General features: G+C 63.5%; 29 protein-coding genes. 17 read left to right on the top strand and 12 right to left on the bottom strand.

Translation table 11 applies throughout. The features are described 5' to 3' along the window. The first annotated feature begins 177 nt into the window (after positions 1-177). From V1479_RS24665 to V1479_RS24625, 9 genes are all read left to right on the top strand, one after another. Entirely contained in the window at positions 178-1,035 is an 858-nt protein-coding gene (locus tag V1479_RS24665) for a T6SS phospholipase effector Tle1-like catalytic domain-containing protein (protein WP_368805181.1), read from the top strand. A gap of 27 nt (positions 1,036-1,062) precedes the next feature. Beyond that, complete coding sequence (locus V1479_RS24660) at positions 1,063-1,488, top strand: phospholipase effector Tle1 domain-containing protein (RefSeq protein ID WP_368805180.1); 426 nt, start codon at positions 1,063-1,065, stop codon at positions 1,486-1,488. A gap of 470 nt (positions 1,489-1,958) precedes the next feature. Next, on the top strand, positions 1,959-2,696 hold the full coding sequence (gene glnH, locus V1479_RS24655) for a glutamine ABC transporter substrate-binding protein GlnH (RefSeq protein WP_368805179.1): 738 nt from the start codon (positions 1,959-1,961) through the stop codon (positions 2,694-2,696). Positions 2,697-2,777: 81 nt separating this feature from the next. Further along, positions 2,778-3,434 carry a glutamine ABC transporter permease GlnP gene (gene glnP, locus V1479_RS24650; RefSeq protein WP_173194089.1) on the top strand — a complete coding sequence of 219 codons (657 nt, stop codon included), beginning with the start codon at positions 2,778-2,780 and terminating at the stop codon, positions 3,432-3,434. Continuing rightward, the gene (gene glnQ, locus V1479_RS24645; protein ID WP_368805178.1) at positions 3,431-4,159 is read left to right on the top strand and encodes a glutamine ABC transporter ATP-binding protein GlnQ; all 729 of its coding nucleotides are present in this window, start codon (positions 3,431-3,433) and stop codon (positions 4,157-4,159) included. Before glnP ends, glnQ begins: the two co-directional genes overlap by 4 nt. Then, positions 4,149-5,192 carry a C45 family autoproteolytic acyltransferase/hydrolase gene (locus tag V1479_RS24640; RefSeq protein WP_368805177.1) on the top strand — a complete coding sequence of 348 codons (1,044 nt, stop codon included), beginning with the start codon at positions 4,149-4,151 and terminating at the stop codon, positions 5,190-5,192. The genes glnQ and V1479_RS24640 overlap by 11 nt, the downstream gene beginning before the upstream one ends. A 7-nt stretch (positions 5,193-5,199) precedes the next feature. Beyond that, complete coding sequence (locus tag V1479_RS24635) at positions 5,200-6,114, top strand: MurR/RpiR family transcriptional regulator (protein ID WP_368805176.1); 915 nt, start codon at positions 5,200-5,202, stop codon at positions 6,112-6,114. Positions 6,115-6,140: 26 nt separating this feature from the next. Beyond that, a complete protein-coding gene (locus V1479_RS24630) occupies positions 6,141-6,386 on the top strand; it encodes a hypothetical protein (RefSeq protein ID WP_368805175.1) in 246 nt (81 codons plus the stop codon). Between the two features lie 242 nt (positions 6,387-6,628). Then, positions 6,629-6,757 (top strand): hypothetical protein, encoded by a 129-nt coding sequence (locus V1479_RS24625; protein WP_280515810.1) that lies wholly within the window; start codon positions 6,629-6,631, stop codon positions 6,755-6,757. Positions 6,758-6,764: 7 nt separating this feature from the next. On the opposite strand, the gene V1479_RS24620 is transcribed toward V1479_RS24625, so the two are convergent. Next, positions 6,765-8,306 carry a Fic family protein gene (locus V1479_RS24620; protein ID WP_173194083.1) on the bottom strand — a complete coding sequence of 514 codons (1,542 nt, stop codon included), beginning with the start codon at positions 8,304-8,306 and terminating at the stop codon, positions 6,765-6,767. Between the two features lie 514 nt (positions 8,307-8,820). Next, positions 8,821-9,717: a polysaccharide deacetylase family protein gene (locus V1479_RS24615; protein ID WP_173194081.1), complete on the bottom strand. Its 897-nt coding sequence runs from the start codon at positions 9,715-9,717 to the stop codon at positions 8,821-8,823. A gap of 119 nt (positions 9,718-9,836) precedes the next feature. Here V1479_RS24615 and V1479_RS24610 point away from each other — a divergent pair, with 119 nt between their 5' ends. Next, positions 9,837-10,751, top strand: a complete 915-nt coding sequence (locus V1479_RS24610) for a LysR family transcriptional regulator (RefSeq protein WP_368805174.1) — start codon at positions 9,837-9,839, stop codon at positions 10,749-10,751. A 481-nt stretch (positions 10,752-11,232) separates the two neighbouring features. Further along, a complete protein-coding gene (locus V1479_RS24605; protein WP_368805173.1) occupies positions 11,233-12,573 on the top strand; it encodes a cation:proton antiporter in 1,341 nt (446 codons plus the stop codon). Positions 12,574-13,123: 550 nt separating this feature from the next. Here the strand turns inward: V1479_RS24605 and V1479_RS24600 are convergent. The 7 genes from V1479_RS24600 to chvE all read right to left on the bottom strand — a co-directional run bounded on the left by V1479_RS24600 (position 13,124) and on the right by chvE (position 21,653). Next, entirely contained in the window at positions 13,124-13,984 is an 861-nt protein-coding gene (locus V1479_RS24600) for an SMP-30/gluconolactonase/LRE family protein (RefSeq protein ID WP_173194077.1), read from the bottom strand. A 74-nt stretch (positions 13,985-14,058) separates the two neighbouring features. Beyond that, positions 14,059-14,985: a Gfo/Idh/MocA family protein gene (locus tag V1479_RS24595; protein WP_368805172.1), complete on the bottom strand. Its 927-nt coding sequence runs from the start codon at positions 14,983-14,985 to the stop codon at positions 14,059-14,061. Further along, the gene (araD, locus tag V1479_RS24590) at positions 14,972-16,714 is read right to left on the bottom strand and encodes an L-arabinonate dehydratase (RefSeq protein WP_368805171.1); all 1,743 of its coding nucleotides are present in this window, start codon (positions 16,712-16,714) and stop codon (positions 14,972-14,974) included. The genes V1479_RS24595 and araD overlap by 14 nt, the downstream gene beginning before the upstream one ends. 36 nt (positions 16,715-16,750) lie before the next feature. Continuing rightward, positions 16,751-17,755 carry an AraD1 family protein gene (gene araD1 / locus V1479_RS24585; protein ID WP_368805170.1) on the bottom strand — a complete coding sequence of 335 codons (1,005 nt, stop codon included), beginning with the start codon at positions 17,753-17,755 and terminating at the stop codon, positions 16,751-16,753. A gap of 10 nt (positions 17,756-17,765) precedes the next feature. Continuing rightward, entirely contained in the window at positions 17,766-18,968 is a 1,203-nt protein-coding gene (gene mmsB, locus V1479_RS24580; protein WP_368805169.1) for a multiple monosaccharide ABC transporter permease, read from the bottom strand. After that, positions 18,938-20,503 carry a multiple monosaccharide ABC transporter ATP-binding protein gene (mmsA, locus tag V1479_RS24575; RefSeq protein WP_438620886.1) on the bottom strand — a complete coding sequence of 522 codons (1,566 nt, stop codon included), beginning with the start codon at positions 20,501-20,503 and terminating at the stop codon, positions 18,938-18,940. The genes mmsB and mmsA overlap by 31 nt, the downstream gene beginning before the upstream one ends. Before the next feature lie 79 nt (positions 20,504-20,582). Beyond that, positions 20,583-21,653, bottom strand: coding sequence for a multiple monosaccharide ABC transporter substrate-binding protein (chvE, locus tag V1479_RS24570; protein WP_368805168.1), 1,071 nt, complete (start codon positions 21,651-21,653; stop codon positions 20,583-20,585). Between the two features lie 174 nt (positions 21,654-21,827). On the opposite strand from chvE, the gene V1479_RS24565 reads away from it, so the two are divergent. From V1479_RS24565 to V1479_RS24540, 6 genes are all read left to right on the top strand, one after another. Beyond that, positions 21,828-22,820 carry a LysR substrate-binding domain-containing protein gene (locus V1479_RS24565; RefSeq protein WP_368805167.1) on the top strand — a complete coding sequence of 331 codons (993 nt, stop codon included), beginning with the start codon at positions 21,828-21,830 and terminating at the stop codon, positions 22,818-22,820. 84 nt (positions 22,821-22,904) lie between these two features. After that, entirely contained in the window at positions 22,905-23,861 is a 957-nt protein-coding gene (gene ytfQ, locus V1479_RS24560; protein ID WP_368805166.1) for a galactofuranose ABC transporter, galactofuranose-binding protein YtfQ, read from the top strand. 72 nt (positions 23,862-23,933) lie between these two features. Then, positions 23,934-25,478 carry a galactofuranose ABC transporter, ATP-binding protein YtfR gene (gene ytfR, locus V1479_RS24555; protein WP_368805165.1) on the top strand — a complete coding sequence of 515 codons (1,545 nt, stop codon included), beginning with the start codon at positions 23,934-23,936 and terminating at the stop codon, positions 25,476-25,478. After that, complete coding sequence (locus V1479_RS24550; protein ID WP_368805164.1) at positions 25,475-26,464, top strand: ABC transporter permease; 990 nt, start codon at positions 25,475-25,477, stop codon at positions 26,462-26,464. Before ytfR ends, V1479_RS24550 begins: the two co-directional genes overlap by 4 nt. Next, complete coding sequence (yjfF, locus tag V1479_RS24545) at positions 26,461-27,441, top strand: galactofuranose ABC transporter, permease protein YjfF (RefSeq protein ID WP_368805163.1); 981 nt, start codon at positions 26,461-26,463, stop codon at positions 27,439-27,441. Before V1479_RS24550 ends, yjfF begins: the two co-directional genes overlap by 4 nt. 6 nt (positions 27,442-27,447) lie before the next feature. Further along, positions 27,448-28,182 (top strand): FadR/GntR family transcriptional regulator, encoded by a 735-nt coding sequence (locus tag V1479_RS24540; protein WP_438620884.1) that lies wholly within the window; start codon positions 27,448-27,450, stop codon positions 28,180-28,182. 228 nt (positions 28,183-28,410) lie between these two features. On the opposite strand, the gene V1479_RS24535 is transcribed toward V1479_RS24540, so the two are convergent. The 3 genes from V1479_RS24535 to V1479_RS24525 are packed head-to-tail and all read right to left on the bottom strand — an operon-like array spanning position 28,411 to position 41,771. After that, positions 28,411-31,581 (bottom strand): phospholipase D-like domain-containing protein, encoded by a 3,171-nt coding sequence (locus V1479_RS24535; protein WP_368805161.1) that lies wholly within the window; start codon positions 31,579-31,581, stop codon positions 28,411-28,413. Position 31,582: 1 nt separating this feature from the next. Further along, entirely contained in the window at positions 31,583-35,266 is a 3,684-nt protein-coding gene (locus V1479_RS24530) for a hypothetical protein (protein WP_368805160.1), read from the bottom strand. A 7-nt stretch (positions 35,267-35,273) separates the two neighbouring features. Then, the gene (locus tag V1479_RS24525; RefSeq protein WP_368805159.1) at positions 35,274-41,771 is read right to left on the bottom strand and encodes a hypothetical protein; all 6,498 of its coding nucleotides are present in this window, start codon (positions 41,769-41,771) and stop codon (positions 35,274-35,276) included. Positions 41,772-41,886: the final 115 nt, after the last annotated feature.

Here is a 41,886-nt window from a genome sequence, read left to right as displayed (position 1 = left end):
CCACCATCAATTCAGCAGCAACCTTCCTCTACGCCGCTTCCGTCATGCTCCTCGTGAGGCGACTGGCGCGCCAGTCATGAGTTTCGAAACCGACTCTAAGTAACGTCTACAAAATGTACAGGGCGATGCGACCCGGTCCCGATTCCCCAATCGATCCGAAGCGGCAATTCGCTTTCTATGATGCCGGCTTGGGTGCTGGCGAGACCGGGGGGGCTTACCTTCAGGCGGCTTCGCAACACCCTCGCAGCCGCCGTCGGCACCGGGATTGATGAGAACGTGATCGATTGCTACGCCGCGATCATCGCCCACTACGAACCCGGCGACAAAGTCTGCCTGTTCGGTTTCAGCCGTGGCGCGTACACCGTGCGATCGCTGGCGAATGTGATGAACCTCTGCGGTGTGCCAACGCATGATAGTAGCGGGCACCCGGTCCCCCGCTATGGCCCGGAGCTACGGAAGATCGCTACCGATGCGGTCAAGTTCGTCTACAATCATGGAGCTGGCCATCCGCGCGACAAGTTCGAAGATGAGCGCGAGGAGAAGGCCGCTCGTTTCCGCGCGAAATATGGTTGCGAGGGCATAGGCGTCGACGGGGAACCACAAGGCAACGTGCAGCCCGAATTCGTTGGGGTATTCGACACGGTAGCTGCGCTGGGCAGCCGAGTTGCGACCGCGGCCGCAATTGCTGGAGTGGGCGCACTCACACTTCTCGCCGCGCTCGCATGGTGGCTTCTAGGTTGGTTCGCGGGCCTGCTGATATTCGCTCCACTGATCGCTGCGCTCATTTGGGTGGTCCGGCTCCTGAGCGGTCAATGGAAGTACTTCTACCCCGACCCCTACCGCCACCCGGCGCTCTGGAATCCGCTGAACTGGCCTTCGCTGTGGCAGCACGGTCATCTCGCTGCGTGGTCGAGCAAGAATTATGACCGGTATGTCGACAAGGAAATTCCGCATCTTCGGCATGCACTCGCGATTGATGAGGCTCGCGCCAAGTTTCCCCGCGTGCTTTGGGGACGCCCAGAGGACGTGGAGTGAAACAACGAGCGTGGGAACGTCGATTGGATGAGGCAAGTGTGGTTCGCTGGCGATCATTCTGACATCGGCGGCAGTTATGCCGAAGAAGAAGCGCGTCTATCCGACATTCCACTACGTTGGATGATGGAGGAACTACGCGAGGCCGTGTCGGAGATAGCGATCCGAGAAGGGTTGCTGACTACCTGGCCTGATCCGCTCGGCCTGCAGCACGATCAGCGCCAAGAGGTCTTGAACATGCAGCCCGCGTGGCTTCGCCGGCTGACTTCCGACAAGCTTACTTGGCGGACTAAGGTCCGGTCGGTGAATGAGGCGGCGACGTTGCACCCATCGGTGCTAGATCGCTTCGCAGCTAGAGTCGTGCCTCAAATGGGCGATGTGAAGCCGTATCGACCGGAGAATTTGCGAGATCACGCAACGGTCAGACATTTCTTCGTTGATCCCAACAGCACGTGATCTCAGTTATCCGCCACTACCATTCAGTAAGTGATCTGGACGCAAGGACGCTCAGTCTGTCTGAGGTAGGATCAGGGTCGCTTCAGGCGGCTTACAGCGTTGTTACGCCAGAACCAGACAGTCCGCAGCCGGCCCCAAAGCTGCTATGTGGGGCTAGCTAACGCGATTGTGGTCCGGCGCAGGTCATCGGTATTGGCGTCATCGTCCTCACATGGTCGTCGATCCGCTGGAGCACCTTCTCCGAAATCACGGTCCGTCCGGCAGCGCCAACAGTGCTCGTTGAAGCGCTCGATGGTCTCCAACAATTTTCGATCGCGCGCCCCTCTCCATGGCGAAAGCTTCCAGGCTGCCAAGCAGAACGCAAATCCACAATGCATCGACTCCGAAATGCATTCATAATTTGCGTCATGCAAATGTGCGTGCTAGCCTCGGCTTCGCATTCACAAAAAGAACCAGAGGGACCACCAGCCATGAACCGACTTCTCAGCGCCCTTGCGGCGATGACCATGGGCTTCGCCGTCGTTCAAGTTTCAGCAGAGGAGCTTGTCGTCGCCACCGACACGGCCTTCGTGCCTTTCGAATTCAAGGAAGGCGACACCTATGTCGGCTTCGACATAGACCTCTGGGACGCAATCGCAGGCGATCTCGGCCTCGAGTACCGGCTTCAGCCGATGGACTTCAACGGCATCATCCCTGCGCTGCAGACCAGGCAGGTCGACGTGGCGCTGGCCGGCATCACCATCAAGGACGAACGCAAGCAGGTCATCGACTTCTCCGACGGCTACTACGATAGCGGCTTCCTGCTGATGGTGCCGGTCGACAGCGAGGTTACCGGCGCCGCCGACCTCGCAGGCAAGACGCTCGCCGTGAAGACGGGCACATCGGCGACCGACTATGCCAAGGAGCACTTCACCGAGACCGAGCTGCGGCAGTTCCCCAACATCGACAATGCGTATCTGGAGCTCCAGACCGGCCGCGTGGATGCCGCCATGCACGACACGCCGAACGTTCTCTACTACATCGCCAAGGCGGGCCAGGGCCGCGTCAAGGCGGTGGGCGAGCAGATGATGGCGCATGAATACGGCATCGCCTTTCCGAAGGGCAGCGATCTGGTCGCGCGGGTCAACGAGGCCCTGGCCAAGATCAAGGCCGACGGCCGCTACGACGCGATCTACGAAAAGTGGTTCGGAACCAAGCCCCAGAGCTGAGTTCCGCCAACGGGCCGCTGCCGGCTGCGTCTTCCCGCGCGGCGGCCCGCTCCTTTTCCAGACCGAGAGGACTGATCCGTCATGGACTTTCAATGGTCCGCCGTCGTCGACGCGCTTCCGGCGCTATTTCGCGGCGCGCAGCTTACCGTCTTCATCACCGTGGCCGGCCTTGTCGGCGGAGTGATCATAGGCACCGTTGCAGGGCTGATGCGCGCCTATGGCAACGCGATCGTCAACGGCATCGCCTATTTCTACATCGAGCTGATCCGCGGCACGCCGATCGTCGTCCAGGTGATGTTCATCTATTTCGCCCTGCCGACGCTAGCCGACATCAGGATCGATCCGCTTTCGGCGGCCATCATCGCCATTACCGTGAACGCCGGAGCCTATATCGCCGAGATCGTGCGCGGCGCCTTCATCTCCGTGCACAAGGGCTTGAAAGAGGCCGGGCTCGCGCTGGGCCTGCCGATGTGGAAAGTGCTCGTCTACGTGATCGGCCCTGTGGCGTTCCGGCGGCTGATACCGCCGCTCGGCAACCAGTTCATCGTCAGCCTCAAGGACACATCGCTCTTCATCGTCATCGGCGTGGGTGAACTCACACGCCAGGGCCAGGAGATCATGGCGGCCAATTTCCGCGCCGTCGAAGTCTGGTCCGCCGTCGCGATCTTCTACCTGATCCTGACCGGCACGCTGACGCTGATCCTGCGGATCATCGAAAAGAGGATGCGGATCCTATGAGCATCGTCGAATTCGCCAACGTCACCAAACGCTTCGGCTCTCTGGTCGTGCTGGATCAGATCGACCTCAACATCGAATGCGGCGAGGTCGTCGTGGTGATCGGGCCGTCGGGCTCCGGCAAGTCCACACTGCTCCGCTGCATCAACGTCCTCGAAGAGATCGACGGCGGCGATCTGGTCGTCGACGGCATCAGCGTGCGTTCGGGCAGCAAGAATGTGCGGCTGATACGGCAGGAAGCCGGCATGGTGTTCCAGCAGTTCAACCTGTTCCCGCAGATGACCGCGCTCGACAATGTTGCCTTCGGGCCGCAGCACGTGCGCGGCCTGTCGCGCACCGAGGCTCGCGAGGCCGCACGCGACCTGCTTGCCAAGGTGGGGCTTGCCGAGCGCACCCATCACTATCCGTCCGAACTTTCAGGCGGCCAGCAGCAGCGCGTCGCCATCGCCCGCGCGCTGGCTGTCAAACCCAAGCTCGTACTCTTCGATGAACCCACCTCAGCGCTGGACCCCGAACTGCGCCACGAGGTGCTGCGGGTCATGCAGGTGCTTGCCGAAGAAGGCATGACGATGATCGTCGTCACCCACGAGATGAGCTTTGCGCGCCGTGTCGGCTCTCGCCTGATCTTCATGGAAGACGGCAAGATCGCCATGGACGGCGCACCGGCCGAGCTTCTGGATCTCGCGGAAAACCCGCGCCTGCGGGAGTTCCTCCAGCATGTCCAGTAAGGAATGCGGCCTGGCCGCCATCAAGATCGCAGGCACGCCCTACGAGACCGGCTTCGCACTGGGCCAGTTCGGTGCGAGCGCGGTCCACGACAGGCTGGTGCCCTCGCCGCACTGGCGCGAGATCGTGGTTCCGGCCCGGGACGATCCGCGCGTGCCGGCGATGATGGCGCTGACGGAGCGGCACTATCCGGCAGTCCTTGAAGAGTTGCGAGGACTGGCTGCCGGGCTGGACATGCCGTTTGCCGATATATTCGCGTGGAATTGTCGCGGCGACCTGCGCACGCATGCCCCCGACGGCTGCACGACCGTTCAATTGCCAGGGTCGACCAATCTGGTGGCCCACAACGAAGACGGCATGCCGGAATTCGACGGCTATTGCGCCCTCGCCACAGTCCACCCGGCAGGAGGTCCGTCCTTCACGGCCTTCGTCTATCCCGGCTCGATCCCCGGCCACACTTTCTCGGTGAACGACCGGGGTCTCGTGCAGACGGTCAACAACATCCGTTGCACCGCGCATCGGCCGGGCCTGCCGCGCATGGTTCTGACGCGGGCGATGCTGGGCTGCGAAAGCATCGATGCGGCGGTGGCAGTGCTGCAGGATGTTCCGCGCGCCGGCGGTTTCCACATGACTCTCGCCATGATGGGCGATCCACGGATCGTCAGCGTTGAGTTCAACGCCGACGCCTTGTCTACGCTGGAGATCGAAGCACCGGCGACCCACGCCAATCATCTTGTCCATCCGCGGATGGCAGGTCTCGCCCAGCGCATTACTGCCTCGTCGGGCAGCCGACAACAGCATGCGGATGCACTGCTGAGCGCGCGAGGCGCGCAGGGTAGCGCGCTCGTTCTCGGCATCCTTTCCGATCAGACCGGTGCGTTGCCGATCTATCGCCGGCAGGCGGACGATCCCGACCACGAGAACACGCTCGCGACCGCCGTTTTCGAACTCACTGCTGACAGTGTGGCGTGGACCGTCTATGACGGCCGGCATCGGGCGCCGGTCCATTCCGGCGTCGTCACGGGTGCCGACTGATCACGCCATGCAGGCCAGAACGCCAACACCGCCAAAGACATTGGACGAACTGCGCGAACTGGCGCTGAAATTTGCGCGGGCCGAGCCGGCCGACGCGCTGGGCGGCAAGACACAGCAGGTTTTCGCGCGGCTGGTCGACATGCCCGAACAATCGGCGGTGCGCTCCATCTCGGAATTGGCCGCCCTGCTCGACGTCAATCCCTCGACCCTGACCCGGCTTGCCAAGCGTCTCGGCTTCGAGGGTTTCGGCGAGTTCCAGTCGGTCTTTCGCAACGCCATCGCCGGCGAGCCCCGCTATTTCTACAGCCGGCAGGCCGACCAGTTGCTCCACAACGCCGATGCCGAAGCGAGCGAGATCGAGACGATGGCGCGCCTTGGCAGGGAATCGATCGCCAATATCGAGGGGTTCATCGGCCAACTCGAGGCCGACAAGCTCGCCGCGGCAGCCGGACTTCTCGCCAAGGCCAAGCGGGTCCGCGTCCATGGCGAGCGCCAGTTCCACGGCTTTGCAAGCTTTCTTGCCTACGGGCTGGGCATGCTGCGGTCCGATGCGGCGCTGCTGGATGCGCCGCGGCTCGGCCTGGCCGAGGCTATCTCGCAGCTCGAACCCGGCGACGTGGTGGTCGTTGCAAGCTGCGCGCCCTACACGCGCTCGGTCGCTGATGTCGCGAAGGCGGCCGCGCGGAACGGCCAGCGGGTGATCGCCATCACCGATTCGCGTAGCTCGCCGCTTGTCGCGCCGGCCGAGCATGCGTTCTTCATCCCGCACGCCAGCAGCTTCATCTCCAACAGCATGGGCGCCTATATCGTCTTCAGCGAGGGCTTGCTGAACCTTGTCGCCTGGCAACTGGGCGATGCGGCTTTGGAGGCGCTGCAGCGGCGCGAAGACCTGATTGAGGCGCTGGGTATCGAGACGCCCTGAGGGCGCTCGAACTGGATACCAACGCGGTGGAGAACCAGATCCGCTCGATAGCCTTCACGAGGGAAAACGCACTGTTCCCCGGAAACGAAATCGGTGCTGAAAACTGGGCCATGCTGGCCTCGCCCGTCGCCACCTTGCGTGCGATCCTCGACGGTCCCCCGCTAAGCGACATCGAAATCCTATGCCATGGCGCTTCAATCAGACGTCAAGCCTCGCCACATAGGGTGATGCCGTCGCGCTTACGTCGCACCTCGATTTCCAGGAAGTTATGACAGAAGTGGTTGCGGGGGCTCGCAGCTACTGATGCCAACAATCATTGGTAGCGCCAGTATGATATGTCTTTTGTTGCCTCAAGTGGCGCAGCCTTGGCGGACCAACAGCACTAGGCGGTCCGCACAAGGCGATGAATAAACCTGCACGGACACCGTCACAGGAGGTTGGGACATGGCGACTGAGCTTGAACCATCCATACCGAAGCGGATTACGACGCGGCGTTCGCCAGAGTCGAAAGACTGTGGGCTCTGCCAGCGGCACGCCCGATGGCGACAGGCTCGACGTTCTGGCGACAATGATCGAGGTCTATGAGGAAAAACACCATCCGATGGATCCGCCCGATCCGATCGAGGCGATCCGGCTCGATTGAGGGTCAATCAACTGTGCAACTGATCAGCATAGAACGCTTCGATCCTCACGATCTCATCTTCTGTCAGCGGCGCGAACTCCTTCTCCCGCGCCCGCCTCGAGAGCCTGCCGCCATTCTGATGCAGGAAGCGGAACAGAAGATCGAGCAGACGATCCGGCATATCGATCATAAGCGACACGTTGGCCTTGAACCCATCATAGGCCTTTAGGAACCTAGCCTCCTCCGGCAGATCGACATCGATCGTCCGCGTCACGCATTGGAACAAAAACTCCGCATGCGGCGTCGCATCGAAATAGCGGTAGAAATCTGCGGTGTCGCTCAACACCTCGACATTGCCACGGTCGGTCGGCCTCCAGCGGACATGGGGCAGCAGCCGCCGCGAATAGCTTTCGAGGACGCGGCGATATTCGTCGATACGATCAAGGATGACGGCCGAGACCGGAAAGACCAGTCCGGGCGGATTGAAACCACGCTCGGCAAGCACGTGATGGATGAGGTAGCGGTGCAGGCGGCCATTCCCGTCCTCGAAGGGATGAATGTAGACGAACCCGAAAGCGAGCGCGGCAGCGGCCAGAACCGGATCGAGATGCCGGGCCGCCCCCAGATCGAAAGCGGCCAACCCGTCGATCAGGTCCGGCAGGTCCTCATGCCGGGCGCTTATATGGTCCGGGATCGGAGCACCGCTTGCGCGATCATGCTCGCCGACGAACCCGCCTTCCTGACGCACGCCGAGGTGAACGAAGCGAGCGTCGCCGATGACGATGCGCTGCAATCGCTCCAGCTCCGCACGGGCCACCGGGCGGCGCCCCGCCTCGCCAATAACCTGCCCCCACCGCTGGATGCGATCCTGGGGTGGGTCTTCGCCCTCGATCTGGAAACTGGATCGCGAGTCCTTGAGCAGGAGGAAAGCAGCGGTGCGAGCCAGAAGGTCCGCCGGAACATCGGCGATCACGCGCCGAGCTTCCTCGGCGAGATTCCGGGCCACAAAGGCGTCCAATTCCGGCGTACGGAAAATCAACGGACACCAGGCACGTGTTCCGGGCAGATTGTTTTTCACCCGATGGCGTGAAGAGGTCTCGCCCTGAGATGCCCATTGCTGTTCAGGATCGACGACAAGGGCATAGGTGCCGCGGGTGGCGTCGGGCAGATCGAGCCGCTCGTCGAGCAGCCATTCGTAGAGAAACCAAAGCCGTCGCGCATAGGCCCCGGTCGGGGCCGCGCGAACGATCTCGACGATGGCTTCCGGACCCGTCGCGCGAAAGAGCATCTTCAGGGCAGCAAGATCCAGCCCCTCGTAGCGCAATGCAAAGGTCAGGTGGCCGACCAGACTGGCTTCAGGCTCGTGGCGAGGTGTATAGAGTTTCCATCCCGCCTCCTGATAGACCTTATGCCGGGGGCCAATCGCAGCGAGTGTGATGGGGATTGGGACAGCCAGATCAAAGGCGTCGATCAGAGCGGCATAGCCCACAGGGAGCGCGGTCTCAGGCAGCCAGCGGCCGTGAAGGACGCTGACTCTTTCTGAAAACGGCTTCCTCTGCCCCTGCTCCATGATTTGCGATGCTCATACCTGAAAATCTATGACAAGGAGGGTATCGCCTGAAAAACGTTCACAGGCAATGAATTTTGATTCTTTCAGCGTGGTACATGCGATTTTTGATGCGCCTCCATCTGATCGGTGATTTCATCTGAATCTTGAGCCCTGCCCTAGCGACCGGCAGGAGACGGGAGGGGACCGTCGGCTGTTGGCGACGTCAGCTGGTAACCTGCCATTCCGACTGCTTGGATTGCATTGGAGTATGTGGGTCCGAGAGGGACCAGCAGGTTTAGGTGGCCAACCGCCGACTTTCTCGTTTTTCGAACCGAAACCGGACGATCCGGAAACAGCCCATGTGCGGCATTGTCCTGCGACGTTTCTCTATCGGCCAATCAAGGCCGAGGAGAACTCACATGGGCCATTCCATATTCGATGATGCCAGCCGCGAGCACGCAGCTTGGAACGCCGGAAAGAAGGTCGGCACCAAGCAGCCGGCCTCACCTCGTCATGGAAGGCGACGTAGTTTTCGCTATCTGCCCCTGGTCGATGTGTACCAGTCGGCAATCTCGCCGCCCTTGGCCAGCCAGACGGCGTCATGCGCGGTGATGTGTTTGAGCGCGCGCTCGAAGTGCTTCGCCCGGTGCGGCTGCCCGATCAGGAACGGATGCAGGCAAAGCGACATGACCCGGCCGGTCGATGCGCCGTCAGCGTAAAGCTGATCGAACTGGTCGCAGATCGCGTCGCCGAAATCCCTGCCCGACAGACCTTGTTCGAGGAAGGCGGTGTAGTCGTTCATTTCCACTGAATACGGCAGGGACAGCATGGAGCCTGAGCGCACGCGCATTTCGTAGGGTTGATCGTCATTGGTCCAGTTCGCGACGTACCGGAGGCCGTTTTCCGCCAGGATATCCGGTGTCTGATGGGTTTCCGTCAGGGCGGGGCTTAGCCAGCCACGAGGCGCCGTACCCGTCGCCTGGGTGATGGTGGACACGACCTCCCTGACGATCCTGCGCTCTTCGTCTTCGGGAATCCCGGTGATCACCGACGAGTTGTTCGTGCCGTGTCCCATCCATTCCCAGTCGAGCGATTGCCCGGCCTGGATGACGGCAGGATAGTGGACGCAGGCATCCGAGTTGAGGGCGACCGTGCCCTTCACCCCGTATTTTTCCATGATCTCCATCATGCGCCAGATTCCGACGCGCACCCCGTAATCCCGCCACGCGTAGTTTAGGACATCGGGCACGAAGCTTGTCGTCGACTGGATGATGGAGCTCGACGGGCGATCGAACAGGAAATGCTCGATGTTCGGGATCACCCACAACGCCACTCGCGCCCCATCGGGCCATTCCAGCTTTGGGCGGCTTGTGATCGCCGAGAAATCAAAGCGACCGTGCTCCTGCGGGGCAGTACCGACGGTATCAGGCATAAAATTCACTCCTTACTGGGGAACAATCGACTGTGACCGCCAAGTTAGGTTTGACTTGAATTAGAGAACAACGAGAGATAGTTCCGGACACTCAAGACAGTTTGTCCGGAAAGATTGAAATGGATGGCCTTGGATCTCTCAGCGCCTTCGTGCACGCTGCGGAACTTCGCAGTTTCACCGCGGCGGCGAACCAACTCGGCATCTCGGCATCGGCGGTCGGCAAAGCAGTCGCCCGGCTCGAGGAGCGGCTACAGGTCCGGTTGCTGCACCGGTCGACCCGGACGATCACGCTGACCGGTGAAGGAGCGCTGTTTCTCGAAAGGTGCCGGCGCATTCTGGCGGAAGTGGAAGCGGCTGAGCTGGAGCTGTCTCAGACGATCGAGCGTCCGCGCGGTAAACTCAAGGTCAGCATGCCGATCGTGTCGATGCTGATGATGCCCGCGATCCTGCGGTTCATGGATCTCTACCCCGAGATAGAGCTGGATCTCGATTTCTCGGACCGCCTTGTCGATGTCATCGATGAAGGTTTCGACGCTGTCGTTCGAGCCGGGAACCTGGCGGATTCCCGTCTCATGTCACGCATGCTGGGGCAATTCAGCCTCATTCTGGTCGCTGCCCCTCAATATCTCGAACGGGCCGGAACACCACGCGTGCCAGACGATCTGATGAGGCATGCCTGTCTGCACCATCGCTATGCCACGAGCGGCAAATTGGAGCCATGGCCGCTCCAAGAGGGCGAAACAGAGCTGCGCCCCGACCTGCCGACGACCGCGGTCGTCAACACGATCGAGCCGCTGATCATGATGGCGGAACGCGGCATGGGGATCGCCTCCCTGCCCGATTTCGCAATCGCCGACCAACTCGCCACAGGCCGCCTCGTTGCCGTCCTGCCGGACTTTGTCCGGCACGAAGGTTCGTTTCGCCTGCTTTGGCCGACCAACCGTCACATTGCGCCCAAACTCCGAGTCTTCGTCGATTTCATGGCGGCGAACCTCTTCCCAGTCTCTCCTCAACGGGAGCCGACCGCTGCATAACCGGCGAATACCCGGGATGGCTCGTTAAGCTCAACCAGCGACGCTGTCTCGTACTCAAGTCGCGTTCTCAATGTCTGCCTCGGGCAGATAGACATCGGAGCAATTTGTCGCCATCGCCCAATGGGGCGGCAATGGAAACAGCCAAACGAGGGCCCGCTAAATGGCTAAGATGCGGTCGGTGGCCGAACGTTAGCCATCCTACGACCGCAGGGGGAAGGAGATCGTCTGTTCCAGTCCCGGACAAGACAACCGGCAGGGACGCCTAAGCTGCCAAGTTCCGGGAGAACAATCGGAGCCTGTAGCGTATTTCCGTTAGTGTGGGATGGGTGGCAGCGGTCCAGCGATAGCCCGGCCCCTAGGGACTTGCGACGACGAACCACTTGTAGTCGCTGAAACAGACGCTCGTGTCCTCGATGATCCCCAGATGGTCGCCTTCGCGAAGGCTCGGGAGGCGTCTATGCGATTCTAGACCGAATGGATCGTGATCCTGACCAATTCGTTAGGGAGCATGCTCGACTTCAGCAACTGGTCCATCGACCCCTATATCCTCGTCCTGACCGGGATGGGGTTCCTCATTGCGCTGGTCGCGTGGCTACCATTGGCGATCAAGAGCCTGCCACTACCACTCCCGATCGTTTGCATTGCGCTGGGAGCCGGGCTCTTCTCCATCCCGCAGGTGACGGACGAGCCGTTGCCAATGGATTTTCCTGAGATCACGGAGCGTTTCACCGAGCTGGTGGTGATCATCGCCCTGATGGGCGCCGGCCTGAAGCTCGATAGAGCGTTCAGCTACCGCAACTGGGCAGTTACCTGGAGATTGCTGGGCATCACCATGCCGCTTGGAATTGCAGCAATCACGGTCATAGGCGCGTGGTGGCTAGGCCTGCCCTGGATCATCGCACTGTTACTCGGGGCAAGCCTTGCACCCACCGATCCGGTCCTCGCATCCGACGTTCAGGTCGGGCCTCCCAGGACGGGCGAGGAAGACGAGGTTCGCTTCGGATTGACTTCCGAAGCGGGCTTCAACGACGGGCTGGCTTTTCCCTTCGTCAATCTGGCGATCGCCCTCGGGTTGGCGTCAGCGACCGGAGAGCCATGGCTGATCGGATGGATTGGCCACAGCGTCATATGGGAAATTGGGGCCGGGATCGCCGGCGGTTGGATAGTGGGCCAAGTCTTTGGCTGGCTGACATTCCATGTACCCGCGAATACGAAACTCGCCAAAACGGGAGACGGGTTGATCGCAATTGCGGCGACCTTCATTTCCTACGGGCTGACAGAGATGATCCAGTGCTATGGATTTCTGGCCGTGTTCGTGACGGCGTTGACGCTTCGGCATTCGCAACGCGAGCACGACTTCCATCGCGACATGCACAACATCACTGAGCAGATCGAGCGGCTGACAATGATGGTGCTGCTGCTGTTGTTCGGTGGCGCTCTGGTCAGCGGGCTGCTGACGCCACTCACCTGGGCAGACATCGTTGCTGTGGTTGTCATCCTCATAATTGTGCGGCCCGTAACCGGCCTCATAGGCCTGGTTGGGCTGAAGGCCCCTTGGACTGAAAAGCTCACGATTTCCTTCTTTGGAATTCGCGGCGTCGGATCCTTCTACTATCTTGCCTACGGTCTGAACCACATGGAAGTTGATGGCGGCGAACGACTTTGGGCTATCGTTGGTTTGGTCGTCCTGCTCTCGATTGTGATGCACGGGCTAACCGTGACGCCCATCATGCGAAGCCTCGACAGATTGCGTGGACGAGATCCGGACGCCGACGATGCGACGCCACCGCCTGGACTGCAGGGACCTGCCGATCGTGCATAGTTGCGCACCCGGCAACTGATTTTTGCCTGGTGCTGTCGGGTCGCGTGTTGCAATCGGCTTTGCTCATCTGCGTGCAACTAATGCTGACCACGCGCTAGGCCCGCCTGGGGCGTCTGAACGGCAAGCGCCAACATGTGATCCTGTCCGGCATCGATGTCGGCAAAGAGATCGTGGTCCAGGGTCAGGAGCGCGACCGAGGTAACGAAGATCCAGATGCTGCCGGCAAGCTATATCAATTGTGTTTTCGGCTGTTACAGGCGTCAGGCGATTCGAGCGAGCAGCGGCCAAGAGTGCTACCGCCATGCCGAATGTTCCAGATGTCGTCTCGATGATCTTCCCCCTACCCTTAGGTCCTTCGCCTTTTTCAGCATGATCGAGGCTGCGTTAGCTCACCCACCAAAGGAAGCCTTCGCTTTCAACACCGGCTAACGAGAGCCAATCACCTGGGTGGCGACACCGGATCCTTACCCGGAGGGCAGCGAGGCGGTCGGATTCTTCCCACGTCGTTCTCAAGTGCACGCAAACGGCGCCGTTTCGAATGTCGGCTGCGCTACAGTGTCACCGAGGGTTCACGCAATCCCGAAACCCCTGCGTTGAAACTGAATGTAGCTCCGTCCATGGTCAGCAGCGCTTCTTCTTTGGGCTGAAGCCCGTCTCGAGCACTTGTTACGTAAAGGGTGGTAAAGTCGGCTCCTCCGAAGGCCGGGCATGACGGTTGCTCGACCGGCAAAGCGAGCTTTGTATGGCAATGGCCGTCGGGCGTGTATCTCGCAATGTGGGAATTTCCCCAGCACGCTAGCCACAAGAACCCTTCCGCATCGCATACCGCTCCGTCGGGGTTTGTCTTTTGCGCTCGCAGATCGAGATAAATCTCCGGCTCACCCGTCGGCCAGCCTCCTTTTCCGAGCCGTTGTCGCCAGACAAGTCTTTCGTGCGTGTCGCTGAAGTGAGCGAACCGACCATCGGGAGTGAACGAAATTGAGTTAGGTATCGTGATAGACCCGAAGAGCTCGCGCAGCTCGCCGCGATAGTAACGCCAGATCGCGCCGGCGCCGGGCTCCGCACTTCGGCCCATCGTGCCGATCCAAAAACCACCCCACGGGTCGGCACGGCCGTCATTGGAGCGGTTGCCCGGCCGGTCGCTTTCAAGTGGACAAATCTGCTCCCTGTGGCCGCTTGTGACGTCAAAGCGCATAAGGGTGCCAGCGCCCGCGATTAGCAGAGTGTCATGGTCGATCCAGGCTGCTGCGGAGACTGGCCTGTCGAAATTCCATTCCAGCGTCTCCTCGCCCCGTCTCGACAGCAGCTTCTGCGCGAGAATATCGAACCAGAACAATTGTTCGCGCTCAGGATGCCAAAGCGGCCCCTCGCCGAGCTTGCAAAGACGGGCATCGTGAAGTTGCGCTTCCATGCAGCGTTCCTTGGTCTCGGTTCAAGCGGGCGACGGATATGATGGTGGCCAGAAGGGAAGGCCCTCAGGCAAAATCAGTCGAAAAAGGGTTCGACGATGATCCTTTTGCCCAGCATGAAGGCGTCGGCTACGTGAACGAGCGGGGTCGGATCCACATCGATCTGACGGTCGGTGAGGAGCTCGGCAAAACGGCCATAGATGGCGTCATATTCGCGATCGGGTGCCTTCGACGGCGGCTCATCCGCCACGGCAAGGGTCGCTCCGCCATCTGCCAGAACCAGCCGCCCTTCCGTCGTGTCCACCTCGATTGTCCATGTCTGCGCTCCGGTATGGCGCCAGTCGAACTCGGCCTCGACCGCCACATTGCCATTGCCCGTCATGGCAAGGGCCGCCGCGATCGGGGCTTCTCGATTCTGGGGGAACTTCAGTTCCGCGGTCGTCATGTGAACCGGAAACGGCAGGATGGCGGTCACAATGGAGAGCGCGTTGATGCCGGGATCGAAGACCCCAAGACCACCCGGCTGCCAGATCCACTCCTGCCCAGGATGCCATCGGCGCACATCCTCCTTCCATGTCACACGGACACGGCGGAGCGTCTTGTCGGCAAGCCATTGGCGTGCCGGCTCCACGCCTGCCGCAAAGCGGGAATGCCAGGTCGCGAAAAGAGTGATCCCCCGTCGCTCCGCGAGCACCTTCAGGGCGTGAACCTCCGCAACGGTCGCACCGGGTGGCTTTTCCAGGAGAACATGGCGCCCCGCCGAGAGCGCGGCCTTGGCCGCGGCGAAGCGGTTCTGCGGGGGCATGCAGAGCGCGACAGCCGGAATGTCCGGCCGCGCGTCGAGAAGGCCCTCCAGCGTCGCATGGTTCTCGACGCCCGTCACCCCGCCATGGCTGCTGACAGTCGCGGCGAGATTGAATGCCTCGCTCCGGCCGATCGAGGGAATATGCTGGTCCCGCGCGATCTTGCCGACCCCGACGATAGCGATGTCAGTGGCTGTCACGGGGAACCGCCTTTCCGCGCTGGCCCTTGAGGAAGTCGAAGTCCGCTCCGGTGTCGGCTCCCTGAACATGAGTGTGGAACAGCCGCGCATAGCCGCTTTCGGGAACCGGCATATTGGGGTGCCAGGCTTTCAGGCGTGCCTCGATCTCCGTCTCGGGCAGGTCGAGATGCAGGCGGCGCGCCGGCACGTCCACCTCGATCATGTCGCCGTCCCGCACGATCGCGAGCGGCCCGCCAATGGCGGCTTCGGGCGACGTATGCAGGATCACGGTGCCGTATGCCGTACCCGACATGCGCGCATCGGAGATGCGGATCATGTCGGTGATGCCCTTCCTGAGCACCTTGGGCGGCAGGCCCATATTGCCGACTTCTGCCATGCCCGGATACCCTTTCGGCCCGCAGTTCTTCAGCACCATGATCGAGTTCTCGTCTATATCGAGCGCCTCGTCGGCGATCTTCGCCTTGTAGTCGTCGATGTCCTCGAAGACGACGGCGCGGCCGCGATGGCGCATGAGATGCGGACTGGCGGCGGACGGCTTCAGCACCGCGCCCTTGGGCGCGAGGTTGCCCTTCAGAACCGCTATCCCGCCGTGCGGCGTCAGAGCCTGCCCGACCGGCCGGATCACGTCCTCGTTCCAGTTGCGGACGTCCTTCACCTCGTCCCAGACCGATGCGCCAGACACGGTGAGAGCATCCTTGTGCAGAAGGCCCGCCTCCCCCAGCGCACGGATCACCACTGGCAGGCCGCCGGCATAGAAGAACTCTTCCATCAGGAAGCGGCCGGAAGGCATCAGGTCGACGATGGTGGGAATGTCGCGGCCGAGCCTGTCCCAGTCGTCCAGCGTCAGGTCGATGCCGATCCGGCCGGCAAGAGCGAGCAGATGGATCACCGCATTGGTGGAGCCTCCGATCGCGCCATTGGCACGGATCGCATTCTCGAACGCCTCGCGTGTGAGAATGTCCGAAGGCTTCAGGTCGTCCTTGACCATGTCGACGATGCGGCGGCCGCTCATATGCGCCATCACGCGGCGACGGCTGTCGACGGCGGGAATGGCGGCGTTGCCGGATAAGGCCATGCCGAGCGCCTCGGCCATCGACGCCATCGTCGAGGCCGTGCCCATCGTGTTGCAGGAGCCGGGGCTGCGCGACATGGCCTGCTCGGCGTCGAGGAAGTCCTCGCGCGTCATGGCGCCTGCCTTGATCGCCTCGCTCATCTGCCACAGCGCCGTGCCCGAGCCGACGCGCTCCCCACGGAACCAGCCATTGAGCATCGGACCGCCCGAAACGGCGATGGCGGGAATATCGACGCTTGCCGCGCCCATCAGCAGGGCGGGCGTGGTCTTGTCGCATCCCACCAGCAGCACGACCCCGTCGAGCGGATTGGCGCGCAGCGCCTCCTCCACGTCCATCGCCGCCAGGTTGCGATACATCATCGCCGTTGGTCTCAGCGCGCTTTCGCCGGTGGAGAAGACCGGAAACTCCAGAGGCAGGCCGCCTGCTTCATAGATGCCGTGCTTCACCCGCTGCGCCAGGTCACGCAGATGGGCGTTGCACGGCGTTAGTTCCGACCATGTGTTGCAGATGCCGATGACCGGCCGCCCGTCGAAGAGATCGGCAGGCAGGCCCTGATTCTTCATCCAGGAGCGATGGTAGATGTGGTCGCGGCTGGTGCCCCCGAACCACTCCTGCGAGCGCAGCCGGCGCGGCCATTCGGCCTTTCGAAATGTCATGTCAATGAGGCCTTCCGCATGAGGGTCCCGCCGTCGCTAGAGAGCATGCACGCTGACCCTCCCGGTGCGCACCATGCTGCCGTCGATCGTCAGGCGGTTGCGGAGCGGGAGGCCGAATCCTTCGGCTTCGATTTCGAACTCGTCGCCGGGCTCGGTGCGCACGCCGTCGGCAAAGGACAGGGTTGCCGTGCCGAACATGTGGACATGCACGTCGCCCGGCTGCCGGAACAGGTCGTACTTGAAATGATGGTGCTCCAGATTGGCGATGCTGTGGGACATGTTCGCCTCGCCGGACAGGAACGGCTTGTCGAAAATGGTGGCGCCGCCGCGCCGGATGCGGGAGGCGCCACGCACGTCCGCCGGCAGCGCGCCGATGCGGATTTCCGGACCGAACGAGGCCGGCCTGAGCTTCGAGTGGGCCAGATAGAGATAGTTCCGCCGCTCCATCACATGGTCGGAGAACTCGTTGGCAAGCGCAAAGCCGACGCGGCGGGGAACGCCGTTTGCGTCGATGACGTAGATGCCGGCAATCTCCGGCTCCTCGCCGCCGTCTTCTGCAAAGACGGGAGAAAGCAGCGAGGCACCCGGCGCGACGACATTGGCGCCGTTGCCCTTGTAGAACCATTCCGGCTGCACGCCCGGGCCCTCGTTGGCTGGCTTTCCGTCTTCGAGCCCCATCCTGAACATCTTCATGGAGTCGGTGAGCTTTTCCTCCTCCTGCGCGTTGGCGTTCTGGTGCATGGCGTCGCGCGTGGCTGCCGAGCCCAGATGGGTAAGGCCCGTGCCAGTCAGGTGCAGATGGGCCGGATCGGGATGATGAATGGGAGCCAGCAACCGCCCCGTTTCGTAGGCGTCTTCGAGGTCGACGGCGGGCCCGAGGCCGAGCCTTGCGATCCTCGTCGCCATGTCGACGCCGGATGCGGCGCAGTCGAGCGCGAGCTGATAGACGCTTTCGGCCCCGCGCACCTCATAGGCCTCGGTCCCCTCGCGGGAGACCACCGCCACGGAGCCGTCCGGCCTGCTGATTTGCGACAAATGCATGGATCGCTCCTTACGACCTGTTCTTGTTGTAGACGTCGAAGATCACGGCAGCGAGCAGCACCAGGCCCTTGATGACCTGCTGGTAGTCGATGCCGATGCCGAGGATCGACATCCCGTTGTTCATGACCCCCATGATGAAGGCGCCGATCACCGCGCCCACGATGGTGCCGACGCCGCCCGACATCGACGCGCCACCGATGAAGACGGCCGCGATCACGTCCAGCTCGAAGCCGAGACCGGCCTTGGGCGTCGCCGTATTGAGCCGCGCGGCAAAGACAAGGCCGGCAAGCGCGGCCAGCATCCCCATATTCGCGAAGGTCAGGAACACCAGCCGTTCGGTGCGGATGCCCGACAGCTTCGCCGCCTTCTCGTTGCCGCCCGTGGCGTAGATGCGCCTGCCGACCGTGGTTCGGTTGGCGACGAAGGAATAGACGGCGATCAGCAGCGCCATCACGATGAAGACGTTGGGCAGGCCGCGGAACGAGGCCATCAGCCAGCTCATATAGGCAAGTGCCGCGAATATCAGCGCGTTCTTGATGGTGAATGCGGTCAGCGGCTCGCTTTCGATGCCGCGCTTCTGCTCCTGCCGGCGCGCGCGCAGCGCCAGATAGACCAGCAGGCAGGCAACCGCCACGCCGATCACCAGCGAGAACAGGTTGATGTCTGTACCGCCCAGAAAGTCCGGCACGAACCCCGAGGCGAGGCGCTGGAAGGCTTGCGGGAACGGGCCGACCGACTGGCCGGCAAGCAGCCACAGCGTCAGGCCCTTGAAGACCAGCATGCCAGCCAGCGTCACGATGAAGGATGGTATCCGGTAATATGCGATCCAGAAGCCCTGCGCGGCGCCGATCGCAGCCCCTACGGCCAGGCACAGGATCGCCGCGACCACAAAATTCATGTCCCATTGCACGATCATCACGGCGGCGAGCGCACCCACGAAGCCCAGCACCGAGCCAACCGACAGATCGATGTGACCTGATACGATGACCAACAGCATCCCTACCGCCATGATGACTATGTAGCTGTTCTGGAGGATCAGATTGGTCAGGTTGACCGGTCGCAGCAGGATACCGCCGGTGGCGAACTGGAAGAACGCCATGATCGCCACCAGCGCGATCAGGATGCCGTATTCGCGCATGTGGGTACGCAGGAAGCTGGCGCGACCCTGCGGCTGCGCATGGGCTATCTCCTCGCGATTGGCTGTCTGGTCCATGGTTCTATCCACCTGACTTGACGATCAAGGACATGATCTTTATCCTGGGTCGCTTCGTTTGAAGGCAATTCCCCCACGAAGCGGCCCTTGCTCATGACGTAGAGGCGGTCGGTGATGCCGAGCAGCTCGGGCATTTCCGAGGAGATGACGATGATCGACTTTCCGCTCGCCGCCAGGTCGCGGATGATGGTGTAGATCTCGAACTTGGCGCCGACATCAATGCCCCGCGTCGGCTCGTCGAGGATCAGGATATCGGAATCGGCGAACAACCATTTGGCCAGAACGACCTTCTGCTGGTTGCCGCCCGAAAGATTGACCGTCTGCTGTTCGATCGACGGGCTCTTGATGTTGATGCGCGTGCGGTAGTCCTCCGCGACTTCGCCCTCGCGATGCTTGTCGACAACGCCGTTGACCGCGATGGCGCTGAGGTTGGCGAGCGGCACGTTGCGGCGGATGGTCTGGTCGAGGACGAGACCATAGCTCTTACGATCCTCGGTGACATAGGCAAGGCCGGCGGCGATCGCGCGGGGAACGGTGGACAGGTCCGCCTTGCGCCCGTGGATAAGCGCCTCGCCGACAATGCCGCTGCCATATGACTGGCCGAACAGGCTCATCGCGAGTTCGGTGCGGCCTGCGCCCATGAGGCCGGCGATGCCCAGCACCTCGCCCTTGCGAAGCACCAGCGAAACATCGTCCACCACCTTGCGGCTGCGATCGATCGGGTGGTGCACGCTCCACCCGCGAACCTCCATGACCGCCTCGCCGATCCGCGGGTCTCGCGGAGGATACCGGTCGGAAAGAGGACGGCCCACCATGTCGCGGATGACGCGGTCCTCAGGCACTGGGCCGGCCGCGCAGTCATGCGTCGAGACGGCCATTCCGTCACGCAGGACGGTGATGGAATCGGCGACTTTCGATACCTCGTTCAGCTTGTGAGAAATCAGGATCGAGGAAATGCCGCGCTCACGGAACTGTTTTAGCAGCGCCAGAAGCGCGTCGCTGTCCTTCTCGTTGAGCGACGACGTCGGCTCGTCGAGAATGAGCAGGCGCACTTCCTTCGACAGTGCCTTGGCGATCTCGACAAGCTGCTGCTTGCCGAGGCCAAGATGCATCACCTTCGTCTCGGGTGTTTCCTGCAGGCCGACGCGGGCCAGCAGCTCGCCCGCGCGCCGGTTGGTCTCGCGCCAGTCGATCACCCCGGCGCGCGCGCATTCGTTACCGAGAAAGATGTTCTCGGCAATGGAAAGCAGCGGCACCAGCGCCAGTTCCTGATGGATGATGATGATGCCGTCGCGCTCGCTTCCAGCGATGCCCGAGAAGCGCTTGACCTCGCCGTCATAGACGATGTCGCCTTCATACTCACCGTGCGGATAGACGCCCGAAAGCACCTTCATCAGCGTCGATTTGCCGGCGCCGTTTTCGCCGACGAGCGCGTGAATCTCCCCGCGGCGGACCTTGAAGCTTACATCATCGAGTGCCTTCACGCCGGGAAAGGCCTTTGTGATGTTGCGCATTTCCAAAATGGTGTCGCTCATCGCGTATGCCGCATCATTCCCGCGCCGCAGGATCGGGCCCGGCACTGCGGACCCGATCCTCGATGCGATTGCCCTTGGCTCAGTCCTCGATCTGCGAGGCCTCGTAATAGCCGCTGTCGACCAGCACCTCGCGCCAGTTGGCTTCGGTCACCGGCAGGGGCTCGAGCAGGTAGGACGGCACCACCTTGACCCCGTTGTCGTAGGTTTCGGTGTCATTGATCTCGGGCTCGCCATCGTTGAGAACCGCCTCGACCATGCCAACCGTGACGCGGGCAAGCTCGCGCGTATCCTTGAAGATGGTCGAATACTGGTCACCCCGCAGGATCGCCTTCACCGACGGAACCTCGGCGTCCTGCCCGGTGACGATCGGCATCTTCATGTCGCCGGTACCGTAGCCGACACCGCGCAGCGAGGAGATGATGCCGATGGACAGGCCGTCATAAGGCGAAAGCACGCCGTGCACACGGTCGTCCGTGTAATTGGCGGAGAGCAGGTTATCCATCCGCGCCTGCGCCACGGACCCGTCCCAGCGCAGCGTGCCGACGGTCTGCATCCCGCTCTGCTCGGACTTGATGACGATATCGCCCGCATCAATCATCGGCTGAAGCACCGACATTGCACCGTCATAGAAGAAGTAGGCATTGTTGTCGTCCGGCGAACCGCCGAACAGCTCCACGTTCCACGGCTTCACGTCGGCGAAACGCTCCTCCAGCCCTTCGACCAGCGTGTTGGCCTGCTGCACACCCACCTTGAAGTTGTCGAAGGTGGCGTAATAGTCGACGTGCTCGCTGTCGCGGATAAGGCGATCGTAGGCAATCACGCTGATGCCGGCCGCATCGGCGTTGGCAAGCGCGTTGGACAACGTGGTGCCGTCGATGGCCGCGATGACCAGCACGTTGACGCCCTTGGTGATCATGTTCTCAATTTGGGCGAGCTGATTGGGAATGTCGTCCTCGGCGTATTGAAGGTCGGTCTCGTAGCCGGCCTCCTTGAACTGCTCGACCATGGAGTTTCCATCGGAAATCCAGCGTGCGGACGATTGGGTCGGCATGGCGATGCCGACGAAGCCCTTGTCCTGGGCAAGTGCGGGCGCGCTTATCAAGCTCGCAGACAGAGCCGTGACCGCCAAGGCGGCCTTCAAGAAATGCATGGGTGAATCCTCCCGATTCAGATGATGCCAGCTCCGCCGACTTTCCGCCGGCCGCAGCTTTTTCCTCCCGATCGTTTCATCGGCCTACAAGCGATAGGGGTCAGTTGATATAACCGTCAAATTCAGATCGATCGCTTTGATATGCTCAAATCGGTATATCCAGGGAGGATGACGATGGATTGGCGCCGAACGCCGGCACGTGACGCGACGAGCCCCGACAGGCTCGTGCGGCGAGGACTGAAATTCAACCACCTGCGTCTCGTCGCCAAGCTCGGGGAGACCAACCAGGTCAGCGCGGCGGCCGGCCAGCTTGCCCTGTCGCAGCCGGCTGCGTCCCGCCTGCTCGCCGAACTGGAGCAGATCGTCGAGGCCCCGCTCTACCAGCGGCACGCGCGCGGCATCGTACTGACGCAGGCCGGTCTGGCGCTGGTGCAATGGGCCCGCAAGGTGCTCGACGATCTCGACCACGCCGACCGCGAGATCGGCGAGATGGCCTCCGGGGTTCGCGGCACGGTGTCCATAGGCTCAGTCACGGGCCCGGCACTCGAGCTGGTGCTTCCCGTGCTGCGGCAGGCACGCGTCACCCACCCGGGCATCACCATCGACGTCTCCGTCGACACCAGCGACAAGCTGGCTGAGCTTCTTCTCGCCAGAAAGCTCGACTTCTATATCGGCCGCATCCCCCAGGAGCTCGACCACAGCCACTTCGCGGCCGAGCCAATCGGTCCCGAACCGGTCAGCCTGGTCGTGCGCGACGGCCATCCGCTGATGCGCCCCGGCCGCGCTTCGATCGAGGCCTGCATCGCCTATGACTGGGTGCTGCAACCGGTCGGCAGCCTGCTGCGTCACGCGGTCGAGACGTATCTGCTCGAACGCCGGCTGCAATTGCCGGAACGCATCGTCAGCACATCCTCAACGCTGATGACGCTGGCCATCATATCGCAGTCCAATGCCATCGCACCGCTCGCCCGCGCAGCCATCGATTTCTTCGCCGGGCCTGAGGGGCTGGGCGCCAAGCTCTGCGCGCTCCCCGTCGCGGAGGAGCTCGCCGTGTCGTCCTATTCGGTGCTGCGATCGTCGAACAAGCCGCTCTCACCGGCCTCCGACATGCTGTGGTCGTTCATCTGCGAGCGCGCACGCCGGCTTCAGTCGATCGGCGACGCGTGAGGGGGAATCGTGTTTACAAAAGTAATATAATATGATTTTTCTGGATCGTGGGCCGCAATCAGCCCCATCTTGTGGAGGAGACACATGATCCGGAAATTGACTCTCGGCGCGAGCCTGCTCGCGACCGCATGCCTGATGTCGTCTGCGGCGCTCGCCCAGACGGTCGGCTTCTCGCAGATCGGTTCGGAATCGGGCTGGCGCGCTGCAGAAACGACGTTGACGCGCATGGAAGCGGAAGAGCGCGGCATCGACCTGAAATTCGCCGACGCCCAGCAGAAGCAGGAAAACCAGATCAGGGCCGTTCGGTCCTTCATCGCCCAAGGCGTCGACGCGATCCTGCTGGCGCCGGTCGTGGCAACGGGCTGGGATGACGTCCTGGAAGAAGCCAAGGAGGCCGAGATCCCCGTAGTGCTGCTCGACCGCATGGTCGATTCCAGCAAGGATCTGTACCTTACTGCCGTCGGCTCGGATCTCGTCCATGAAGGCAGGGTCGCGGGCGAATGGCTTGTAGGCGAGGTCGGCGATGCCGACTGCAACGTCGTCGAACTTCAGGGCACGACCGGCTCGTCGCCTGCCATCGATCGGAAGAAGGGCTTCGAGGAAGGCATCGCCGGCCACGACAACATCAAGATCGTGCGCAGCCAGACCGGCGATTTCACCCGCGCCAAGGGCAAGGAGGTCATGGAAAGCTTCCTCAAGGCCGAGGCGCCCGGGTCGATCTGCGCACTCTACGCGCACAATGACGACATGGCCGTGGGTGCGATCCAGGCCATCAAGGAAGCGGGCCTCAAGCCTGGCGAAGACATCAAAGTCGTGTCCATCGACGCTGTGCCCGATATCTTCCAGGCGATGGCGGCCGGTGAAGCCAACGCCACGGTGGAACTGACGCCCAACATGGCCGGCCCCGCCTTCGACGCGCTGGCTGCTTTCTGGAACGACGGCACCGTACCGCCGGATTTCATCCAGACCGAGTCGAAGCTCTACACGCAGGCGGACGATCCGCAGGCGATCTATGAGCAGAAGAAAGATCTCGGCTACTGAGCCCGCCACAACCAGGGCCGGCGGCATTCGCTGCCGGCCTGACTTGTCGGCGTTGTCCCGCTAAGATGATCCATGCCTGAGCCGACGCACGGCCCCGAGCCGCTTCTGCACGCCTCTGCCCTGTCGAAGACCTTTCCCGGCACCAAGGCGCTGGAGCGGGTCGACTTCTCGCTTCGGCGTGGCGAGGTTCACGCGCTCCTGGGTGAAAACGGAGCCGGCAAGTCCACGCTCATCAAGTGCCTGACCGGCGCCTATCTGCGCGACGACGGCGACGTCCGGCTCGAAGGGCGATCGATCCATCCGCGTAACACGCTGGACGCCCAGCATCTCGGCATCGGCACGGTTTACCAGGAGGTCAATCTCCTGCCGAACCTGTCCGTTGCCGAAAACCTCTTTCTTGGCCACGAGCCGCGCCGGTTCGGTTTGGTGCAATCGGCACGGCGAAACCGGCAGGCGCAGGAGCTTCTGGCCGAATACGATCTGCACATAGACGTCACCCGCGTACTGGCCGGCTATTCCGTCGCCATCCAGCAGATCGTCGCGATCGCGCGTGCCGTCGACCTTTCCGGCAAGGTACTGATCCTCGACGAGCCGACGGCAAGCCTCGACCAGCACGAGGTCGATGTGCTGTTCGCCACCATTCGACGTCTGAAGGAACGGGGACTGGGCATCGTCTTCATCTCCCATTTCCTCGATCAGGTCTTCCGCATCAGCGACCGGCTGACCGTCTTGCGCAACGGCCAGCTTATCGGCTGCAGAGACACTGCATCCGTCGACCGGGTCGAACTCGTCAACATGATGCTGGGTCGCGACCTGTCTGAGGAAACACGAAAGACCGGCAAGCCCCCCGTCGCGACATCGGACAGGCCTCGAATTGCCTTCTCGCATTTCGGCCGTCGCGGCCAGATCGAGCCTTTCGACCTCTCTTTGCATCGCGGCGAGGTCATCGGAATGGCTGGCCTGCTGGGTTCGGGCCGCACAGAGACGGCGGAAGTGATCTTCGGCGCAAAACCCGCCGACACCGGTGAGGCCTTGAAGGACGGCACACCCATCCGCATCACATCGACCCGCGCCGCGATCGCCGCGGGCTTCGGCTTCCTGCCGGAGGATCGCAAGTCCGACGGGATCATTGGCGAGCTCTCGGTGCGCGAGAACATCACGCTCGCGCTGCAGGCCCGGCTCGGCTGGTCGAGGCCGATCCCCTCGCACCGGCAAAAGGCGATGGCGGACGACTTCATCCGCCGGCTCGACATCCGCACGTCCGATGCCGAAAAGCCGGTCGGTCAGCTCTCGGGCGGCAACCAGCAGAAGGTGCTTCTTGCGCGCTGGCTTGCCACCAATCCCGATTTCCTCATTCTCGACGAACCCACCCGCGGTATCGATGTCGGCGCACACGCGGAGATCATCAGGCTGATCGAGGAATTGTGCGAAGCCGGCATGTCGCTTCTCGTGATCTCCTCGGAACTGGAAGAGCTCGTGATCTATAGCCACCGGGTGATAGTCGTGCGCGACAGGGCCCATGTCGCCGAGCTGATCGGCGACGAGATCACGGCCGAACGGATCGTTGAGGCGATTGCCGGCGACCAGCCGGACCATGGCGAGGACGAGACGACATGATGGCTCTTGCCCGCCGCCTTCTGCCGCAACTCGTCACCTTCGCCACGGTACTGCTCCTCATTGCGGTCGTGTTTCCCGGCTTCTTCGACGTGTCTTTCGCAAATGGCCGCCTCTACGGCAGCCCGATCGATATCCTCAATCGCGGCGCGCCTGTCGCGTTGCTGGCCATCGGCATGACGCTGGTGATCGCCACGGGCGGCATCGACCTGTCGGTCGGCGCCGTGATGGCCATCTGCGGCGCAGTGGCGGCCTGGGCCGTCGACCAAGGCCATGGCCTGCCCTCCGCATTGGCACTCAGCCTGTCGGCGGGGCTCGCCTGCGGCCTGTGGAACGGCATGCTGGTCGCGCTGCTCAAGATACAGCCGATCGTGGCGACACTGATCCTGATGGTCGCGGGGCGCGGCATAGCCCAGCTCATCACTGAAGGCACGATCCTCACCTTCAACCATCCGGGGCTGATCTTCCTCGGTTCCGGTACAGTGCTTGGCCTGCCCACCCCTGTGCTGATCTGGCTCGCGATGGGTCTGCTTGTGACGGCCATCGTCAGGCGCAGCGCGCTCGGCTTGCTGATCGAGGCGGTTGGTATCAATCAGCGTGCGAGCCGCCTTGCCGGGGTCAACGCCAAGGTGCTGATTGTAACGGTCTACATGACCTCCGGTCTCTGCGCCGCGATCGCGGGCATGATTGTGGCAGCCGACATTCGCGGCGCGGACGCCAACAATGCCGGCCTGTGGCTGGAACTCGACGCGATCCTTGCGGTCGTCATAGGCGGCACATCGCTGCTTGGAGGCCGGTTCTCGCTGGTCGCATCGCTTATCGGCGCCATGATCATCCAGTCGATCAACACCGGCATACTGCTCTCCGGCTTTCCGCCCGAGTTCAATCTCGTAATCAAGGCGGCGATCATACTGGCCATCCTCGTGGTGCAGTCGCCGGCGGCGCGCGTCGCCTTGATCTATCTGAAACCCTGGAGACGCGACGGATGAACGAACGCCTCCTGCCTCTTCTGGCCACGATCGCCATTTTCATCGCCGCCTATGCCGTCTGCTATTCGCAATATCCGATGATCCTGTCGACGCGGGTCATCGGCAATCTGCTGACGGACAACGCTTTCATCGGCATTGCCGCGGTCGGCATGACATTTGTCATCCTGTCGGGAGGAATCGACCTGTCGGTCGGGTCGGTAATCGCCTTTTCGGGCGTCTTCATCGCCGTGCTTCTGCGCGACACCGGCATGCCGGTCTTCGCGGTCTTCGCGATGCTGCTTGCGATCACCACGCTCTTTGGTGCCGCGATGGGGGCCACCGTGCACTATCTGGAGATGCCGCCCTTCATCGTGACGCTAGCCGGCATGTTCCTGGCGCGCGGCATGGCCTATGTGCTTTCGATCGACAGCGTGCCGATCGACAACGAGGTCATGAGTTCCCTTCAGCGCCTGCGCTGGGTGGTACCGGGCGGCGGGCGGCTGACCTTCATCGGAATATTGATGCTGGTGGTTTTCGTGGCAGGCATGGTCATAGCCCACCGCACCCGCTTCGGGCTGAACGTGTACGCGCTGGGCGGCGGCACGCACACGGCCCGTCTCATGGGCGTGCCGGTGGCGCGGACCACGATTGCCGTCTACGCCCTCTCCGGCTTTCTGGCGGGCCTTTCAGGAATTGTCTTTGCCATCTATACATCGGCCGGCTACTCGCTGGCGACCGTGGGCGTCGAGCTGGACGCGATCGCGGCGGTGGTGATCGGTGGAACATTGCTGTCGGGGGGCAGCGGGTTCGTCGGTGGTACGCTGGTCGGAATCCTCATCATGGGGCTGATCCAGACCTACATCGTCTTCGACGGCACCCTTTCAAGCTGGTGGACCAAGATCGCGATCGGTGTGCTCCTGCTCGTCTTCATCGCGCTGCAGCGGGCTCTCGTCTGGCTGGGCGATCGAAGACGAGGCGCCGGTCATGCATCCGGCTGAAAGGAAATGGACGTGTTGAAATCCGCGATTTCGGGAAGCGCGCCGCGCAACAGCCATTCGCGGGTCGTCGACGAGCTGGGCCGCGCAATTGTCGGCGGGACCTTTATCAGCGGGACCATCCTGCCCGGCGACATAGAACTCGCGCAGCGTTTCAAGGTGTCGCGCACGGTCTTGCGGGAAGCCATGAAGACACTGGCGGCCAAGGGCATGGTCGTCCCGAAAACCAGAATCGGCACCCGCGTCACCGGCCGCAACAACTGGAACCTGTTCGACGCGGACGTTCTCGCCTGGCACCTGGAGAGCGCCACGGATACGCGCTTCCTAGAACATCTTTCCGAAATGCGGCTGTCCTTCGAACCCTTCGCCGCGCGCCTTGCATCAGAGCGGGCGTCCAGCGATGAGGTCAGGTCGCTCTACGCGCAGGTCGAGGAAATGGAGAAGGCAAATTCCATGGAGAGTTTCGCGCTCGCCGATCTGGACTTCCACATGGCCCTGCTGGGCGCCTCAGGAAACCCGTTCATGTATTCCCTCGGCGCCTTGATCGAGGCGGCATTGGCCACGAGCTTCCGGTTAAGTTCGCCGTTCGGCGAGCCCGACCTCCAGCAGGAAACCGCGCTTGCCCACCGCCGCATCGTGGATGCGATCGCGGCCCGGAATCCGGAAAACGCGGCTGAAGCTATGGACAGGGTCATCGTCGTCGGTCGCGACCGTATTACCGGAGCGCTGTCACCCCGACGTTGATGGAAGGGCGTCATCGCGCCAACATTGTTTCGGGGCAGGCAGCAGTCTTGCGAACGTGGTGGATAGAAGCTGAGCCGGTGGTCTATCCGCCTTCGATCACGGGCCGGTATATTCCTTTCGTGCTGCATCCACCTACACCTCACAACACTTCGAAGAACGAGATCCTGTCGCGCGAGGCATCGGGTAGTTTTCGAAAGCCGATCAAGGGGCGCCGGACGGCGGTGCGGTTCAGCCTTCTACGATGAGGGCTGCGAAGAGTTGAAGGAACGAATCCGTGTCCACGCCATCGGGATCGACCACCGCGTCCGATTGCGGGATGATGTTGTCGGGCTCCGCCCCGGCCCAGATCGGTTGGAGCCTTCCCGCCCCACCACCTGCCAGCAAGTCGAATACAACATCGAAAGCGCTTTCCGGCTTTGCGAGCCTGATCCATAGCGCCGTTGCCGCCGCGACTGTCGCTGCTGGGTTCACGCCGAGCTTGGCAGCCATCAGGCGTTGCCGGAAGTTCGCAATGCCGGCCGAATACCCCTCGCCTATCGCGGTATCGATCGACGCGACATCGAGCCCGCCGTCGAAGGTCATTCCACGGCGCCGGAAATGGCTCGTCCCGTTGAGGCAATACACGTCGTCCACGATCACCGTGGTTGTGCGGATGGCCGCGGCGCGGCCGGGGTACCCGATAGGGTGGAACGCGGCGACCCGGCGAGGGTCGACCGAAATCAGGTCTGCCAGCGCCTCGCTGCGATGCCGCAATGCGGTCACTGTCCAGTGCGGGCGCTCGCGCGCAAAATCGCCCTCGCGCGGCACGCAGACAATGAGCTTGAGACGAGGATTGGCTGCCATCCGCACCGCTATAAGGCTTACGAGATCGATCTCGTCGGGGCGTGGCGGCCCGTCGGGCCGTGACGTGCGGGCAAAGGCGGGGCCTTCCACGTAGATCAACTCACGCGCCTGACCGATCGCACGTGCCAGCGACCACAACGCATCGCGCTGGCCGGAGCGCGCGGTTGCGATCTCGCGCTGGACGATGGGCACGACGCGCTGCTCATTGCCGAGTGTCACGGTCGGCGGCTGGACGCCGAGGTCGGCGGCGATCTGATTGATCAGGTTCTGCAGGGTTGCTCCGGGCTGGGGCGCGGGTGCAGCAGCGAGCTCGGGCGTGTCGCAGAAGGGCGCAATCGTTTCCAGAACGGCGGCCGCCACCGTGCCACCGGGCGGTGGGCCGGGCGGATCATTCCATTTGTCGTCCATCGTCGTGGCGAGCCAGCCACGGAAGTTCGTGCCCCCGGTCGGAATGAAGATCGGCTGTGCGCGCTTGATCGCATGCAGTGCGGCGTCGCGGGCCAGCGCGCCCGAAAAAGCCGTTCCGGAGGCAAAGATGTCCGGTCCGGCGGGATGGCCGGCATTGGCGAGTTCGGGCCGGGCGTGGCGACTCTCCGGGGTCAATCGCGCACCAGTTGTCACCGCCTGCCAATTATAGGGTGGGTTCGGATTGCCTGCAGGAGGTGCAGGCGACACGCCGATCACGAATTGCGTGTCGAAGCGGGCCTGCGTCGGAAGGCGCGGTCCCTGCCGCGGCTGCTCGTCGCTCGCCAATCGTCGCAAAAGTTCGGTTAAGCTCGTCGGAGGTCCGGCGGAGGCAGGCGGACGCGGCAGACCAAAGGCCGGCACCGGCGCGATCGACCGTGTCATGAAACCGTCGAGAATTGTGGCGACCAGTGTGCCCGGCGCGAGCAATGGCACGCCGCCGAAACTGGTGTCCGGTACAAAAGCGTCCGGTCCGGCCGCGACCTCCAGCCTGACGCCGGAATACATGCGGCGCCGACCGCTGCGAGAAACGACCACCAGGTCGACGATCAGGATCGCCGGTGATGGATGCGGCTCGGCCGGCGATAGGCCGAATGGATTGACCAGCAGAAGTCTGGCGGGACCTCCCTGTACGATGGTCGCGCCGCCGTCGCCGCGTACGAAAGAGGGCTGCTCGCCGATCGAGGCGATTTCGACAAAGCGGCGCGGATAGGCGCGAAGGTGAGCACCGAGCGGCAATTGGGATCCATCGACGGTCAGCACGACGTCCTGCACCGCGCCCGGACCGTCGCCCGGCGCGCGCCAGGATGCAGTGAGCCCCTGGCGCGGGTCCGCGGTCTGCACGATTTCCGAGGTCGCGGCGGCGGGCGGAAAGGCCGGCCACTGCGCTCCCGGTGCGGGCGGCGCAAGGACCGCCGGATCCAGAGCCGGAGAAACAGCGGCGGCAAACAACTGGTCGTTGGGATTGCCGAAGCCCTGTGTCATCGCAGCCATCGCGCCCAGCACATCCACGCCATCGGCGAGATAGGCGAAGCCCGGCGTCCTATCTCGCACGACAGGGTGCAGAAACGGCGGTGTGCCGCCGTCCTCCGCCGGGATCGCTGCGCCAGCGACGCTCGCGATCGGCACCATGGTGCGATTGCCGAGGATATGCCAATCCAGATCGACGGCCATGATCCGGAAGAAGCGGCGGCCGAGCCCCACTGTTGCAGGCAGCGCAGGCGCGGAAAGTCGTGCCTGTCCGAGCGTCCCGTTGCGCGCGAACCCCCAACGCAGCGGAGGGACCGTGTTGGCCGGTACCGCGGCAATATCCGCATTCGAGCGCCCGAAAGTCTCCCCGGCGGCGAGCGTCTCGAGACTATCGGCAGCGAGATCGCGAACTGCATCTCCCGCTCCGTTAAGTACACGCAACGTGGCCGCCGGGCGTGTGCCCTGATAGCGCCAGCCGTGCGGATCTACGACGTGGCAGAGATCGCCGGCGGCAAAGCCCAGCATTGAGCCGATGCCGCCAGGGTCTGCGGGTGTGCCGGCGAAGGTGTTTGCATTCTGTAGCGCGGCGCGAAAGACCATCAGGTCGTTCCACAAATGCGCCATCGCGATTGGATCTATGGGAAGCCCGCGCGCATCGTGGAAGCTGACGGTGGCGGTGCCGTCGTCAAGTGTTTCTCCTGCGAGATAGATTTGAGGGGGCGGCAGCGGGGACGGCGGCGCGATGCCGCGCAGGAGCATGGCAACGGGCACGGGATAGACGTTGGACCCGGTGCGCAGGTCGACCAGCACCTGAAGCCGACGAGCGGCTTCCGGGTGTAACGTCAGCGCGAAGGCGGGACCCGTCACTGATTGACCGCTGACATCACTATAGATGGCGGGCGCGGCAAGCCAGGTTGCGATGCCCATGAAAGGTGCGCGCGGGGACGCAAGGCGCAGGGTCAGTGCGGTCGGATCGTAGTCGCCCTGCGCCGGGTTCGATCCCGCCCAGAGCGGGCTTAGCGCAGGCGCAGCCAGCCCCATCGCCTCGAGACCGCGCGCCTGCAGGTCGTTGGCTGCCGAATTTACGGTGAGCACGGTTTGAGCCGGCATCAGAGGCAGCATGTCAAGGCACCTCCTGCATGAACGACGCGGGTGCTCCATCCACGCCGCCGAGGGTCGCACGCAAACTGCCGCCTTGGCCACGCAGGTAGAAGGATAGCAACGCCCCCGTTCGACCGGCGGCCTCGCGACGCACCGGAAGGGGGACCGTGCCGGCGAACGGGTCCTCCAGAGGGCGTAATTGCGGAACGTCGGCATAGTCGACGTCCAGCGTCACCCCGCGCCCCATGGGTCGCGGAAGCGGGCCTGGCACAGCCAGGTGCGGCCGGAACGCAGCCCTGAGTCGGTATCCCGCTTCCGGAGGCGCCTTGAGCGGAAGGTTGATCGGTGCGCGGACGATGAACCCCTTTCCGGCAATGCGCCTCACGGCAACCACGCCGAAGGCAAGCGGCGGAAGCGGCGAACCTGCGGGCACCGCTACAATGCGCTCCGTCGCGCGGCCAAGAGGATCGTCGAGCTGGAACCGCACCGACAGCGCGGTATCCACGTTCGGACGCACGATGCGGAGCCGAATTCGCGTAATATCATCCGGCGTTTCGCGCCAGATGCCACTCTGTCCGGATGCTGGAGGAGCTGCCGGCAATGCGCGGAGCGAGCCGTCTCCCGGCACGCCATCGACAAGCTCGGGCCACGCGAACAGCGCGCTTCCGGGCCCGTTTTCAGCAAGACCGGTTACCTCCACGCGCAGTCGATGCGCCCCGAGCGTCGTGGCCTCGATAGGAGCCGGCGTCGCCGTCGCAATTTCGATCAGAGCAATATCGCCACCGGGCCAGGAATGTTCAAGCGGTTGGAGGTCCGGCGGGCCAGGTGGCGGTATGATCACACTGCGTGCTGCCGATGGCTTCGATCGTCCACCCAGAAGGCCACGTTCGGGCCGCGGCAGTGACCATGCGACAGCCCGGTAGTAAAACGGCGACCAGCTGCCCGCCGGCCGGTCCACGCCATTGACGACGCCGATCGCCTGGCCCGGCACGGCCCCACGCGGCGGGAGCGCACGTATTGTCCAGCTCGGCTCGCCGCTACGCACCGTCATCACCGGCGGTCCCATGGTATCCAGCTCCACCGCGGCTGCTTCAGATCGAACGCGGTGAATGTCGATGCGGTCGACCGTCGCCCCCGGCAGTGTGGTGAGCCGCATATCCGCGCGAAAGGCATCGGTTCCGCTGTCGGGATCTGCGACGCGGCGGACTTCCAATGTCGGGGCGTCGGGAACCTGCTTCTGCGGTGCGGCATAGGCGATGGGCCGCTTGCGCAGCATCGGATCCCCGGCACCAGGCCATTCGGATTCCACGCCGCCGGCGCTGATGCCGACCACGAGGAAGAGATGGATCTCCTTGCTGCCGCGGGGCAACGTTGCCTGATAGGATGTTGCGTTGACTGCGCTCTCATTGAGCCGGGTGAAGAAGCGCTTCGCCGGATTGGCCGCAAAGGCGTTACGCAACTCAACAAGGCGCTGCGACAGGGTTTGTTCCAGCCGCGGCTCGGCAAGTTCCCAGTCGGCCCGTAATTTTCCCTCCTGGGCAGCATAGATGAAATAACCGGCCGCTCCAGGTGCCGAGGGCCATGTCACAAGCGCATGATGGCGCCCGGCCGCGTCTTCCATACTGGCGAGCAGCACATCTTCGTGTTCTGTCGCGATGACGGGTGGCCTCGGGTCCGACGCCGAAGCGATGCGCGGTGCACTCCAACCACCAGCACGGCCGGGGGGGCGCCTCTCGATCGCCATTGCCGACAGCGCCAATCCGATGTGCCCGGCGGCGTTGAAATCGAGTGAGAAGCCGTCGACGCGAAGCCGGTAGCGGCGGGGGCCGGCAACGTTGAGCGGGCCAGCAATGATGTCGCGACCGTCCTCACTCAGATGCTGGAGCGTGCCTCCGGCATCGACGGCCGCGTTGCCGGCGGGGTCGAACCTGACCTCAAATGGCATACCCGCAGCACCGCCAAGGCTCCTCTGCAGGCCGATTGGTGCTGCTGGCCCGAGCGGCGGATCGCCGCGACGGGCCTGAGCGTAGAGCACCCCTGCGAAACGGATATCGGCCGGTGAGCGCGCTGCCCAGTCCCAGGCAAACTCCACCGTCAGCGAGGCCGGACAGGGTCCTGCGGAGGCCGTAGTGTCGAGCGACGCAGACAAGACAGGCACGATCTGCACGGGGGGTTCCTGCACATTAATCGGGGCGGTGCGCCACTCGCTCCAGACACCGAATATGTCCTGATGGGCGACGCCGTAGAGAAGCGGAACGACGGCCGGACTACCAGGTATGGCAAAGCTGTCGTCCGAGGCGCGCAGTTGCGGCACGTTCGCAGGTACGTCGCTGCCGGTCGTCACGCCGATCGGCTGAAGCGCCTCGTCGCCCCTGCGCGGCAGGATAAGCGCCTGCGCGGTGCGGGCCCCGCCGACGCTGCGAGCATGGGCGTAGGCGGCCGATCGAAGCGGCAGACCGGGCGGCAGCCGATCCCATCCCAACCGCATCACCGGTCGCCATGCACCATCGGTCGTGGGCGGCGAGCGCATCCCTTCCTGCAGAATACTGAGATTGGCCGGTGGTGGTGGCGGGACGACGCGGCGCGGCGACAGCGCGATGGCAGCGAAGGCGATCTTGTCAGACTGACCGTCGAGCCCGTTGGCAAAACGCGCGGTAACGCGGAAATCGCTGTCGCTCCTGTTGGGATCGTTGAAATATTCGACGTCGCGAACGGAGATCGGCGGGATGTCTATTTCCTCGACTGCGGTTCCAAAACCGGCAAGCAGGCTCGCGACAGGATCGGTCGCAGCGGCGAACATCAGCGTGCCAAGCAGCGAGAAGGTAGCCGCGGCAGCTTCCCCTCCGCCTTCGGCGGCCAGGTCCACCGAGCGTTCCAGCGTGCCGTGCAGGTTCGGCGGGCGGGTGGTCACCATCTCCAGCAGCCCGTCAAGGACGTCGTCCTCCATAACCCGGAGGAAGGCTTTGGGGTCTGCTTTCCGCCAGTGGGGGGCAAGACGGCCTGGCGCGAAGGCGCTCTGCCATCCGAACGGCGCAGCGCCCCGGGAAAAGCGCGACAGCGCGGCGTCTACCGGCGGCATAGGCATGCCTGCTGGCCCTTGATCCGCGTCGAGGCCGAATACGCCGTTCCACTCGCCCTGGTCGACGGGCAGCCCAACGCGCTCGATGAGCGTCCACTCACCCCGGTTGGCGTCCTGGCCGTCAATGCCGACCCAGCGCAGGAGTTCGACCCCGTCAAAAAGCACCAGGCAGGCAATCTGTGGTGCGGAAAACGAGATCGTCCTGAAGCCGCTCGACACGGTCTCGATGCCGACGACAGCCGAGCCGAAGGGCGCGCCGGCAAAAGCAATGACATTAGCCTGCGGTGCCGTCACTTGGAGCGTTGCACGGATAAAAACCATTGGCGACGGCGCTGCGAAGGCCCGCCAGTTGAACAGCGTCTGGACGATCAGTGTCTCGTCCTCGACCGGCAGCTCCTTTTCGAGCTGTACGTTCAGCGCCGGCCGCCGCCACACTTCAAAGGGTTCGGTCGGGTAACCAAGCTCCGGTGACAGCAGCCAACGCAGCTGCACCCCTCGCACCAAAGTGTCGCGGCTCTGCTTCAGTGCCGCCATATGGGTCTCGTCGCGGCGTGCAAGCGCGGCCCAGTCCACCAGCGCGGCGGCAAGCAGGAAGCGATCGGGATCGAGGATGAATTCCTCTTCCATGGCGATCTCACTCTTCCCACGGCGGCTGGGAAAGCTGCAGGTCGACAACAATCCTGCGCTCCTCGGCAACCGCCAGATAGGGTTCGGAAAACGGCCGACGGACCAGTTCAAGCTGGATACGGCTGCCGAGCGCGCCGGGTCTGAGCAATATCAATGCACGTTGGCCGCCGGGGGCAATCACAGGCGCACCTTCAATCAGGCCCGCACTTGCGGCCGCCGGCTGGAAGCCCAGCCATTCCTTCTCAACAAGTTTCCAGCGCCTCGTGCCGGGGAGCCCGTCCGGGTCGGGTACACTCTCAGGATAGAGCCTGTCACGCGACAACGGTTCGTCCGCATCGATGAGGATGGCCGTCGGTCGGCTGCCGCCGGGGGCTGGCTCCCATAGCACCGTCACCTTCGGCGTCCGCGGCGCTCCGTCGACATCGAGCCCGGCGCGGGCAAAAGCCTCGTCGAGTTCCTGGCCCATCGGGGCACGGCCGGCAAACGGCGCCAGATGCGTCATGGTCATGCCGGCCTGCAGGGCACGGTGGCCGACTGTCAGCCCGCCGAGCGAAACGCCGAAATCCGTCATCGTGGCATGACCGCCGGTGGAGAAGTGGCGACGGTAGATGAACGGCGTCTCGTGCGTCGCATGCTGACCGACCGGCACCGCCACCACGTCCATGATGTAGTCGGTGAAAGGCTCCAGCGGTATCGGGATCACGACCACTGTCTGGCGCGTCCGGCCACCGTCGATCGCGATGCACTGCCCATCAAGAACGCCGACGAGCGCGTCTTCGAACGGGGACAGGACCAGGGAGCCCGCACCGGCGAGGGTCGCGGCCGAGATGTCGATCTGGCCCGCCGTTCCATCCTGTCCCGGCGGATGCCGTCCGGAGGCCGCCTGCAAGCGGACTTTCAGCTCCTTGCCGTAGGCGCCGTAGAGACGATCGATGTCGGCGGTGGCGAAGACGAGGCGCGGGGGTTCGCCGCCGAAATAGTGCGTCTCGCCTTCCATCGGCGAGGTCATCAGCACGAACGAGTCCAGCCTTGCCGGTGCCTCGGCATCGGTGCGGAACCAGAAGCTCTGCTCGCCCTGTCGGGCCTTGCCGGAACTCTTGCGGGTCCCGGCCCAGCTGAGCCGGCAGCGATAGAGCGAGGACGGGAAGAGGAAGGCGTTGTCGGTGCTCGCCGGCCCGAGCGATTCGGTCACGATCTCCCGCTCGCGGTCGATCGTGGTGGTGTCGTGGTCGAAGCGCAGCCTCTCGGAAAGGCGCAGCAGTTCGATGGCGGCGAGATAGTAGGGCAGCAGGAACGGACGAAGCTGCGGATCGGAGCGCTTCACGCCGATCTCGACCCGAGCGGCCTTTTCATGTGGGCCGAGTTCGACCAGGGCCGCGCGGTAGCGGCCGAGGCGCTTCTCCGCCTCCAGGAAGGCGAACACGTCGGTGATTCCGGCCGCCCACGGCATGTCAGTCCTGGTCCATTCCTCGGGGAGGTCGCGCGGGGGCACGAGATCGTCGAAGGTGACGGGTCGCGATTCCAGCTCATTGCCTTGCTCGTCGAGCACGCGGATGACGATCGTCGCCGCCTCGTCGATCGGCGTGAGGAACAGCAGCAGACGCAAGCGGTCGAACCCTGCCGTCTCCAGGACGAGCGTGTCGTCCAGCGGCCCGTGCACGATGCCGGCCTTCTCCAGCGCTTCCTTGACGAGCTTTTCCTTCAGCTGGCCGGCGAAGCGCACGAGGGTCCCGTCGTCAAGCTGAGGCGATTGCAGTACCCGCGCTTCGCATGCGCGTTTTTCGCCCGCGACCAACGTGCCGACCGGCGAAAATGCCCCCAGGATGTCAGCGCGAGACACCTGCTCGCCGCGGCCGAGCGCGGCTATCGCTGCAAACTGGTCGCGCTGCGGCCTTGCCGTCATGTCAGCAAGCGCCTTGGCGTGCAAAGTCTCCGGAACCCTGAAAGGCTTGACCTCGTCCGAGCCCACAAGTGCTGCCAGGACCGTGTCGTCTGGCGCAAGCGAGAATCCGTCCCGCCCACCTGCGCCCTCCTCGCGCATGACCGGACCGCGGCCGCCGACACGCACGATCTCGGCCAGGTCACGCAGCGGGCGCGTGCGGCGGATGCAGGGAACTGCACCTCCCACCACCATCGCCGGCACGATGCCGCGTGCGGCGTCCACCCAGGCGATGCCGCTGCGCCATTTCTCGTGCACGAAGAGCCTGGCGTCTGCCGTCCCGGACCGCCGCGTGCCGTCCGGGTCTGGCCAGGCGATGCCGGCAAGATCCCAGCCGGACGTGCTCGGGCCGAGCGGTTCGAAGCGGAACGTCCACAGCACGGCGGCCGGCGGCGCGGCGTCGTCGCACACCGTCTGCCAGCGGTCGCGGATCGTCTCGGTGCGCTTGTCGCTGGTCTCGATGGCCTTGGGCGCGGGGTCGAGGTCCCATGTCAGCAACGCAAGTTGCGCTGCCGAGGGATCGCCCGTCGCACCCTGCTGCGTCCACCAGCGCGTCGGCGTTCCGATGCCGAGCACGGGCGGGTCGATCACCGACCCGTCCGGCGCGATGCGTTCGAGTTCGAGGACCTGCAGCCCGTAGCGATAGCGCTCCCCGCCGCGATCGACGAAGCCGTTGTCCGTCATGTCCAAGTTCGGGGGCGGTGCGAGCGTCGTGCCGAGGAAGGCGGCGCCCTCGATCACCGGCGGCGCCAGCATGGTGATGACAGGGATGGAATCAATCGGCACCACCGGCAGCGGCGCATTGGCCGCCGGCACGCCGACGCTCTCATGGGCATCGCCCAGACTGCCGTCGATGGGACGGTCGACGCCGGTTCCCTGGGTCAATGCGGGCGAACGGCTCTTGAGCGCCACCTTGCCGATCAGTCCCGGCACGTTCGGTTCGATCCCAGGCGTTCCGAAAGAGATCGACACGCATTCGCTGATCTCAAAGAAGAAGAAATCGACATGGCCGCACGCCTTGCCGTCGACCCGAACGGCGATTGGCAGGGGGCCATTCTGCTCACGTACCGTTACTGTCAGGTGGGCATCCGCCCCGACCGAAACGATGAACAGGCGAAGTTCGCCGTAGACGCTCATGGTGCCGGAGATCAGCATCGGGTCGAAGCCGACGACCGCGTCGAAGCCGCCGCCGACTTTGAGATAGAGACCGATGTCGGTATCGCCCCAGATAAACGAGGCCCCGGCCCCGATGCCGATGCCGAAGCCGGTAATGGCCGGCAGCGCCTTATAGGCGGGAAGCCCCTCCCCGCGCACCATGAGGTACCCGGTGCCGTCGACGATGCCGAGTACGCGCACCACTGCAGGTCCAGGGCCAGGGATGTCGGGTCGGGAGCCGAGGTAGAAGTGCCATTTGCGCAGGTTGCCGGTGGAAAAAAAGGCCTCCGCCGGGATCTTGATCTCGATCAGCTTCTCGATCTCGTAGGTGGCGTAGATGCCGATCGCAATGTGCTGCGGGGTAATCTCCAGGACGGCCAGGACGCCACCAACGCCTCCGGCCTCCTCCATCGCTGGCGGCGGTGTCAGAAAGCGCGCATTGAGCGCTATCAGGATGTTTGGCCCCGGCAGTTCTAGAAGCAGCGTTCCATCAAGATTGAGGAGCACACCGCCTTCCATGGTGCCGATTATGGTCCCGACACCGAACGACCAGCGGTCGATCCGCGGCTCCCACAAAATGACGCCGTTATCTTCCTCCCCCTCTTCCTCTTCCGTTTGAGCAGGTTCGGTTTTGAGCAGGTTCGGTCGCCCCTTTGCCGCCTTCAGCCACTCGATAGATGGAACCGATTTGTCAGCGCCGATCGGCGTGCGTGCATAGTGCATGCCAAACAGGCCGCGGAAGCCGAATATCCCCAGGCCGGTCGAGCCAAGCGGGATGCCGACTGGCAGGAGGAGGTCAAGGCCGACGAAGAGCCCGGTCGCTGGGCCGCCTTCGGCTTCGGAGATGTCGGCGATTTCAAGCGCGCCAGCGACGCGCAACCCGATGGCGCGGACCGTCAGGTCGATCTGGCCTCCTATCTTGGTCTTGCTGATGGACAGGTAACCGTCGCCGACAAGTGCCCCGGGAATGTCGACACGTGCCCCGATGGATGTGATCTCAGGTGGTCGGGGCTGGTCGAGATAGGCACGTATGCCCAGCCTGTCGAATGAGACGACCCCGAAATCGACACCCATTCCGATCTCGACCTCGAATGTCATCGGATTGATGCGTGAGAGCCGCGCGCCGAGTATCTTGAAGATACGGTCGAAGGGCGGGCGCAGCATCAACCCGCCGGAGTTCTGCAGGCCGATCGTGTAGCCGCGCGAACTGTCGAAGACCGGCCTGAACTCGTAACGCGGCGCGATCGGAGCACCATCATCGTCAAAGTCGGAAAGCCGCACGCCGATTGCCTTGTAGCGGACGGAGAGCGGTGCGGCGGGATCGATGCGGACAAGCCAGTCATTCTCGGAAGGCAGGGACGCCGACCAACACGCCTCAAGGTCGAAATAGATGTTGCCCTCGCTGCCAGCCACATGCCAGCGCGCCAGATACTCAGCACCGTGCAGGATGACGCGTTCGACCGTGAACCATGGCAGCGCGGCGATCAATGGTGGAAGGGCCAGCTCGGCACCCGTGATCACGGCATCGACCGGCGAGCCGACATCGCGGTCCGCAGCCTTGGCAAGCAGCGGCCAGAACGAGATGTAAGAGCCCAGCAGGTCGCGCCAGAAACTCTGCGTCCGTGCCTCGCCGGGAAGCCAACCGACGGCGAGCAGGCCATCGGTGTCAGACGGGTCGGCGCCGATCGAGAACGACACCACCGTCTCGCCGGTCATCTCGTTTTCCTGCAGCAGGAAGCGGAACGCGGTGATGCCGTCACCCGGGTTGTCGGGCGCAAGCGGCACACCCCGTTGCAGGGTGCGAACACGTTCGGCAGGCTGCCCTTGGACCTGGCCGGTATTGCGCAGTTTTTCCTCGGCGGCAGTCTGAACATCGATCTCGCCGTCGATCTGGATCGCAACAAAGCGGCTTTCGATGACCCGCAATTTGACACCCGCGCTGCGGAACCAGTCGGGCCGCTGCGGTGGGTTCGGAACTGGCGGGTCAATGACCGATATCACTGGCGGCGTCCCACCGCCGGACGGATCACGGGTCAATGTTGCATCAGAGGCGCGTGGCGGACGGCTGGGGTCAGGATTGAACTTGATCTCGGCCTTCCACCAGTCACGATCGGAAGGCGACTTGTGCGTCATCCAGGCAGCCTTCCAGGCAGGAAGCGCGACGTAGCTCTCCTTGACCGGTGGCTCGGGGTCTATGCTGGGCGAGAAGCGGCCAGGGTAGTGATGGTGGATCAGTTCGCGTACGGCAATCGCACGTCGGCGAGCCAGCTGGTAATTGTGCTCCAGCTTGCTCTCATCGTCCTCGAAGCTGGCATACCCCACGATCTGGATCTGCGTGACGGCGGGATCGATCGCCTCGAAGATTGCAGGATGGTTGCCGCCCGTCAGGGGCCGGTGGCCGCCGGTCTCGCGACCAGAACCTGGCGATCTGCCGCGCGCCAGGCTGGTCCACACCTGGTCGTTGCTTTCCGGCAGCACGGAGGCAAGGATCTGTGGCTCAGCCGCGCCTGCGCCCGGCTTCGGTGGGAGGTCGAAATAGAAATAGACCGGCATCGCCTCGACCGTCATGCCGGGGATGCTCGCGCGAATCTGGTGTGAGGCACCGGCCACGACCTCTACTGTGAAATTCGGTCGCGGTGTTGTTTCGGCGCCGCCGTCAAGCGACCATCGCACGTCGCGCTCAAGAGGCTCTGTGGTCAGCGTGACGAAGCGATCATTCTGCTCCTTTATGACGATGCGCGGGTTCGCGCCCGCGGCAACTGCGATCGTCGCCGGCTTGGCTGGTTCAGCGGCGGTGCCAGGGGTGACGACAATGGTGCGTGGATCGCCCCTGCGCGCAGCGATCGTCAGCGCGGCGCTGTCCGGGGCGCCCGACGTTGCATCCGATACGGCAATCGCGATTGTGGCCGTGGCATTGGCCGACAAATCGATCTCGAAGATCCGACCGGTTGCTGGCGCCGCACCGTCGACAGCGACTGACACGGCATAGGGCGTGCGCCCACCTTCAACGTCCACGACCATCCGGGTGATCGGCGGCACCACGGCGGAGGCGGTCGCGCCGTCCCGCTCCAGGAGGCCAAAGCTCCGGCCGGAGGCGTCGAAAAAGCGTGCGCCCACCGTCAGGTCACCGCTGCCCTGGTTGAAAATCCTGCCCTCGAAGTCGCCCGAAATGCCGCCATTTGGACCGAAGCCGAAGAGGAAGTCGCGCACGCCAAACTGATACGCGAAACCGTTGCGGCCGCCGGAGACAAACACGCGCAGTTCCGGCAGGTAAATGCCCTGCCAATCGTCGCCGACGCCGATCCGCTCCAATACGTCCGGAGGGGTACTTTCGCTGGACAGGTCCAGCGTCCCGCCACGGAATCCGATGCCGATGTCGGTGCCGTTTACGAACGCATAGGGTGGAACCATGGATATGAATTCGGATGTGGCAATGTCAGTCGGGTCGTCGAGGCTCTCGACACCGCTCGACAAAAGCAGGAAGCGCAGCCTGCCGTCACCCTGATCGTGGGCAAGGCGAAAGCGG

The organism is Neoaquamicrobium sediminum (assembly GCF_040970315.1).
Classification (GTDB): Bacteria; Pseudomonadota; Alphaproteobacteria; order Rhizobiales; family Rhizobiaceae; genus Aerobium; species Aerobium sediminum.
Note: the sequence above shows the minus strand (reverse complement) of the source record. Positions and strands in the feature narration are given on the sequence as shown.

Bases quoted from the DNA above. Each gene is read 5' to 3' on its own strand.
- glnP (WP_173194089.1), top strand. From the start codon at position 2,778: ATGGACTTTCAATGGTCCGCCGTCGTCGACGCGCTTCCGGCGCTATTT.
- glnQ (WP_368805178.1), top strand. From the start codon at position 3,431: ATGAGCATCGTCGAATTCGCCAACGTCACCAAACGCTTCGGCTCTCTG.
- V1479_RS24640 (WP_368805177.1), top strand. From the start codon at position 4,149: ATGTCCAGTAAGGAATGCGGCCTGGCCGCCATCAAGATCGCAGGCACG.
- glnH (WP_368805179.1), top strand. From the start codon at position 1,959: ATGAACCGACTTCTCAGCGCCCTTGCGGCGATGACCATGGGCTTCGCC.
- V1479_RS24620 (WP_173194083.1), bottom strand. From the start codon at position 8,306: ATGGAGCAGGGGCAGAGGAAGCCGTTTTCAGAAAGAGTCAGCGTCCTT.
- V1479_RS24540 (WP_438620884.1), top strand. From the start codon at position 27,448: ATGGACGTGTTGAAATCCGCGATTTCGGGAAGCGCGCCGCGCAACAGC.
- araD (WP_368805171.1), bottom strand. From the start codon at position 16,714: ATGACATTTCGAAAGGCCGAATGGCCGCGCCGGCTGCGCTCGCAGGAG.
- chvE (WP_368805168.1), bottom strand. From the start codon at position 21,653: ATGCATTTCTTGAAGGCCGCCTTGGCGGTCACGGCTCTGTCTGCGAGC.
- V1479_RS24535 (WP_368805161.1), bottom strand. From the start codon at position 31,581: ATGCTGCCTCTGATGCCGGCTCAAACCGTGCTCACCGTAAATTCGGCA.
- V1479_RS24665 (WP_368805181.1), top strand. From the start codon at position 178: ATGATGCCGGCTTGGGTGCTGGCGAGACCGGGGGGGCTTACCTTCAGG.
- V1479_RS24600 (WP_173194077.1), bottom strand. From the start codon at position 13,984: ATGGAAGCGCAACTTCACGATGCCCGTCTTTGCAAGCTCGGCGAGGGG.
- mmsB (WP_368805169.1), bottom strand. From the start codon at position 18,968: ATGGACCAGACAGCCAATCGCGAGGAGATAGCCCATGCGCAGCCGCAG.
- V1479_RS24660 (WP_368805180.1), top strand. From the start codon at position 1,063: ATGAGGCAAGTGTGGTTCGCTGGCGATCATTCTGACATCGGCGGCAGT.
- araD1 (WP_368805170.1), bottom strand. From the start codon at position 17,755: ATGCATTTGTCGCAAATCAGCAGGCCGGACGGCTCCGTGGCGGTGGTC.
- V1479_RS24615 (WP_173194081.1), bottom strand. From the start codon at position 9,717: ATGCCTGATACCGTCGGTACTGCCCCGCAGGAGCACGGTCGCTTTGAT.
- V1479_RS24635 (WP_368805176.1), top strand. From the start codon at position 5,200: ATGCAGGCCAGAACGCCAACACCGCCAAAGACATTGGACGAACTGCGC.
- V1479_RS24530 (WP_368805160.1), bottom strand. From the start codon at position 35,266: ATGGAAGAGGAATTCATCCTCGATCCCGATCGCTTCCTGCTTGCCGCC.
- V1479_RS24565 (WP_368805167.1), top strand. From the start codon at position 21,828: ATGGATTGGCGCCGAACGCCGGCACGTGACGCGACGAGCCCCGACAGG.
- V1479_RS24550 (WP_368805164.1), top strand. From the start codon at position 25,475: ATGATGGCTCTTGCCCGCCGCCTTCTGCCGCAACTCGTCACCTTCGCC.
- V1479_RS24525 (WP_368805159.1), bottom strand. From the start codon at position 41,771: ATGGTTCCACCCTATGCGTTCGTAAACGGCACCGACATCGGCATCGGA.
- ytfR (WP_368805165.1), top strand. From the start codon at position 23,934: ATGCCTGAGCCGACGCACGGCCCCGAGCCGCTTCTGCACGCCTCTGCC.
- V1479_RS24610 (WP_368805174.1), top strand. From the start codon at position 9,837: ATGGATGGCCTTGGATCTCTCAGCGCCTTCGTGCACGCTGCGGAACTT.
- ytfQ (WP_368805166.1), top strand. From the start codon at position 22,905: ATGATCCGGAAATTGACTCTCGGCGCGAGCCTGCTCGCGACCGCATGC.
- mmsA (WP_438620886.1), bottom strand. From the start codon at position 20,503: ATGAGCGACACCATTTTGGAAATGCGCAACATCACAAAGGCCTTTCCC.
- yjfF (WP_368805163.1), top strand. From the start codon at position 26,461: ATGAACGAACGCCTCCTGCCTCTTCTGGCCACGATCGCCATTTTCATC.